Source organism: Streptomyces sp. NBC_01352 (genome assembly GCF_036237295.1).
GTDB classification, from domain to species: Bacteria; Actinomycetota; Actinomycetes; order Streptomycetales; family Streptomycetaceae; genus Streptomyces; species Streptomyces plumbiresistens.
In genome coordinates this window covers 57,217-113,375 of the sequence record NZ_CP108354.1, presented here as the reverse complement: position 1 = coordinate 113,375, position 56,159 = coordinate 57,217, and the positions used below count along the sequence as shown (strand labels likewise).

The window sequence follows — 56,159 nt, the reverse complement described above, 5'->3', positions numbered from 1 at the left end:
GAGGAGCCACTGACGTGGGCCAACTCCACGCTCGTCCGCGACGACGCCGTCGAGGCGGTCCGCGCCATGAAGTCGAGCGGCTCGAGGCTCCTGAGCACAATCGGCAGCCTCAGCCTGTGCCGGTCCCTGCTACGAGCCGGACTCGTCGACCGCTTCCGGGTCGTGATGTTCCCGGTGATCACCGGGGCCACGGGCGAGGAACGCATCTACGACGGCTATCCGGACGTCGCCCTCGAGATGATCGAGCACCGCACCTTCGACGGCCGCATCCAGCTGGTCGAGTACAAGCCCCGCGTGCTCGAGCACCCGCCGCTCGGCGGCGTCGTCCCTGCGTGACGTCGCCCGTTGCCGAGACCGTGGTCAGGTCTCAGCATTCCGGACGTTTCCGTCCGGAAGGTCCGTCTCGTCACCAGAGCGTGAGGGCTTCGGCTTGAGTACGGTCTCTCGCTTCCGTCTGCCGCTGGTGCGGCAGGGTTGCGCCACCTGCCCGCCCCGCCTCCGCCGTGCGGCGGGGGCGGGTGGTGCGGGTCTTCTGGTCGGCTCCACGAGGCTTCGACACCGCTTGGGCGTCCTGGTCTCCGGCCACTCCGGTACCAGTTGTTGCGGCTGCCGCGAGCGCGGCGAGGTTGAGTGCGGCGTTGTCGTCCCGGTCGATGACCAGACCGCAGGCGTCGCACTGGTAGGTCCTCACGTGCAGCGGCAGTTTGGCTTTCACCGCGCCGCACCCGGAACAGGTCTTCGAGGAGGGGTACCAGCGGTCCGCCGCGATGGTGCGGGTGGCGTGGCGCTGTCGGGTCTTGTAGGTGAGCTGGCGGCGGATCTCCCCGAACCCGGCGTCGGTGATCCTTCGCGCGAGACGCCGGTTGCGGAGCATCCCGGCGACGTTGAGGTCTTCGACCACGACCGTGCCGTACTCGGCCGCCACGGCGGTGGTGAGCTTGTGCAGGGCGTCCGCGCGGAGATTGGCCACCCGGTGATGCACCTTGTTGCGGGCGGCGTTGGCCTTCTCCCACCGCTTCGACGGCTTCTGCCCCCTCCGCCGGTCGGGGCCGCGTCGTCGGGAGACGACGCGGGAGGCGCGGCGCAGCTGCTTGCGTGCCCGGTCGTAGTGCCCGGGATTCGCGATGGTGCGGATCTCGCCGGTGCTGTCGGCCATGACCGCGAGGGTCTTCACCCCCAGGTCGATCCCGACCGCCACGTCCGGCCGCGCCACGCGTTCCAGGTCCCGCTCGACCTCGGCCTGGAACGAGACGAACCAGCGTCCGCGCTCGTGCCGCACGGTCGCGGACAGGATCCGGGCCGTCCCGGCCTGGACGCGGGCGAGGAGCTTCACCGTGGGCTCGTGGGTGCGGATCGTGCCCAGCCGGGGCAGGGTGACGTGACGGCCGTCAGCGTCCACGCGGATCACGCCGGTGGTGAACCGGCAGGCAAGGCGAGCCGTGCGCTTCGACTTGAACCGCGGCGCACCCATCCGCTTGCCGCGCCGCTTGCCGTTCTTGGACTTCGCGTAGTTGTCGAACGCGGCCGACGCGTTCGCCAGGCCGGTGGAGTACGCCTCCTTGGAGTTCTCCTCCCACCAGGCGGCGAACCTCGGATCGGTGTACTTGGCCTCGTTGAACGCCTTCCGCAGCGCGGGCAGCGACCACGGCCGCCACTTGGTCAGCCCGGCCTCGCCGATGCCGTAGGACTCCTCCGCGCGGCGCTGCCACCAGGAGGCGGTCACCCAGCCGACGGCCCAGTTGTAGGCGGCACGCGCCGCGCCGCAGTGCGAGCGCAGGGCATGCTCCTGGGTGGCGTTCGGGTCCACTGCGAAGCGGTACGCCTGCACCACGAACCCGGACTGCGGCCGGAACTTCTTCACTCGGCGGCCTCGCCGGTCGCTACGGCCACCGCGCGGGCGGCCCGGTTCTTCGCTGCCCGCCGCCCGTACAGGCGGGCGCACATGGAGGTGAGCACCTCGGTGATGTCGCCTACCAGGTCATCGGCGGTCTCGGTGGGGTCGAGGACGACCAGGCGCCGCCCGGACGCCGACAGCGCGGCCTCCAGGTACTCGACGCCGAACCGGGCCAGCCGGTCGCGGTGCTCGACCACGATCACCGCCGTCTGGGGGTCGGACAGCAGCCGGTGCAGCTTGCGGCGCCGCCCGTTCAACCCGGATCCCACCTCGGTGACGACCTCAGCGACGGCCAGGCCCAGCCCGTTCGCGCCGGACACGACCCGGCCGGCCTGCCGCTCAAGATCGGGTTTCTGGTCAACGGACGACACGCGGCAGTACGCCACCACACGCCCGGACGGCTGGACGGCGACCTCGTCGACCAACCACGTCCCGGACGGCGCCTGGCGAACGGGGACGGGCATCTTCCCGTCCTTCACCCACCGCCAGGCGGTCTGGTAGCTCACGCCCTGCTGACGGGCCCACTCCGAAAGCTTCATGAGACCAGTTACTGAAACACACGACTAGGGATGACTATGAACGACTAGAAATTCTATAGCAGATATCACCCCCACGGCCGTGGTGAGCGATTGGCCGGCCGCTGCGGCGCCGATGCCCCGGCCGGACCCGGTGGATCTGTGTGGCGAGGACCTGTGGGAGGGCTGGACTGACCGGCTGCCTTTTGGCACCGTCGCGGCCGTGATGCCCGGCGCCCGGACCGTGCTGCGCCGCCTGGTCGAGCTGGGCGGCACGGCCACGTTCGGCGAAGTCCAGCAGTACTTCGCAGGCCATCCCACAACGCCGATCGAGCCGAAGACGATCGGAGGGGCCCTGACCAGCATCCGCGCCGTGCGGCGCAGGATCGGCCCGGACAACCGGACCAATCTGCTGGAGCGTGACGACCGCCGGCGCATCTATCGGATCGAGCCCGCTCTCCTGGAGGGCCTCAAGGCGGGCCTTCGACCTCGCTGAAGCCCGCCCCGACCTCCTGCGGCAGGAACCAGTCGGCTCGTGAACAGCGCGGGCTGCCGCCCGTTCAGGTGGAGCGGGCCGCACCTGGTAGATGGGGTGTCGCCGAGGTGATCCCAGCGGCCGCCAATAGTTGACGTGCCGTCATGAATGGACCGTGGCTGCACTCGCGTTGGCGTGCCGGTCCGGGAGTTTGGCTCAGCTCGGGGTCGAGTCCTTGGTCAGCGCGTCCATGAAGAGGTCGATGAGCGGGCGGGCTTGCTCTTTGGTGCCGTGCTGCACGGAATAGGCGATGCCACCCATGAGGAGGAGGACATTGTCTGGGGCGACGTCCGTTCGCAGGCTTCCGTCTCGGGCGCCGGCCGTGAGGAGGGTGGCGACGGCGTCGGTAAGGAGTGCGCGGCTGTCGGAGTAGGGATCGATGCCGGAGGCGATGACCGCGTTGAGGGCTTCGGACATTCCGCTCTTTGCCGTGGCGTAGTGGATGAAGTCTTCCATCCACATCCGGGTGGCGTCGGCGGCCGGGTGCTGGGTGAGAAGGTCGTTCACCTTCTCGCACACCTGGGTGAGTTGGCGGCGGTAGGCGGCGTCGATGAGCACTTCCCGAGTCGGGAAGTGCCGGTAGAGCGTGCCGACACCGACGCCCGCCTGCTTGGCGATGGCGGCAGGCGCGGTGTCCAGCCCCTGCTCGGCGAAAGCCTGCGCGGCGACCTCCAGCAGGCGCTCGCGGTTCTGCAGCGCGTCACTCCTGGTGCGGCGGGACGGGGTGGGCATGCGGGTTCCTTCGGTGTCGGTCTCCAGTTGCTTTCCGGAATCCGTTCCGCTTAACTTAACCGGAACAGGTTCCGCTATCACTCTACTTCAGGGGACTCCCATGCCCGCTCCCTCCGACAAGGCCTCACGTCACTGGTTCGTCACCGGAGCCTCCGGTGGGCTGGGCCGCCATCTCACCGAGCACGCCCTCCGGAACGGCGACCGCGTTACGGCGACGGTCCGCCGCCCGGCAGTTCTGGAAGACCTGCGCGAGACGTACGGCGACCGGCTGACCGTCGAGATCCTCGACCTCACGCGGCCGGCCGACGTGGACAAGGTGATCGGCAGGACTCTCCGGTCCGGGCCGGTGGACATCGTGGTCAACAACGCCGGATACGCGGTCGTCGGCGCCGCCGAGGAAATGACCGTCGAGCAGATCCGCGACCAGATCGAGGTCCTCCTGGTCGCTCCCATGCTGATCACCCGGGCTTTCCTGCAGCCGATGCGCGAGCAGGGCGGAGGCCGGATCATCCAGATCTCCAGCATGGGCGGTCAGATCGGCATCCCCACCCACAGCTCCTATCACGCGGGCAAGTGGGGGCTGGAGGGCTTCACCGAGAGCGTCAGCCGCGAAGTCTCCGACTTCAACATTCACCTCACCCTGGTCGAGCCCGGCGCCACCCGCACCGGCTTCGTCTCCGGCCTGCACTACACCACCGAAACGCCCGCCTACCGCGACAGCGCCGTCGGACAAACGCGGCGCGCGCTGGAGGCCACCGACGACAGCGCCCTCACCGGCGACCCGGTCAAGATCGCCGCCGCCATCTACGACACCACCCGCCACCCGAGCCCGCCCCTGCGCCTCACCCTCGGCTCCGACACCTATAGCGCAATCCACGCGGCACTCACCGAACGTCTCACCGCGCTCGAGACGCAGAAGGATCTCGCTGAATCTGTCGCCTTCACCCACTGATCCGCCCCACCGGCACGGCACGTCAGAAAATCTCGCCGCCACTACGGCATTGCGCATCTCCACAACTGCGACGTCCGGAAGTCCGGCACGTCGTCTCACCCAGCACCCCTACGCGAACGCATCAGACGTCGCCAGCAGATGAGTGCGCCTCCGAGAGTTCAGGCTGAAGATGCTCGGGGCTGCAGCGGAGATATGCCATGCCCCGAACGATCCGGAGCAGCGCGATCAGTTTCGGCTTGGTGACTTTTCTGAAGCAGCCCCGTGTGCGCCGGCCGGCGCACCGTGTGCAGTGCGCCTTTCGGTTCGCGGACGCCACCGGACTGCCATGGGGTGCCCCTGCTCGTGACGGCCCGTATGTCCCGCGAGCTGAGGGGCCGCATGATGCTCCGACCCGCCGGGTAACAAGGAGCTGCCCTTGGTCTCAATGGCCGGGTACCTGGGGGGAAGGGGAGCGTGGTGGCGGAGGACAACCCGCCGGACGGGTGGGGGCAGCCGGAACGGCGCGTGTGGGAAGCGTACCGGCGAGGAGAGTGGTGCGACGACGTACCCGAGGTTGGCGGGCGGATCCTGCGTCACCTCCTGATTGCCGCGCCCACACCACACCCCGGCTGCCAGGCCCGCCTGTGGCTGAGGGGCGCGCGTATCACCGGCGACCTGGATCTTGCCGAGGTCACGGCGGCTGGCTCGATCCGTCTGGAGGGGTGCCGCTTCGATCAGCCGGCCGTGCTCGACAGCGCGCGTCTCGGCTCCGCCCTCTCACTTGACTCCTGCACACTGCCCGGTCTCAGTATGGTCGGCGCCCATGTCGGCATGGAGTGCGAGATTACGGCTTGCACCGTTACCGGCACGGTGGATCTGCGCTCCCTCACGGTCGGAAACTGGCTCTCCCTGAAGGACTCCACGGTGCGCCCGCCTGCAGGTGAGACCGCGATAGACGCGCAGTCAATCGAAGTGGGCGAGGACTTCTGGGCCCCGGGCTTGGAATGCACGGGCAACATGTTTCTGAATAGCGCCCGGATACAGGATGTCCTGGCCTTCCGAGGCACCCGCATCCGCGACGGTGGCCTTCAAGCGCCCGAACTGACCGTGGGCGGCGGCGTGTACCTCGACTCCGGTTTCTTCAGCGCCGGACAGGTCAACCTCTATGGCGCCACCATCGGCGCTTCTGTGAGCCTGGCCGACTGCCAACTGGATGGTCCCGGCGCCGGTCGGGGTGCGTACGCCTTGCTCCTGCGGTGTGCCGAGATAGGCGGTGACATCCAGTCCGACCGCGGCTTGGAGGCGCGCGGGCCGGTCGATCTGCGGGACACGTCCGTGCGCGGCAGTGTCGTCCTCGGGGGCGCCCGCTTCGAGGTCCCGTCCGCCACGCCGCCTGCCCGCGCCGCGCTCGATGCCGCCCGGCTGCGCGTCGGCGGCGACGTCGACTGCCGGGGCGGCCTGGTTACGCACGGCCTGATCGACTTGTGTGATTCCCGCGTCGGCGGTTCCGTGCTGCTCGAGGGGGCCGAGCTGACCGCCCACGGCGACGAGCCGGCACTGCGCGCCAACGGAGCCGAGACGGGAGGAGTGTTCAACCTGTGCGACGGGTTCACCGCGCACGGCAGGATCTCGCTCAACAGCGTCACAGTACGCAGCCGCCTATGCTTCAACGACGCGACCCTGGATGGTCCGGTCGGCGAAGTGACCTTGTCCTGCCGCGGATCGTCGGCAGCTACCCTCTCCATGCACCTGCGCACGGCGCCGCCTGGCCTGGTCGACCTGCGGCAAAGCAGGTTCGGGCTGCTGCGGGACGCGCCCGGCACCTGGCCCACAGGGCTTGTCCTCGACGGAACCCTCTACGACAGCGTGCACCCCGCCCTCCCGGCCCGCGCCCGTCTGCCCTGGCTGGAACGGGACCCCGCCGGGTTCGTGCCCCAGCCGTACGAACAGCTCGCCGTTGCCTACCGCCGCCAGGGCCGGGCCGCTGATGCCCGAGCCGTGCTCGTCGCCGAACACCGCGGCCTGCGTCGCACGCTGTCGCCCCCTGCCAAGGCCTGGAGCCTGCTCCAGGACGCGACAGTGGGCTACGGCTACCGTCCGCTGCGCGCGGTGTGGCTGCTGCTGGCCCTGCTGACCGTCGGTACAACCCTGTTCACCCTCTGGCCGCCCATCACTGTCGGCGACGGCAAGGCGCCTCCGTTCCAACCGACGATCTACACAATCGATCTGCTTCTACCCCTCGTGGATCTGGGTCAGGAGCGCTTCTACTCCTCAACCGGCGCCCTGCAATGGGGCGCCGTCGCCCTGATCGGCCTGGGGTGGCTGCTGGTCACGACGGTCGCGGCGGGGGCGGGCCGGGTGCTGCGGCGGACGTAGGCACCCGGCGCCGGACCGGATCGACTCGAATCCCCATAGAGATACTGCTCGGACAGCAGCAGAGCACAACAAGTGTGGTCCTATCGCTGGTTCGGATGGATCACGGCAGGACAGCGGCCCTCAGTACGTTGGTTCAGGGCCCGAGTCAACTCGCGGTTGGCCGCGCGGGCTGCCTCCAGTTCATCGGCACGCTCACCGAGCCGACCTGGGATGTCGGCGAGGTTCAGGTCCAGCATCGTGATGCGTCGCTGAAGCTGGTCGATGTCGGCTGGCGCCCCCAGGCCGGCTCGGCCCCGGCGGCCTCCCCGAGGGCCTGGGAGAGGCGCTTCTCCAACTGCCGGACCCGCGCGGCAAGGTGGCATGCCCTGGTTCTAACGGAGTCGGGTTGCTGGACAATTGACGATCCAGCAGCCTTCGGAGGCCGCGATGCCCCGCAGCTATCCGCCCGAGTTCCGCCGCAAGGTCCTCGATCTCGTCGCATCCGGAAGGAAGGTCGCCGAGGTAGCCCAGCTCCTCGGCATCAGCGACCAGACGATCTACGTCTGGCGGAGCCAACACCTCATCGACACCGGACAGTTGCCCGGAATGCACAGCAGCGACTGTCCGAACTGGCAGCGGCCCGCAAGCGTATCGCCGAGCTGGAGGCCGGGTTGGCCATCCACCGGTGAGCTGCCGAACTGGTGGGTGAGGTGACGTCCCCAAAAGGCGGTTCGATGCCATCTGCGTGATGGCCCGAGAACACCTGCCAGTGCATCGCAGACGACTTCGCCCGCACCCGGGACAACAACACCGCTGACCGGACCGAGCCCCCACTGCCGTCGGCCCCCATTGATGATGCCGAAGCCCGCCTGGCCCACGTGGCCGTTCACCCGTGCCCACCAACGCCTCGATCTGGGAGGTCTGTCCTGGGTCCACGACCATCCCGACGGCCAGCCACGGCAAGCTCCCTGAAAGGCCGGCAGGAGCCGATTGGTCCGTGGGGGTGTTGCACGGTGACGCTCACCCGTTTGGGTTGCCTGTGCGTCACAACGGTGACTGTGCTGGCAGAGTTGTGCCGACCGGTGGCGCGCTCCGCCTGAGCGCGCAGCCGACTACCGTCGGCCTGTTCGGGGCGATCGCGGTCGTGGCCTGGGTGTTGTGGCGTGCCCGGGCGACCGGCCGGGCGTTCACCGCTGATGGCCGGGCTGCTCGTCGCGTACTCGCTCGCGGGCGCTGCGGCGTGTCCCGGCGAATGGCGTGCGGTCTGCGGTCCCGCGACGGGCCCTGTGCAGGACGGCTCGGACCACTGTGCGTGCCGGAGGACTGGGGCGAGGAAGGAGGCGCCCCGGCCTTGTCACCCGACGGCGCGTCGATCGCGTTCAGTCGCGGCTGCAACCGGGGCGGGTGCGTCAAGAACTGCAGTGAGGCCAGTGGGGCACGGTTGCCCCCGGCGGCATCCACGGGCGTGCCCCGTGTGGCTGCCTCACAGCGCGGCCTGGAGGTACGTCAGGACGGCGAGCACACGCCGGTGGTCGTTCGGCGACTGGTGCAGGTTCAGCTTCTGCAGGATCTGCCGGACATGCGCCTCCAGCGTCTTGGGGCTCATTGAGAGTTTTCCGGCGATGGCCGCGTTCGAACGCCCCTCGGCCATGAGCGCCAGCACCTCGAGTTCCCTGCCTGTCAGGCCCGCGAGGGGGCCGGGGTCGCGCGGCCGTCGCATCAGCGTCGTCACGATCGTGGGATCGATGACGCACTCACCCTCGACGACCCGGCGCAACGCGTCCACGAGCAGGGCGACATCCGACACGCGCTCTTTGAGGAGATACCCCAGGTGTTCGGGCGCATCGCTGAGCAGACGCATGGCGTAGTGCGCTTCCAGGTACTGCGACAGTACGAGTACGCCCATGGAAGGGGCCATGGACCGTATGTGGCGGGCCGCGACGAGCCCTTCGTCGGTGTACGTCGGCGGCATCTTGATGTCCACGATCACCGCGTCGGGCACTGTGGACTCCAGCTTTCGCATCAGCGTGGTGGTGTTGTCAGCGGTCGCCATCACCTCGCAGCCGGCCTCCGCGAGCAGCCGCGCCAGGCCGTCACGGATCAGCATCGAGTCATCCGCGATCACGATCTTCATCGGGCACCCCCCGTTCGCGGCCTTCATGCGGCTCCGCTGCCTTGGCCGCGATCCTGGCCACGAGCAGTGTCCCGCCTGCGGCGCCGCCGCCGACAGTGATGCTGCCACCCAGAGCCTCGATCCGGTCGGCGATCCCCCGCAGTCCCGAGCCCTTGGCGTCGGCACCGCCACGGCCGTCGTCCGCCACACGCACCACGATGTCGCCCGCCTCCGCGGCGACCTCCACACTCGCCCGTGTGGCCGCCGCGTGCTTGGCGATGTTCGTCAGCGCCTCCGCGCACACGAAGTACACCGCCGCCTCGACCGGTGGCGGCAGTCGGCCGACCGAGACCGTCACCGAGACCGGCAGTCCCGCCCGGCCGGCGAGCAGTGGCAGCGCGGCGCCCAGCCCGCCGGTGGTAAGGCTTTGCGGCCTGACTCCCTGGGCGAACTGGGCGAGTTCGTGCCTGGCAGCACTCATTTCGGCCAGCACCTTCCGCAGCGTGGTGCGCAGTTCCCCGTCCGCCTCGGGTTCGAGGCGGACGAGATGGTGCCCTGCCTGGGCGAGGTGGCGTTGCGCACCTGTGGCCAGCTCCGCCTCCAGTGTCCGCCGCTGGGCGTCCGCCGCCTCCACGATGCGACGGCGCGAGGTGGCGAGTTCGGCCATGCGGGCGCGGACCTCCGCCCTCATCCGCGCGTTGGTGACGGCGAGGCGCAGTGCGGCGATGGCCCCCTCGAGCAGAATGCGGTCGTCCTGCACCGCGGGGTCGTGGATGAGTACGGCGACGGGCTCGCCGTCGTTCTCGACAGCGGTCGTCACCCGGCCTGCGCCGTGCAGGTTCACGTCGAGCGGCCGGCCGGCCTCGTCGATGTAGGCATGCTGCCACGGCACCCAGTAGCCCAGCGTCAGACCGGGATCGCCCAGCGCCTTGGCCAGTTGGGCCTGGAGGCCCGCGGTGTCCGTGTGCCGCCCGAGCTGCGTGACGAGGTCGGAGATGGTGGCATCGCTCCAGCGCCCGTACAGCAGATCCACCGTCAGCCAGATCACCACCAGACACACGGCCGCGTCGTAGATCAGCAGGACATCGCGGTCCGCACCCCACGTCAGCAGCACATTGGCGCTGCCGAGGGCCAGCACGCCGGCGAAGACCAGGGCGGCGGCCAGCGCCGGCCGCCCTGCCCTGCGGGCGGGGCCTGACGTGCGGGCGAAGACGTCGAAAGCGGCCGCGACGACGAGAGCCGACAGTCCCGCGGTCGGCCACAGCGTCGGTACGAAGCCCTCCAAGCCGGCCGCCACATAGGCGGCGGCGACCACTACAGCGGTGGAGCGTCGATGCAGCCGCCCGGTCGGATAGGACAGATGCAGATGGACCAGGGGGCCCCGGTGGAGGAACACCAGGCCGGGGACGACGCTGCCCAGGAACCAGCACACCCCGGCCACCGCCATGAGCAGGCCGACACGGCTGCGGCGCCTGCCCGTCCAGGCCACCGCGCCCGACCCGAGCAGCACCGTACCGACGGCGGCGTCGGCCAGGTACAACACCCGATCCGGCATAGGGCGCTCACCCCGCCAGCGACAAGAGCGCGGTGCCCGACAGTCTGTCCTTGGGGATGAACCCGCGAGCGGCACAGCCATCGAGCCGGTCCGCGTACGCCGTGGCGTCGCGGCTGGAGGTCAGGACGACCGCGGGCCGCTCACGCCGACCCCGTTCGGTCAGGCGTGCACAGACCTCGAAGCCGTCGAGGTCCGGCAGCACGATGTCAAGCAACACGATGTGCGGGTTGAACCGCTCGACCGCGAGCATGGCCGACGCGCCGTCTGAGGCCTCTGCGACCACGTCGAACCCGTCCGCCTCCAACAGCGCCCTGGCGAAGGTACGGAAACCTGCGTGATCGTCCACGATCAGAAGCGTCGGGGCCACAGCCCGAGGGTGACAGCACGGACGGCGGCGGCGCATCAGGGCTGCCCCCGATGCGCCGCCGCGCCTCCCGCCGGGCCCGTTCAATGGGCCACCGCCGTCTTGACCCACGGCGGCTTGGAGCCGCCGAAGGTCACGGCATAGCCTCCGCAGTCCGTGCAGTCGCCGAGGTCGAAGTTGTCGAAGGTGAGCTCGTCTTTGTCGCGGCGGAAGGTGGCGTTGAACGTGACCAACCCGGCCAGATGGATGCGATCGCGGAACGTCTGGTAGGGCCACCGCTCGGTCTCGCCGTTCGGGTCGGTCTTGGTGAGGATGCCGTTCTCGAAGGCCAGGGTCCACGTGCCGTTCGGCGGACCCTCGGTCCAGGTCTCGTCCCCCGGCCAGCGCCGCCAGTCCCCGTCGGCCATGGTCCGCGTCCACGTCCCTTCGAGCGGACCGGCCGTGGTGGAGCTGGCGGGACATGAGGCGGTGTCAGGTCCCGCGCCTGTCGTCTTCTTGAGATACTGGATCTGCTCGAGCCAGTCCGCCGTGCGCTTGTCCCTGTGCAGCCTGGTGTATACCGGCTGCACGGCCGCTTCCATGGCCTTGAGGTCGGCGGGGGACGCCGAAGGGAACTTCATTCCCAACCTGCACAGGGTGGGCGCGGCCTCCCGGTCCTCGGCCCGGGACACGTCCACCGCCTGCGTGATCGTCTGCTCGAGAGCCTTGGTGAGGACGGCCCGCTGCTGCGCGGAGAGCCTGTGGCCGACGGCCTTGCCCATGACGACGACGAGGGGGCGCGGCCACAGATCGACGTTGCCGGTCACGTATTTGGCATCACGGTCGTGGTGTCGGCCGACGACCACGCCGAGCTGCATCTGAGCGCCGCCGTAGGAGCTGAGGTCGGTGTTCGCGGGTCCCGTGACGGGAGTTGCACCCAGGGCCCGCAGGCTTTCGTCCATCAGGGCCGAATCCTGACTGACGATCTTCTCGCCGTTGAGGGCGCTCGGGTTCACCAGGGGCTCGCGGGTACCCACCAAGCGCGTCAAGGGCCCAGGCAGCACGCCGATGCCCACGACACCGGCCTTGCGCACGCCGCCGAGCATCTTCGCCGGAATGCCGGCCTCGAAGACCTTCGCCTCGAGCTCGTAGCTGTCCACGAGCATGGGCGCCAACAGCGCCTGGAAGTCCGTGATGCCGACCCGGTCGAATGAGCGGGCTCCCACCCATGCCATGTCGGCCTTGCCCTTGCGGATGTCGTCGAGCGTCGCCGCCTCCGGGCGGGCCTCTCCTTCGCGCCATTCGTTCCGGAACTCGATCCTGATCGTCCCCTTGGACATCTGGTCGACACGCTTGACCCAGGCCACCAGCTGCGGGGGCTCAACGGCTCCGCCGGGGTTGGCGAGGGTGAGTACCGTGGCCTCGGCGCCGGCGTGTCCTCCGGCCCGGTCGGATGACGGAGTCGAGCAGCCCGCCGAGACCAGCAGAGCCCCGGCAACTGCCGTCGCGGCCGCACACGTTCCTGGTTTCCTTCGATGCACTGGGCACCTCCCATCGATGCCCACGACGCTAGGAAGGTCCCCCGAGCGGGACATCAGGGCTGTCCCCGCAACACACTACGGCCAGAATCAGGGACAGCCCTCTGTCCAAACAAGGCCTGTCCCGGGACCATCATGCAGATGAGCGATTCGCTCGCCGGAGAGACGCCGATGCCGATACGCCTGCTGCTGTTCGGGCTGGGAGCCGTACTCAGCCTCGTCACCGTGATGGTCGCCCGGTCGGAGCGGGGCTTCTCGACGGCGCTCACGACATCGCACGGCCTGACCGCCCTGCTGGGCGCCGGCTGGGTCCTGCTGATCGGCGCTCTCGCTCTCGGCCTGCGAACTTCCGGGAGACGGACGGGACTGCTGTTGTTCCTCACGGCATACGCCTGGTTCCTGCAGGAATGGGACAACCCGGGGACAACCTCGTCGGTCGCGTTCTCCCTCGGTCTCGCCCTGAACGCCGCCTGCCCGGCGGTGGTGGGGCACGTGGCGCTTGCCTACCCCAGCGGCCGCCTCGGGTCATGGTCCGCACGCGCGCTCGTGGCGGCGGGTTACGCGATCACTCTGGGCGTACAAGGGGTAGGCGCGGCCGCGTACTTCCGACCCCAGGCGCAAGGCTGCTCGCAGTGCCCACGCAACTGGTGGGCGCTCGCCGATGCCCCGGCTCGCGCGCAGAGCGTCGCATCGCTGGGCCTACAGGCGGGCACGGCCTGGCTGCTGGCGCTGACGGTGTTCCTCGCCTGCCGCCTGCTCACCACGAGCCCGGCCGCACGGCGGTCCACCGCCCTGCCGACGCTGTGCGCCCTCGGCTACTTCACGATTGTCGCCGTGTCATACGTCCGCAGCCTGGACCGGGGTTTCCTCGGCTCCGACGCGCGTGACGGCCGCCTGTGGCAGGCGCAGGCCGTGGTGCTGTGCCTGCTGGCGGCCGCGATGATCGCGGAGCTGGTTCGCGCCCGGCTGAGGCAGCGCGAACTGACCCGTCTTGTGATCGACCTGGGCGGTACGGCCACCGCGAGCAGGTTGCGCGACGCGATCGCCGAACGCCTCGGCGACCCGGACCTCCAGATCGCCTACCCGATCGGCGCCGACCACCGCCATGTCGACGCGGCGGCCGACCCGGTCGCCCTGCCCCCGCCGAACGGCCAAACTGCCACCGCGCTTCGCCGCGGCGACTCGTACATCGCCACCCTGATCCACCGGCCCGGCCTGCTGGACAGCCCGAGCGCGATCGACGACCTCCTGTCCGCCGTCCATCTGGCCCTGGAACACGAGCGTCTCCACGTCGAAGGTCTCGCCCAACTCGCCGCCCTGCGCGCCTCGGGCGCCCGCATCGTCGCCGCCGGCGACGAGGAACGCCGCCGCCTGGAACGAGACCTGCACGACGGCGCCCAGCAGCAGCTGGTGGGCCTGGCCCTGGGGCTGCGGCTGCTCCGGCTACGCGCCAAGTCCCCGGCACCCCGCCTGGACCAGGCCGAGGCGGCGCTCGGACAGGCCATCTCCGAGCTCAGACGGCTGGCGCGCGGACTCCACCCGGTCCTGCTGAAGGAGGCCGGCCTTGCCATCGCGCTCGAAGCACTGGGCCAGAGCCGAGATCTGCGCATCGAGGGCGTCCCGCGCGTGCGCTACCCCGACGTCCTTGAATCCACTGTCTACTTGGTCGTGGCCAGGATGAGCGAGAACAGTTCGACGAGGGTCTGTGTCGACACCTGCGACGGGCAACTGATCGCATCCGTGGCGGTGGCGGGAAGGAGGCCGGACCTCGCTGAACTGGCCGACCGGATCACCACGCTCGAAGGCGCGCTCAGTTTCCACACCGAGGATGGCACGACTCAGGTGACCGTCCGACTTCCACTCCGCAGTACGCGCCACGTCACGGTCGCCGAGCCTTAAAAGCTCCGCGGCTGGGGGCGGTGTAACCGGAACTCCCGCCCCCGGCGTGGGCCTCTTAATGTCGTACTCGGTCGGCCCGCGCGGCGCTCGCACGCCCGGCTCGCCGGGCTCCCGGGTCGTACGGTCCGCCGGGGCGATGGCCCACCGGGCGGCGAGCAGCTCTTGGACCGCGAACGCGGATGCGTCGTCGTCGGCGATCTCCGTCACGGCCAGCCCCGGTACTGCCATGTGTGCTTCGTTGATCGGCCTCATGCAGGCATGACGTGCCGGCGTCGGCAGAAGTTCTTTGACCTTGGCGCCTTTCACCCGGCTGAATGCGCCACTGGCCTGGGCGGCGGCTGTGATTGAGTCACCACGGTTGGCCGGTCTGAGCGTTGTATTTGGCCAGCTGGGTGACCCCCGCGGCGCGTACATGATCACGGCCGTGCCGGCGAGGCACTCAAGGGCGCCGATGATGTCGTTGCGGTCGGGGCGGTAGCCGTCGGCGACCGTGCCCGAAGACGCGGGCGGGGTTGGCAGTGATGACTGTGGTTCCTAGGCTCGGCAGCCATGACGGTTCTGATCACCGTGTGGGGAGCATCGCCCGGCGTGGGCAAGTCGACGCTCTGTGCCGGTCTGTCTCGATGGCTGGTCGATGCGGGTCTGCGGGTGGACCACTTCCGCGAGGAGGAGATCTTGACCAGGCCCCAGTTCGCCGCGGTGGCCGGGGAGTTCAAGGCGACCGGCGCCGTCGGCCTGGAGACGCTGATCGCAACAACTGCCGAGTTCGTTGATTCGGTTCTGGCGACCGGCGATGACGTGGTGATCGCGGACGCCCTGGTGCCGTTCGTGCCGACGCTGCTGGCCATGGGGCACGGCGAGGAGACGATCGATGCGTTCATGGCTGACCTCACGGAGGTGCTCGCGCCGGTCCGCCCGGTCATGGTCTTTCTCGATGGGAACGCCGAAGCTGCATTGTCCCGAGCCGCCAGGAGAGGAGGGGAGCAGTGGCTGGACCGGTATGTCGAAAAGCTTGCTCGCTCCGAGGTAGTCCCTCCAGTGGAGGACGTCGCGTCGGCGGTGACGTACCTGTTGCGCGAGCGTGCGGTGACGCTCGACACCGTCGGCCGGAGGAACTGGGGTCTCGTTGTGATCGAACTATCCGATGGAATGTCGCCTGATGAGGTGCTCCGGGTCGCGCAGCGGAGCCTGAGGTCGTGGGTGGGCAGGCCCGCCCCACCCGAATAGGACGAGCCTGGCACTGCGTATCTGCGGCACGGTGCCACGACCGTGACGATCTCTACGGCTGGAGTACGGGAAGCGATTGCTTCCTATTCCGGCTGTCGGTTGGGGGCGGCCGCACTCTTGAGGTACAGGATTCGTTCAGCCTGGTTCTGTGTGAGCTCTGCGGCCCGCGCGAACTCAGTACGCGCCTCGTCCTGTCGGCCCATCAGGGTCAGCAACTCTCCGCGCACGGCCGGGAGTTGCGGATAGTTTCGGAGTGCCCGCTCCTCGGTCAGCTCGTCGACGAGCCTCAGGCCGCGGTCCGGGCCGTCCGCCATGCCCACCGCGACGGCCCGGTTGAGCAGGATCACAGGAGTCGGCTGGAGGTAGGCCAGCACCTCGTACAAAGCGGCGATGCGCGGCCAGTCGGTTTCTTCCGCGGAAGGGCTTCGGGCATGGCATGCGGCGATCTCGGCCTGCAGCGTGCAGGGGCTGCCGCCCAGAGACTCGGCACGGTCGAGGGCCTCGAGACCACGGCGAATGAGGAGCCGGTCCCACCGTCGGCGGTCCTGGTCTCGGAGGAGTACTGGCTGTCCGGCGGCGTCGGTGCGCGCCGGCAGGCGGGAGGCGTGCAGCTCCATGAGAGCTACCAGGCCGTGCACCTCTGCCTCGTTCGGGAGCAGGGACGCGAGGATGCGTCCGAGGCGTAGCGCCTCCTGGCACAGCTCGGGGCGTGTCCAGCTCTCACCGCCTGTCGCGGAATAGCCCTCGTTGAAGATCAGGTAGATGACCCCCAGGACCGAGGAAAGCCGATCGGTCATGTCATCTGGCGTGGGCATCTCGAACCGGACGCCGGCGTCGGCCAGCGCGCGTTTGGCCCGCACGATGCGTTGTGCGGCGGTGGGCTCCGGGATCAGGAAGGCCCTCGCGATCTCTCCGGTGGTCAGTCCTCCCAGCAGCCGGAGGGTCAGCGCCGCCTGTGCCTCGGCGGACAGCACCGGATGCGCCGCGGTGAACATCAGGCGGAGCAGATCGTCGCCGATGTGGTCATCCAGTCCGGCGTCCAGGTCTGCCTGGGCGGATTGCTGCTGGATCTCGGCATCGCGGCCCAGCAGGTTGAGCTTGGTCCTGTACCGCTCCTGGCGCCGCAGCAGATCGATCGCGCGATGCTTCGCGGTCGCCATCAGCCACGGGCCGGGATCATCGGGTATGCCGGTTCTCGGCCATTGTTCGAGCGCGACCACCAGGGCGTCCTGAGCCAGTTCCTCGGCCAGGCCGACATCGCGTACGAGCCGGGCGAGTCCCGCGATCAGCCGGGCCGACTCGATGCGCCAGACCGCTTCCACGGCCCGACGGGTCGCGCGGAAGAAGTCCTCGGGATCGGTTGGACCGGTGGCTGCCATGCCGCCGATCCAACCATCCCCACGCTAGGCGGGCGAGGCGAAGTCCTCGGGTCCCATCACCTTCAGGATCTCAGCATCTCCTTCCCAGCCCGGCCACAGGTCCCGGTGCAGCTGCATGAACCGCGACGTCCACTCCACGACCTCCTCCTTGGTGCGTACCTCGTAGAGCGCGTAGCTGATGATCTCCTTCGCCTCGGCGAACGGGCCGTCGGTCACGGCCAGTTTCCCTTGCGACAGGCTGACGCGGGAGCCTGTCGCGCTCGGGGCCAGGCCTGCGGTGTCGAGCAGGCTGCCGGCGTTGGTTGCGTCCTCGCCGAGCTTCATGATCGCGGCCATCAGCTCGGGCGGGGGCGGGGTCGTGGGTCGGGCTGCCTTGAGCAGCGCCAGGTATCGCATGTTCGGACCTCTCTCGTGGATGGGAGCTATGAGCTATGCGGCCGATGGGCGTGTGGCGGCGCCGTAGAAGTGAATCGAGATCAGCGACAGCCACGTCCAGGCCAGCAGGATCGCCGCGGTGAACGTCAGGTTCGCCCAGACGCGTCCGCCACTGGCGGCCAGCGCCAGGAAGGCCGCCAGGAACACGACCGCCGTGGTACGCGAGGACATCGCCCATCCCCGCCGGTCAGCGTCTACAAAGCGACGTGCCAGTACGAAGCACGCCGTGACGAGACCGATGAAGCCGATGCCTGCCGACACGAAATGCAGCATGCCGTGCCAACTGGTGGAGGTGCCCTCCTCGGGCGTACCCGGGGGAAAGCCCTGCGCCGGATCTGCGCGGAAGACCCCGGCTCCCACCATGCTCAACCCATAGACCGACAGCAGCCGGTGAGCCCAGCTGCGGCCTCTGCCCTGGGCGAGCACGCGACGCAGGCCATCGGCACCGGCGATGACCAGGAAGCCGGTCGCGATCAGGTTGGTCATCTGGATCCAGCCCAGGCTGCCGTTGGCGAGCAGGCTCCAGGCGTGTCGTGTCAGGTCGAAGCCCTCCCGGGCCCCCGCCTGGGTCAGCGATATCACGACGTAGAACGGCCCGGCGATGACGCCACAGGCCAGCAGGCCCTTCTCCGTCCGCGTGGCCGGGTTGCGGACCCGGGTTGCGGCCTTCGCGGCCGTTGTCGCCGTATTCGTCTGGGACATCGTCCCTGTTCCCTTCGAACCCGAGGGCCGGCATTCCAGCCCTTCCTACTGGAGCTCGAACGGGAAGAGGAGGATTCGACATCGCCCACCAAGATTTTTTCGAACCGCGTCGATGTACCGCAGTCGCTGCGCAAGCGGGCCCTGATCGGGCTTGAGGCCGACGGAACGCGGCCAGGAAGGCTCGTCAGGCCATGACCGACCCGCCGTCGCACGCCGGTCGGAACGGGTACCTTCGGGCGACCGCCCCCGGGCAACACCGGCCGCTGGCCTCTCGCGCGCCACGCCGGGCAGACCAAGCTGCCCGAGCCTGTTGGTGTCGCAGGTTGCGGCGGGTATGGCGTGCCGACTGCGTTCGGCACAGACCACCCCGGACCCTATTGCTGTATCGCGCCACAGCCACACGCTGCCGTCCGCCGCGCCGACGGCGGCGGTTCGCCCGTCGCCGCTCAGCTCATCTCGTTGAGCTCGGCGAGGGCGTCTAGTAGCCGCTGTACCGCTGCTACTCGCGACCGGACGAGCTGGCGGATGGCCGAGGTGCGGCCCTTCTCGGCCGGCACGCCGAGTTTCCACAGCGCGTCTTGAGAACGTGATCAAGGTGGTGGCAGCCGTAGGCGCGGCGGGCATCGTTGCCGCGAAGGCCACGCCGCACGTCAAGAAGAGGTTCAACGACCTCAAGTCGAAGCTGAACCGCTAGTCGGAGGACACTGTAGAGGCCACCGCGCAATAAGCCAGCAGGATCGTCGCCAGCCGCAAACGGGGGTCTTCCGGCTGCCGTGCGCTGCGTTCGGGTGAAGGGGCCGGGGGGTTTCGGATTGTGTCAGGTGCGGGGGGTCAGCGGTCTGAGATACGACTCCATGTGTCGTTTGCCGCCGTGCTCGGCCCAGCCGAGCGGGGTGGCGTGATGGTGGGTGTCCTGGATCGTGGGGTCGGCGCCGAGTTCGATCAGCACACGGGCTGTCTCCACATCGTCGTTCCAGGCTGCCTCGTGCAGTGGGGTGGCACGGTGGCGGTGGTTGACGTCGAAGCCGAGCGCGGCGAGCAGCCGGACCGCCGCGGGGTTGCGGTGCTCGGCCGCATGGTTGATCAGCTCGGGGTGTCCGGCCAGCGCCCGTGCGAGGGCCTCGGGGCCCAAGGCGGCCACCGCCTCGTGATCGGCGCTCATGCAGGCCGCGGCGAACGCGTCCATCCCGTCCAGAGTTGCCGTCGCGCCTGCCGCGGCGAGGATCTCGGCGACCTCGGTGTGCCCGTGCAACAGTGCCAGCTCGTAGGGGGTGCGGCCGCCGTAGGCCGGATGCTCGCCACGGTCGTCCGGCTCGGCGCCGTGTGCCAGGAGCAGCCGGGCACGGCGCGGGCCGCCGCGCAGAGCGGCGGTGGCCAGCTCTTCGCGCAGCAGTTGGCGCGGGGACCGCAGGGCCGGGCCCAGCCGCGCCTGCCAGGGCCCGCCGTCGCCCTGTCCCAGGCCGTACTCCAGCAGCAGTTCGAGGTGGGCGGTGCCGGCCTCGCCGTCGGCGAACGAGCCGCCGAGGCCCAGGTTGTACAGCGTCTGGTGGTCGTTGGGATCGGCGCCGGCATCGAGCAGCAGTCGGGCCAGCTCCATGCCCCGGGGGTGACGCGCCTGGTGGCCCTCGCCGCCGCCGAAAGCGCCGGTGAGCGCGGTGAACGGCGGGGGTAGGCGGTCCCACAGAAAACCGGCGTTCGGATCGGCGCCGTGGCGCAGCAGCAGCCGGGCGGACGCCACGCTGTCACCGGGGGCCGCCAGGCGCGCATAGGTCAGATAGAGCAGCGGCTCCCAGCCGAAGGGTCCGCCCTGGGACCGGGCGAGGCCGGGGCTGGCGGCCAGCGCCGCGGCCAGCGGTTCGGCCGAGCCGGTGGCGGCCATCGTGAATACATCGGCGGTGGCCAGCTCGGGATGGCGGGTCAGCAGTTGGTCGGCCTCTCCGGTGCGGCCCGGGTAGTCGTCGCCGTAGGTGAGGCAGGCGAGCCGCAGGAACTCCCGTGGAAGGTCGTCACCGGGCGGGACTTGGTGAGGCGAGCGGGAGAAGCGTTCCACGATGTCGAGGTGCTGCTTCAGCCGGGGCCAGCTGGCGAAGCCGTACATGCGCGCGGTGACCAGTTGCGCGTCGGACAGCTTCAGCGCCGCGGGCGGTCGCGGATGGAATTCCGCGACCAGCGCGAGCGCGCTCGGAATCCCCGCCCGCACATGTTGCAGCAACACCTTGGCCTGCTTGCGCAGACGCTCCAGGCTGGGCTGATCGGGCAGTCGGTGAACGGGCACGAGGGCCTCCCTTCCGTATCTGCCTGGTGTCCGCTTGATCAGGCCGGAAAAGAGGATGGCTGCGCAGAGCTACGAGCATCAGGTGGGCTTCGCCCTTTCCGCGGACCGGTCGCGCCCTGAGCGCGCACTGGTCAGCCTACGCCGTCAGGCGCCGAATGCTCGGCCGGTCCGACGTCTCGCATGAGGAGGCGTGCGTAGGCGGAGACGAAAGCTGCGCCACTTCGTGCATCACCGCAGTCAAAGGCTTGTTGTCAGTGATGACGACGACCTCTCGGACGGGATCCAGAAGCGCTCCGGTGTCGCCGGCGCTCCGCTCGGCCGTCGACGCGGTCGTCCGACAAATTCGCTACCCGGCGGCCGGAGCGCCGTGATACACAACCGACGTGCAAAAAATCTTGGAGTTCCCCGAGGTCCTGCGGCTGATCGAAGACCGCTCGGCCGCGTTCCGCGCCGCGATCGCGTCCGCCCCCGACCTTGGCGTCCAGGTCCCGACCTGCCCGGACTGGACGCTGCGCGAACTGGCGCAGCACCTCGGCGACGGCCGCCGCCGCCAGGCCGCCATCGTCGCGGCGGGCCCGGGCGCTGAGCCCCCGGCGAGGACGGACCCCAAGGGCGCCCCGACCGCGCCCCGCGACCGCGAAGCCCTGGACGCCTGGCTCGCCGAGTCGACCGAGCTCATGCTCGACGCGATGCGCGAGGCCGGCCCGGACCGCGGCTGCTGGACCTGGTGGGGCCGCTCGCAGGCCCCGGAGACCAGCGGAGCCGTGGCCCGGCACCAGATCCAGGAGATCGCCGTCCACACCTACGACGCCCAGCTCACCCAGGGGGCCGCCCAGCCGCTGCCGACGGACGTCGCGGTCGAGGGCGTCGACGAGTTCCTGACGACCGTCTCGGCGACGACCGTCCCCTGGCCGTTCAAGCCGGCGATCATCGACCTGCTCACGACCGAGGGCCGCTCCTGGCGCCTGACCCTCAACGCCGACGGTGTCCGCTGCGACGATCTCGCCGCCGACGCGGAGCCGGGCGACATGGCGATGCGAGGCGCAGCGAGCGAACTGGTCCTCTACTTCTACGAGCGCGTCCCGCTCGACGGCCTGGAGACCACCGGCGACACCGAGCCGATGGAGCAGCTCGCAGGCTGGGACCCGAACGCGTAAAACGCGCACTTGTGACGCATCTGTCGGTCGTGCGCGCGCTCCTGCGGGCGCCAATGGGCCGGGGTTGCGGACATCGCGCGGCTGCGGGCAGGCTGCGGGCCTGCTGTTCAAGGGTGAAAGGCAGACGCGTTGCGGAATGTTGCGCTCGAAGGCCTCGAACAAGTCGGCGAACGCGCGGCCGTAGCCGGCCAGCGCCGGAGCGGGAAAGATCATCGCGTCCCATGCCGGGTAGACGAGGCGGTCGTCCGCCACATCATGCTGGTCAACGACCTGTTCTCACTGCGCACCGAAGCCTTCGGCGGTGAAGTCTTCAACGCGGTCATGATCATATGACGATTGATCACATCCGCCGCGGGACTGGTTCACCGGGTCGGCATACCTCCGTGCGGGCTGTTGACCACCAAGGGCAGTGATCCTGCCACCAGGTAGGGATGCTCGGGGAAGTAGTCGATGTGGAGGTGACCGCCGCCCTCGGCGGTGGCCATGGCCTGGAGATTTCCGGCCAGGACAGCCCTGGCGTCGGGATCGCCGCTGATCACAAGGGTCTGCCGCTGGGCGTCAAGAACGATGCGGACACCGGAGCCGGGTGCCTTCCTGACTTCGACCCCCGCCAGGGTGTTGCCGTCAAGCGAAGACGCAGACGCGGAGCTGAAGAACCCTTCACCCTCGGCTATCGCCCCTGCCAAGCAGGCCAGTTCTGTCGCCGTCGCGGTGAGATGTACTTCGCCGTAGACGGGGTCGGACTCGAGCCTCACGGGCGTGGCTCCTTCAAGGTCGGCCTCCATGATGCGTGCGAAGATCGCTCACCACTCACCCAGGTACATCGGAGCAACTCGTATTGCTGGAGGTGTCGGCCAATTGCTCATGGTAGTGCTTGAGGGCGTCACGGGCCGCGAGGACGTCGGCCGGGGACACCGGCGCGGTGGTCGAGGCACTCCGTACGGGCATGCAATGGCACGTTGCGGCGTCCTGCGCGACTGCCGGCGCTACAGCGACGCGAAGAGCGGGACGTCGGTGGGGGCGAGGTCGGTGCGGATGTGCACCAGCCGGACAGCGTGGCGCCACCGGCCGGCACCATCGCGGGCGACGTCGACCTCGGCCACCATGCCCGGACGACCGACGCTGCGGCGGCGAGGGTGGTCGCCGTCTGCACCGACCTCACCCGCTGTACTGCGTCGGACGCGGTGGCAGACCCCGGGGGATCAGCCAGGGCGTGGGCGAACGTTTTTCCTCCCGTGGCCGCTGGTGGGCTTGCGTATCAGACTCCTGGGGACGCTCGCACCATATGCAGCTGCCTTCTGTATGAATCCCCGGGGCCGGTCTGGGTTTTCGTTCGCAGGCCCGTCGCCGGGGCCCGCGGTCGGGTTGTTGCCGAAGGCTTTCATGCCAGGCTCAACGACCCAACCGGGATTGGGCTTTCGCACTGTCACCTGTTCGGCGGTCCGGTCGAACGCGGACGGACCGGCCAGCGCTGGAGGGTGGCATTGACGGTGGCGGGAAGGGCGCTGAGCTGGTCGATGGCGTCGCGGTCTTAGGGGCCTTGTTCCGCCTGGTCAGCCAGGTCGGACGAGGGCCCCTGGTGGTGCAGCAGGTCTGATCCATCGGGCTGGATCAGCGGCTGTTCAGGGCCGGTTGGAGGGGCCCTTCGACGGCTTGGCCTCGGCGCTCGGCTTGCCTTGACCCTTCCCGCTCTTTTCTGCCTTTTCTGCCTTCTCGGTCTTGTTCGTCTTCGTCGGCGCCGGGGTGGCCTCGTTCGCCGGTCCCGTCAACTGGGCGCAGTAGGCCGCGACGTGTTGTTCGCCGCCCGCGGCCTGGACGAGGCGCTGCCATGCAGTGGCGTTCAGGGCGTGGCCACGGCCCTTGACCTTCTCGTAGGACCGGCAATGCTTCTCAACGGCCTTCGCTTTCCCGGGGTATGAGGGAGAGGCGGGGGGTGCCGTGCCGGACCCGGTGGAAGGAGCATCCTGTTCGCCGGGCGCGGGGGGCGTGGGAGTGGGCGTGGACGGCCGTGACGTGCTGTGGCCGGCGCCGGCTTCGGGAGCCTGCCGCTGGCCGCTGTCCACCACGCCGATGGAGGCGAAGGCGATGCCGCCCAGCAGTGTGCTCGACACGAGGGTGAGTGCCCCGCCGCGCGCCCAGCGTTGCTTGCGGGTCCTTGGGCGCCAGTCGTCCCGGCGCCGGGTGCGCGGGGCCGCGTCGCTTGATGTGCGTGCGCTGCGGAAAGCGGCAAGGGCGGCCTGCTCCGCACTGTCGTTCACGGGCTGCCGCAGTGCCTCACCGATCCGTTCAGCCGTACGGTCCAGGCCGGACGCGTCGCCACGTTCAGCCGTGGGGCCGAGGCGTGGTGCGGCCCCGGGCTGGTGGGCCTCGCCGCTCAACCGTTCGTCTCCGTTTCGAGGGGTGTTCATCTCGGTTCCCCCAGTGTCCGCGCGACATCCTGGGTCACTTCGTCGGGGCCGAGCAGGCGGGCCAGGCTCCTCACTCCACGGCGGGCCAGCACGCGTACGACGGCTGTGGGTCTGCCCATCACCCGGGCAGCCGCGCGCTCGTCCAGGCGCACGACATACCGGAGAAGGACCGACTCGGCCTGGGCGCGGGGGAGGCGGGCGACCAGGGCCTGGGCCGTCTGGGCCGACAGCGTAGCTCCGGGCAGGGCAGGGGCGTTGCGGTCCACACGCAGCGGCGTCGAAGGGCTTCCCGGCGAGCGGGACGGTGCACCACGACGTCGGAGGCGGCGCGCGTGGCGCCGGGCGATGCGCGCCGTCCAGCCGCGGAATCCCTGCCCGTCGCCACGGAACCGGGGCAACTCGCGGGCGATCTCCCGCCAGGCAGCGGCGGCGACGTCCTCGGCTCGCTCACCCGACATCCCGCGCAGGTAGCCGAGCAGGCCCGGCTGGACCAATCGGTACAGCACCGCGAACGCGGCCTCGTCACCGTCCTGGGCCCGGGCAACCGCCGCGCCCAGCGCCAGATCGTCGGCCGGCACGCGCTGCGCGTGCCCTCCCTTTCCCACCGATCCGTCCCCCCACTGGCCGAGCAACGCCCCGGAGCGTACGACACGTCACACCGGCCTCCCAAATAGTCGGTGGCCACTCCACATATCCAGCACACGTAAGCACGCTCGTGCCCGCGTGCCGCAAGTGGGTAGGCCCCGGGCCTCCCTTGCGGTCGCTTCCGCGGCGCACGAACCGAGCAACAAGGGGACATGTCCGGCGCTGTCCTTCATCTGCTCGGCTGCGACCTCCTGCTGACGGATTCCCTCGAGCGTGTTCGCCACTGTGCCCGCCGGAACGGTCGGCCGGACCGCTCCCGTATCCCTGAGCGTGATCGGCGACGACTGGCGCTGGATCGCACGACCCGCTGTTCACCCAGCTCCTGGGCTGTCCGGTGGCCGATACCGGATTCCGGCCCGCCCGGCACTGCCCTGCGGGCGACCCGTGACCAAGTGGTGATGGCAACAAGTACGTGCCTTCATAAAGGTGCCGGTATCGCGATCATCTCCGTCCACCCGTGACACTCCTGACGTGCGGCACTCTCTTGAGAGTGACCCCGGGCGGGGTCATGGCGTCGATCCTCCGGGGGGAGGTATGCAGGCGCCGCTCTGCAGGGGCAGGCTCGGTTTCCCCCCCCGTGACCGGGTCTGCCCGTGCCCGCCCAGCACCGCTCACCCACTGTTCAGCCCTGATCTTCACGCCGTGTGCGCTGAGCGCCTGCGCCGGTGCTGGCGTCGAGAGTGGTGGGGCGTCAGGGTGTGACGGCTCTGTGCTCCAGCGCGCTGGGTCACGTCCGCTGTAGGGGGTGGGCCCAGGACTCAGGGGTCCCGTGGTACCCGCTCGCCCCCTTTTCTTCGAGTGGGTGCTCGCGCAATGAGAGGCAGGCAGGCGCGTCCCCCGTCGTCTGCCTGCCCCATGCGTGCTCGCGAGAGGCCTCCGGTCCGAAAGGGTGCGCACTGGCTGGGGGTTCGCGGCCTGAATGATCACAACCCGTGAGAGTCAGGGCTGGGGGACATGCGAGCATCATGGTGATCGGGGTGGGTGTGCAGGGTCTGCTGGAGGACCGCTATCAGTTGGAGGAGCTGCTGGGACGCGGCGCGATGGGCGAGGTGTGGCGGGCCTCCGACCAGGTCCTCGGGCGTCCTGTGGCGGTCAAACTGCTGCGTGCCGAAGAGGCAGCGGACGCCGAGCGATTCCGCCTGGAGGCGCAGACCGCGGCCCGGCTCAACCACCCCAACGTCGTGGGCATGTACGACTTCGGCTCGCACCATGACCAGCTGTACTTGGTCATGGAGCTCATCGACGGCTGGAGCCTGGCCCAGGAGCGCTCCCTGCGCGGCGCCCTGGCCCTGGCGGAAGCGGCAGCCATTACAGCCCAGGCGGCCGCCGGCCTCTCAGCCGCGCACCAGCAGGGAGTGATCCACCGGGACGTCAAGCCCGCCAACGTGATGCTGACCGCCGACCGCACGGTGAAGATCGCCGACTTCGGGATCGCGCGCTTCGCCGACAATGCCGCCAGCACCTTGACCGCCACCGGCAAGATCCTCGGTACTGCCGACTACCTGGCTCCCGAACGTGCTCTGGGCCGTCCCGCGCAGCCCGCCTCCGACCTCTACTCCCTGGGCTGCGTGCTGTACGAACTGCTCACCGGGCGGCCTCCGTTCCACGGAGCCACCTCGCTGGCCGTGGTGCAGCAGAGGAGGCGGCCGAATGGCTCGCCGCGCAGCATGCGACGCCGCGACCGCCCGAGCCGGACGGGACCGCCCTCCTGCCTGCCCCGGCGAATCCGGCACCTCCGGAGCCGCATACCGGTGAGTCCCGCACTGCCACGCACTCCCGCCCCCGCAACCGCCGCAAACTGGCGTCCAAAGCCGTTCTCTGCGGGGCCGGCATCGCGCTGTTTGCTGGAGCCGCAGCCCTCGGAGCATCGCTGAACTCCGGCGACGACGCACCCAGCTCACCCTCTTCGCCCACCCCGGCAGTCCTCACATCGGCACCGGCGACACCGGCCCCGAAACCTCCGTCTGCCCCGGTGGTCACCACGGCGCCGCCTGCGCAGCAGGACCATGACCAAGAGAGCGACGAGCGCTCGGGTAAGCACAACAAGGAGGGCAAGGGAGAGCACTCCGACGACTGAGCCGATGCCCGGGCACCCGAAGCAGGCCCTGTATCGGCCAGCTTCCACGAACCCTCGGCCCCTCGGCCCTCAATGTTTGCGGGTGCCGTCAGAGCGGGTCAACGGCCGAGGCCGGGATGAACGCGATCAGCTCGATGGCGCGCGCCGTGGGCAACGGCAGGGCTCCGCGGCACTTCGTCCGTGACCGGGATGAGCCCGGCTGTCCGGGAGTTGTAGCCGCTGACGAGCCCGAATGAGAGAGCGGAGAGCACCGCCGCCCCACCTCCCGAGCTGGCTCCTGGAGGATTGCGGGTGCCGCAGTCATCCCCGAGTAGGTTGCGGCACCGTCCTGGCCAGCCAACTTCCCGCGTGCCGAGGCCTGCGCCTGACGGCACACGTGACGACGTCACGAAGACTGATCCACTCTCTACAGCGTCGGCAGTGTCACACCGGCGCTGAGGTGTCAGCGGTCCGTACGTCTTCGTTCAGGTGATCTGCGGGGGAGGGACACGGCGTGCAGGCCCTGGGAAAGCGCCTCGTCGGCGGTCAGGGCGGGGTCGGCGTGGCCTCGGTGAGCGAAGTGTTCGGCTGCGGCATTGTGGAAGTGATCGAGGCAGAGCATGCGCCGTGTTTCGGTGCCGGTGTCGCATGCGATGTCGCCGGGTGGGAGGTCCTCTTCGCAGCGGACGCAGGGTTTGCCGAGTAGGTACAGGATCTCGATCATGATCGTTTTCTCTGCCTTGTGGAGGTGCAGCAGTGACCACGGTCGTCGTGGCTGTTCCTCCCGTCGGTGATGAGCCGCTGGCGCCTTTCGTGGTGGAGCGAGGCCGGCGGCCCTGGCACCAGGCCCGTCCCGCAGCGTCAGCCGTGAAGGGACGAGGCTCACCCGTTCGTGGGTTGATCGGCTGCGGCTTTGAATGCTTCCGCGGTGCTGCCTTCGGCGTGCTGTCCTGGGGTGTCGACGAAGCTGTAGGGCGGCAGCGGGCCGTTGACGCGGAGCTCCAGGTGCGGGTGCTGCCGGCGGAGTTGATCGACCGCGGCCAAGAACTGTTCTGCTGAGCTGCGGTCGATGAGGAAGGAGAGGTTGGCCAGCCAGCCGGTGCTCGGCGGGCCGGCGCTGACCGCCTCAGCCGCCGTCCCCAGCTCCTGCTGGAGCAGCTGGGCATCTGCTGCTTCGCGCGCCTGAAGCGCGGCAGCGACCATCTCCCCGAGACGGACCTTGTCCTCATGGGCGCCGCCACCGGCTTCCCGGTTCGCTTTCGCCAGCGACCGGATCTCGTCGTTGTCCGCCACCACCAGGCGCAGCACAGCCTCTTCGTCGTGGCTGGCCTTGAGGTTGTACTCCGTCTTGCCGTCCAGCAACCGCAGCCGCTCCAGCAGGTGGTCCGCACGCTCGGCGAGCACGGTAAGTCACCGTCGAGTCGTCCGGCGCGATGCTTGCGAACCGTATCGGCAGGACCACGCCGCCTTCTCCGGCTGCGTCCAGCACTCGCTGGTGGGCCAGCAGGTCACGCCGCTTGGGCCGCAGCTCCTCGGGGGCGTCACTGACGATCGCGGCCAGCTCGCCCTGGCGCAGGACACGCACCGGACGCGGCGGATCACCAACGCCGTCCACGTCCTCGGGGAGAGAGGGGTGCGAGGTGTGGGTGATCCCGTAGACGTAGGTGCTCATCGCTCTTCCTCCCGGCGGCGCGAGGGCCGGGCGCCCTGCTTCTGGCGCCCCTCATCACGGGCCTGCTGGAAGGCGTCGGAGATCGTCTCGGCGGCGCCGGACAGTGCTCCCCTGGTCTTGCCGCTGGCGCCGGATTCGGTGAGCTTTCCCGGCAGTTCGGTCAGGCCGGCCGGCTTGCGGGGACCCGCCTCCAGGTCGAGGCGGTTGCACGCCTCGGCGAAGCGCAGATAGGTGTCGACGCTGGCCACCACGACCCGTACGTCGATCTTGAGTATCTCGATGCCGACCAGGGAGACCCGCACGAACGCGTCGATCACCAGCCCCCGGTCGAGGACGAGCTCCAGGACGTCGTAGAGACCACTCGAGCCTCCGCCGCCGCCCTGCTGCGTTGCCACGCTCATCACGACCAGCCCCTTGCCATCTCTGGGGTCCCGCCTGCGCGGGCCCTGTCCACGCCCGCACCGCAGTTCCCGCTACGGGAGCTCGATTCTCAGCAGCGAGGCAGGCCTCCCGAGGCGAGTAGCCCCCACTATTACGGCCAAACAAATGTACGAGCGGCCGTGGCGCCGACCCCGGGCTCGGCCCGCACGGCGATCAGCCCCGACCACGGCTGGTCAGCACCTCTTCGATGCCTTCCATGCCGAGGCCGCCCACGACAGCCACTTGCGCACCGTGTCCGGGTTCGTGGCCGACGGGTACAGCGTCCACGGCGCCGACAGGTGCCGGGCGGCGAACACCGACTCCAGCGCGGCCTGGCTCCGCCGGTACGGCCAGACGCTGGTGTCGGTCCCGGACAGCCGCAGCAGGTCGAAGGCGACGAAGTGCGCGGGCCACTCGCCCGCGGCCCGGCCATGTCGGTGCCGCGTCGCTGGAGCCGGTTCTGCGGCCGCTCATGAAGGCGAGGCGCCGCGCGGGGAGTGAACGATCAGCGTTACCTCACCCTGTCGTCCGCTGGCTGCCCGATGATGGAGGGTTGGTGGGAAAATGAGGAGATCGCGCGCGGCATGCAGCAGTCGGCAGCAGCGCTTGTACGCGCACCGTCGGCGCTTCGGCTTGGCGAGCGACATCGCAGGCACATCCGGTGCCCAGCGCCGGCGGAGGCATAATTGGTGCGCAACTACTGCACAGCGCTGTGACCTGCTGTGGTCGGGCCGGTGGTGGGGGTCGGGTGAGCGGGTCAGGCGCATCCCCCGTCGCCTGCCCGCCCCGGCCCAGCCCCGGCCGGATGATCAGGCGGATCCGGTGGGTTCGGCCAGTCCAGCGCCGCGCCGCAGTGGGGCGCCCGGAAACCTCTCAGCGCCTTGCTGCAGGAGCCCTTTCACCAGAGGCCGCGATCGCCGGTAGTACAGCGCGTCGGGGATGACGGGCCTCGCGGTTCCCGAGGGGGTGGTAGACCTCGGGGATCCAGTCCAGGGGCCGGCACAGGTCGCCGGCGGGCGTCCTGGAGGAAGGCGAGCGCGGTCTCGGTCACCGTCAGCCCGTGGCCGACCCGCAGCCGCACGGCGGTCGGATCGGCCACGGTCTTGGGCGGCCGCCGCCCCCGAGCTCCGGCCACTCGCCGGCGACCTGCACGCCGTACTGGGTGGGAACCCACACCCGGGTCCGCCCGGCCTGCGGCAGGGTGACGCGGTCGACCAGTCCGTCATGACTGCGCAGTTTCGCCAGTCGGCGTCTCGTCTGCTCGATGCGCACCCCCGGGGCGGTCACCAGGTCATCTGTTCAGTGGTGGCCATCCGGTACTGCGCGAGCACTGCCAGCGCCAGCCGGTCCCCCCACGTCCACATCGGTCATCACGGCCGCTCCCGCTTCGTACGTGCGGCGCCGTTCCTGCCCGGCGCCGCGCGTACCACTGGGCGCAGCAGCCGGCCCCGACCATGAAGGCCCGACCACGGTCACGATGCGACAACTTCACTCCGACCGGAGCGACAACCCCGCCGACAGCCGCTCGTCTGCAGGAGCCTCCATCAGACCCGGAGCGGTTCACCCGCCGCGCTCCCGGGACTGTTGGCCAGGGCGACCAGCGCTCGCAGGTCGCCCTGTGCTGCAGGTTCCGGAAGCCCGCAGCACTCCAGTTTCTCTGGCTATTTCTTGACTGCTTCCATGACATCCATGGTGGGCAATATTGCCCAGTTGCATCTCTCTTTGCGCGTCTTTTGGGTGCATGCCATAGATTATTTGCTTACATGATCATTAAGATTTCTCCAATCGGACATATTTTGCCACTTGGTGAAAAAAGTCCAATAATTTGGGGGGTTCTATGCTGCATGCCAGACGCACCAGCCACAGACGTTTGTCCCTAGCCGTCGTGTTCTTCACGGTGCTCGCTTTGTTCGGTCTGGCTGGCATCACCCAGGCCGGTGCCACCACCACTGCGAGCGGTGACTTCACCGCTGTCTCGCCCTCCGCGAAAATCGTCGACACGCGGTCGGCTCTCGGCGTCAGCGCCGCGCTCGGCGCGGCTTCCACCAACTCATTCCAGGTATTGGGGCAGGGCGGCGTTCCCAGTTCCGGGGTGTCGGCCGTGTCGCTGGACATCACCGCGGCCAACGCCACCTCGTCCGGCAGCTACCTGGAGCTGTGGCCCGACGGCACCACCAGGCCCTACCCGGCATCCGTGATCGACTTCTCCAGCAGCGCGGACGCAAGCAACTCGGCGATCATCGCGGTGGGTTCGGACGGGAAGATCGACGTCTACAACTCCAGCGGCACCGCCGACCTCATCGTGAACGTCAACGGATACTTCACCTCCGACGGCGGCGCTACCTCTCCGGGCGGGTACGTTCCGGTCACGCAGTCGCGCCTCGTCGACACCCGGAACGGCACCGGCGCCCCGCAGGCGGAGATCGCGCCCGGCGGGACGCTGAACGTCCAGATCGATGGTGTGGACGGCATCACCGGCGAGGGCTCGGTCTACGCCAACGTCACCGTTCCCTCCGCCGGCAGTGCCGGTTCCCTCTATGCCTACGCCACCGGAGGAGCGGCGGGGCAGCCGGTCGTTGACTACAAGAGCGTCACCACGTCACAGGGGGCGGTGATCCCGGTAGGCACGGGCGGGCAGATCACGCTGAAGAACGGGTCGTCCACCCAGTCAGTCGACGTGGTCCTCGATGTCTACGGCTATTTCACGCAAGCATCCTCCGGTGGCGGGGTCTTTACCGCTGCCCAGGACCGGCTGCTCGACACCCGCACCTCCACTGCCATCCCGGCCGACAGCAGCGTCAGCGTGACGGTGGCCGGCAACGACGGTATCCCCACGTCCTTCGGCGCGGCTGTACTCAACCTGACCACGACCGGACAGCAGAACTCCGGCTATCTACGCGTGTGGCCAACCGGGCAGCCGATGCCGTCCACCACGTCGGTGGACAACTTCCAGGCGAACACCTCCACCGCCGACCTGGTGATCGCCCAGCCCGGCGACCAGGGCGCGGTGAGCATCTACAACGCCAGCAGTGGCACCATCCAGCTCATCGTCGACCTGCAAGGCTGGTTCTCCATTGACGGCAACGACGACAGCGGCACCCTGACGACGCTACCGCCGGTTGATCCCCCGGAGACGGACCTGACGGATGCGCCCACGGACCCTGCGGCTGCCACCTCCGAGCCGGCCGCCGCTACGGACTCGCCGAGCAGCGGCATCGCGCCCGCCGGTGTGTACTGCGACCCGGGAGGCGTCTACAAACCCACTTCCCTCGGGGGCAGATACATCCGCGCTATCGGCCCCTACCAGTCCAACTACAACGGCACCAGCAATACGGAGAGCACCACGTTCACTGCTGAGGCGTCGGGGACCGTCGGCATCACCTTGAGCGGATCGCTAAAGGTCTCACTCAATGAGCTCGTTTCGCGTCAAGAAGTCACCTACGGCATCAATTTGTCAGCATCGCTGACCGCAAAACTGGGTAACTCGGTAACCGCAAAAATCCCACCACATACGACCGTCAGTGCCAAGTACGGTGTGTGGCGGCGACGTATCACAGGTACCAGCTTCACGCTGTACAGCAACTGTGTGCACTCCACTTCTTCAACAATCGTCTCCTACACGCCTTACACCGTCGGCTGGTACACATGGCAAAGCTGAGGAGAGCCTGTACGGCAGTGACGATCGCCCTGGCAGCGAGCGTTCCGCTCATCGCGGGCTGTACAGCGCACAACAGCCAGCGTTCACCGCACCAAACCCCAGATGCCTCCGCGACCCAGGCCAATGCCTCTCCTGTCATTGATCTGACGAAAACGCCGCCGGACATCTCCGGCTCTGCCAAAGCTCTCGTTCGCCTGGCGGACAGGACAGGCTCAGAGGAAGCGGCCATGATCCAGAGCATCAAGGCCGGGACGGTTGCTGTGGCGACGGAATGCAGCGGTGAAGGCAAGACGAGCATAAACATCGGGAAATTGGCCACCTACACCATCCCCTGCACGGCCACACCCTCGACGACTTACAACGAGATCGGGTTGGGCAGCAACAAGAAACACGTCAAGATCACGATCACGGCCAGCGCCGGAGTCCGCTGGGGCTTGTCAGTCGGCTGGCGTCCGGGAAATCAGCACCCGTCCTGACGCTTGCAGGATGAGGCTAGCGACGCCCCCGGACCGCCACAGAGGGCTTCCGTGGCGGTCCGGGGTATCGCTAGCTGGCCAGCCATGCTCGTGGTGGTGCTTGAGCGCGTCACCGGCCGCGAGCACGTCTGGGCCAGTGCCTCGACCAGTACCTTGATCAGATCGATCACGAACCCCCGCTAGCCTGCATCAGTCAACCGCCGCCACCCTGGCCCCACATCCGGCACTGGTTCCCGCCAGCACGCGCCCGGACTACCCCCTCCTCAGCGGCACCCCTGCGAGCGGGCCCGCGGGTGGTTACCGCGGTCGGCACAGGTCGCTGAGGTGGCGCGCGTCCTGGAGGAAGGCGAGCGCGGTCTCGGTCACCGTCAGCCCGTGGCCGACCGCAGCCGCACGGCGGTCGGATCGGCCACGGTCTTCGGCGGCTGCCGCCCCCGCAGCTCCGGCCACTCCCCGGCGATCTGCACCCCGTACCGGGTGGGGAACCAGACCCGGGTCCGCCCGGCCTGCGGCAGCGTGACCCGGTCGACCAGCCCTACGCCGTCTGGCAGGCCCTCGGTCCTGACCCGCTGCCGCAGGGCCGCAAGGCCCTGGAGCGGCTGCGTGTTCACCTTGGATGCAGTGCATGTCCTGGATGCGGAGCTTAAGCGCCGCTATGCAGCAGGGGCCTTGGCCAGTCCGGTGGGGATCACCGAGCGGCAGGCGGCCGCGTTCCGCCGGCGCCTGTTCGCTGACCTGGCGGCGGGGCGCCGCAGCGTCGATGAACTGCTGCAGCCCAACGACCGCCTGGACGATCAGCAGGCGCTCCTGGATGCCACGCACGCCTTTGCCGTCGTCAGCGCCCAGTACGGACAACGCATCGCCGCGGCCGCGTTCGAGTCCGTACGGGTGCCGGTGAGCCTGTCCTGGCAGGCGGCCTCCGACCATCTGTCCATCCTGGTCCAGGCCACGGCAACGACCGCTGCCGCGCCGTCTGCGTCGCCCGACCACCTGGAAGAGATCACCGGCTTTGACCGTGAAGCCGAAGCCGCGGCTGCACGTCCGCGTGGATAGCGGTCGCACCAGGAACCGCTGTGTGATCGGACGTGACCTGACCCGTTTCGCAGGCGGGGGGAGCGGCATACGCTGCATGGATGGCGAAAGAGTCTCGTGAGGCCAAGCGGGCACGGAAAGCCGCGGCGAAAGCAGCGGCACGCGCCCGTGCCGCTCGCATCGTCGCCGGCGACATCCCTGAGTACCTGGGGCAGCCGAGTGCGGCTACCCGCCAGCCTCGCCCGCTCAAGCCACGACACAAGGTGGTCCAGGCCCCACCTGATCGGGCCGCCAAGGCGCTCATCCCCCCGACGGATACCGAGCTTCGGCCGCGCGAGCGGGAGCAGTACGCGGACAACGCACCGCCGGTTTGGGTGAGAGGGGAGCGCCATGCCCAAGATGACTAGCGACGTTTGCCGAGAGTCGGGAGTCCTGCGGAGATGGTGCGGACGCTTTGGCTGACGCGCACTACACGGGGCCCCGTGGGTTTTGGGGGTGGCTCAGTCGGCTGCGGCTGCGGTTCGGGTTGGGGGCATGCTTTGCGTCCCTTTTTCAGTTTTTGGGTTTCCCGGTAGAGGCGCGCCTGGGTCGCTTGGAACTGTTGGGCGTTGACGGCGAGGCGGCGTCTGATGACTTCCTCGCGGGCCTCGGGGGACGGTGTGTCCTGGTCTGGTGCGGGGGTCGGAGGGCTGCTGGGTGGCAGGAACGGGTTGGTGGCGATGGGTGGCTTGGGCCAGTTCATCCTGTCCCCGTTCTCGTGTTGCGGTGCCGATGGCTTCATGGTGGTGGTGGGTGGGGTCGCGGGCAAGGGTCTGAGGTTCGCCGTGGTGGTGCTCTGCGCGACGGCGGGGCCGCGCGCGACGCCGGGCAGACAGCGCTTGGGCGCCTCGATCCGGCTGGAGTTGAGTTCGAGGCCGTGGGCGCGGCGGGTACGACGGGATGCGGAGTTCGGGGGTATCCGTCTGCACCACACTGCTGGCGATCCTCACGCAGGCCGGTTACAACCCCGTCACGCGCCCTTCGGCAGGGCCAGTCGCACGCCACAATGCGGCGCATGGGAGAGCATCATGACGTCGCGACGCCGTAAGCAGTTCATGCGCGAGGCCTATCTACGCCAGGCCCAGCGCGAGCGTGTCCAACGAGAAGCCGAGGAACAGCCAGCGCAGCCCCGCGAGGAGTACCTGGCCCTTCTCCGCAGCATGGATGAACTGAAGTGCAAGCCGCCAGACCCGCTGCCCCCCGCTTCGATGTCCAAGAACGCCGACCGACTACCACTCTTCTGGCCGGCCTACTTCACCATCCCCATCGCCGGGACTTGGTTGCTGACCCACATTCTCGACTGGTGGGAGCGCCTCTGATCGGTGTTGGGCACGGCAGGGGAAGGACGACTGCGCATCGGCTTGCTCCGCTGTGGACAAGACTGCGTGACCGAGCGAAGCGCTGCCGCTGGCCGACGCACCGCCCGCTGACCCGAATGCCGCCGTGGTCGGACGGCGCTAGATCTAGTAGGCCACCGGACACCTGGAGAATGGCAGGTCACCCCACTTTCCGGCCGGGGGTTGCAGGGTGAATTTTGCACTGAGCTTCGGATACTCCCCGTGGCGTTTGCGGTCGTACTGTTCCAGCACACCGCGATCATTCTTGACCCATCTATTTCCGTTGGAATCTCGGAAGAAGATATAGATCGTGCTGTAGATTTCATACTTTTCGACCTGATCCACGTATGTCGAACAGGGTCGCAATGTGTGCAGGTACCAGAAGGCGTCCGGCCGTCGTGAGGAATCATCGGGCCTCTGATCTTTTGGCCATTCCGAAACGGAAATCTCGTCACCTCCCGCAAAGACTTCGTATAAAGCATCTGGAGAACGATTGAATACGTGCAAGTAGCTGGTGTATTCATCGGCATTTTGATCATCTGGCCCCGTCCAGATCGAAAGTAGTCCAGCTTGGCTTCGTTCCTGGTCGACGCGCGCCGCTTCAGATTGCCTTAGCTGATCTTCCGTTGTTTCCCCCAGCCAAAATGTTGCCAGTGCGGAAAAAGTTAGCGCAGCTACTGCGGCCACCGACGAGATGAATGTCCCCCATGCTGCCCAGCGCGCTGCTATGCGATCACGTGCAGCTTCGTTTGGCGATGGAACACCCGACCGAACATCCTCTTCCCTCGGCGCAAATGCCCCTGAGGTGTCACCGTCAGCTACTGGCTGCCCAGCCTGGTCGTCAGCGTCATCGCGCGGTTCCCGATCGGATGCCCCATCTTGAGCGTCGCGTTGCGCCGGCACTGGGGTGGAGTCACTATTGCTCACTCAGTGAGCGTCGCAAGCGGCAGTCGAGCTTGTTCCACCATGGACTGACTTCACCAGATGGTGTGAGTCCGTTGATCGAGATTACGACTTCACCATCTAGTGGGATGTGGCCAAGATTCCGCGACCTGCCGGGGCCACCAGTCGGGCGTGGGGCAGGCCGGCCGCCACAGTGGATTCCATGGCGCAGCTTCACGGCACGGCCTCTGCAGCGGGACATCTCTGACCGAGACGCCCAGGGGCGACGCTCAACGCCGCGGAACAGGTAGGGACAGGGCAGGACACGGCTGGCCAACTATCGCTGCACATGGCCAACCATCGTGAACGTCACAGCACTGCCCCTTGTGACTCGCACCTGTGACTGATGACCTCCGCAGCGAAGGCTGAGCCGTTCTCAGCGAAGCCTGGGCACTGATGGTTGGTTAAGCGCACAGGTCAGCGGTCCAGCGCACCTTCCGTACGCGCCGGGGGCGTGATAGATCCCGTGCCGTGCGCCGGAGGTGCTTCTGTCTGCCCTGTCACGGGCCGATGCCGGTTCGGAACGCTGGTGGGGTTCGTTCCGGCCGAGATCGATAGTTCATGCGCCCAGCCTCATCGTGAGAGGCCACATCACCGACGGGGTATGCATTGGCTCCGGTGAAGACAGCGAGAGGGAAACTGTGAACGGTGAGGGCCCTATGCCGCAGTGGCCTCTTCCGGAGGGTGATGGCCTTCCGACGCGTCAGCTTGTTGAGGGGACCTTGGCCCCCATCGTCGTTCTCGACGCACAGCTGCGCCATCTGTACGTCAACCCGGCATGGGTCCGGGTCAGCGGCGTGCCCGCCACCACGTTCCTGGGACGAACGCTGGGGGAGGTACTGCCGGATATCCAGAGCCCGGACGACGTCCTGCTCGAGGTCCTCGCAGACGGGCAACCTCGGGAGGCAACCATCGCAGGAACGACAGGCGTCTCCTCGCCACTGGGGCAGAGGCTCTGGCGAGCGGTCTATCACCGGGTGGAGCTGCCGGGACAGGACGCGCGTCTGTGCGGGATCGGTGTGGAGATCAGCAATCTGCGCCGTTATCTGAACGACCTGGAGACCGCACATCAGCGGCTTGCCCTGCTGGATGCCGCCGCCGCGCGCGTCGGCACGACACTCGACATCGAGACCACATGCCAGGAGTTGGTCGACTTCCTGGCCCCCTCGCTCGCCGACATGGCCGTGGTGGGAATCGTCGAAGACGACTTCACCGGTGCTCCCCCGCCGCCTCCCGGTTTCCTGCGGCTGCGCAAGGCGGGGGGCTCCGCGCTCCCTGGGATGGAATGGGTGCTGCACCAGATGGGCGGACCAGGACCGTACGTCGACGTTCCCCGAGGCGTCGCAACACGGCATTGCCTGGACAGCGGACGGCCGTGGCTGGGCAACCTGGCCTCGGACGAACTGTTCCAGAAGGTGACCGTGACCCCCGAACGGACCAAGCTCTTCCGTGCGGCCGGCATCCACTCACTTCTCATCACCCCGCTGATCACAGCAGGCCGCCCGGTCGGCGTCGTCCTTCTGGGCCGGGCCGGCGCATCACAGCCCTTTGACGACAACGACCTCGCCACCCTCCAGGCACTGGCCGGCCGGGCCGCCGTCTCGATCGACAGCGCGCGCCGCTACAGCTACGAACACACCATGGCGCTGGAACTCCAGCGGGCCCTGCTGTCCGAGCCACGCACCCCCCACCCCGCTGTGGAAGTGGCCGCCCGCTACCTCCCCTCCGGCCGCAGCGTCCTCGTCGGTGGGGACTGGTACGACTCGATTCCCCTGCCGGACTCCCGCACCTTGCTGGTCATGGGCGATGTGATGGGCCACGGCTTCCAGGCCGCTGTCGCCATGAGCCAGTACCGCTCCCTGCTGCGTACCGTTGCCGCTTCCGGCGCGGGCGTCGATAAGATCCTCGGCGAGTTCGACCGCCAGGTCACACACCTCGGCCTTGACCGCCTCGCCACCTGTCTGCTCGCGGTCATGGATCCCGATGCGGGCACCTGCACTATGGCCAGCGCCGGGCATCTGCCGCCCGCCGCCGTGCAGCCGGACGGCAGCATCGAGGTCTTGTGGCTCCCGGCCGGCCCACCTATCGGCACCGGACTCAGCGGCTACGAACCGCTCACCGTACGAATGAACCGCGGCACCACACTGCTGCTCTACACCGACGGCCTGGTGGAACGACGCGACACAGACATCGACATCTCGGTGCAGACGCTCGAAACCGTGAGCCTGCCGGCGGACAGTCCTCTCGACGACATGATCGATACGCTCATGGCCCGCTTGGCGAACGGTGCGTACGAGGACGACGTCGCGATCCTCGCCGCTCGCCAGCGCGACGGAAATCAATAGGAGCCTCCGCCAGTAGGCGCGAGGTCGGGAGGGGTAGCACCGTGTCGGCGTGTTTCACCGCCAGCCTCTGGATCGCCTAGGTCCGCATGCAGGGAAGGGAGATTCGTGAATGCGGGTTCTGCTGCTGGACGCGGCTCCTGGGGAACTGCTCAATCGTGAGCTGGAGTGCCTGCTCGGGCACGGGGCGGCCGTCACACTGAACCTCCGGCGGGTAACCGACCGGACGAGCGCGCGGGCTGCGTGGACGGACCGGGTGGACTTCGCCGACTTCAACTCTTTCGACGAGTCCGCCCTGATAGCCGAGACCACCCGCGATGGGCTCGGCTATCACGCGGTGAAGTCCCGGGCCGGCGTCCCGTTGCGCGCCGCGTTCCTGGCGGCGGCGACCGATCTGGCACTGGCCAACCGGCTCCGGGTGATCGGCCGGGCCGGGGCGGGAACCGACCACGTCGACCTGGCCGCCGCCACCCACCACGGCGTCACCGTCACCCACACCCCGGGCTCCAACGCGACCGCGGTGGCGGAGTTCGCCTTGGCCCAACTCCTTGCCCTGACCCGGAACCTGTCAGAGCACAACGAGGCCGCGCACCACGGCCGCTGGAGCGGACCGACCGCCCCCGCGGTCGAGCTGTCGGAGCTGACCCTGGGCGTCCTCGGGCTCGGCCGGATCGGTCAGGCGCTGGCTGAGCGGGCAACCGCCCTCGGCATGACCGTCCAGGGCCTCTCACGTCGCGGGGCGGGGGCAGGGGTGCGCCGAGCCGAGTCCCTCGGCGCCCTCCTTGCCGGCACCGACGTGATTTCCCTGCACCTCCCGCTCACCCCGCAGACCCGGGGAATGATCGGCCAGGCGGAACTGGCGCTGATGCGACCCGGCTCGATCCTGCTGAACACCTCCCGGGGCGGAATCGTCGACGAGCAAGCCCTGGCCGACGCACTACGCGACCCGGCACACCCCCTGGCAGCCGCCGCCGTCGACACCTTCGCCCACGAGCACGCCGCCTTCACCTCCCCGTTGTTCGGCCTGTCCAACGCCCTGCTCACCCCGCACGTCGCCGGGATGACCCGGCGCGCCATGGCCGAGGCAGCCCTGCGCTGTGCCGACCACATCGCAGCGCTGCTCGCTGGCCGCCCGGACGGCGTCCCCGTGGTGACGCCGTGACGTCTGCGGCCAGCGGGTAACGGCCGGGCTGGCTAGGGCGGCGTCATTTGACTCCACCCGACTCCAACTGGCCCCAGTTCGCGGATGGTTCGTGAAGATCAGGCGTCGTGCGGTGGCCCCGGAGGGCGGCTTGATTTGGGACCGCTGAAGTGGCGAGGGAAGAGTGACGGCCGCGCGAGAGCGTCGGCATGATGACCGTATGACGGATCGGACATCTCTGGAATCTGGGCTCGCTGCGTTCATGGGCGAGTACGAACGGGCCAACAACAGCCACGACATCTCACGTGTCGTGCCGCTCATCGCCGAGGACGCCGTGTACTGGTTCTCGGACGGTTCGCATCGGGGCATCGAGGAGATCCGATCCGCGATCGAGAAGACGTTCGCGGGGATCCTCGACGAGGTGTATGAAGTGCGTCATCTGGAATGGCCTGTGCTCACCGCTGATGTCGCGGTGTGTCGCTATCTGTTCGCCTGGACCGGCGTCGTGAACGGCGAACTCCGCTCTGGCCAGGGCCGGGGCACTAACGTCATCGTGCGGCGGGACGGCGAGTTGAAGATTCTGCATGAGCATCTCAGCTCCTGATCCTTGGCAGGCGCTCACCTCAGCCCGTTGGTCTTGTTCGCCTTGGTGCGGGGGGCGTTTCCCCTTGAGCGTGGACACTCTGATCATTGGATCGTGATGATCCATAGGACAGGAGTTCCCGATAGGGACGTCGAAGTACTCGCCTGAGTTCCGGGCCGATGCCGTCGCGCTGTACCACTCGAGCCCGGGTGGGACGTACGCGTCGGTGGCCAAGAACGTGGGCGTCAACCACGAGACGCTCCGCACGTGGGTGCGGGATGCCGAGCAGGGCGCCCGGCCCGGGGCGGTGGAGGCCACCGCGATGGAGAAGGAGAACCGGCAGCTGCGGGCGCGGGTGAAGGAACTCGAGCTCGAGCGGGAGATCCTGCGGAGGGCCGCGAAGTATTTTGCGGCGGAGACCAGTTGGTGAGCAGCCGCTTCCAGTTTGTCGAGGATCACCGTGGCGCCTTCGGCGTCATGCGGCTGTGCCGGATACTCGCGGTCTCGCGTTCCGGCTTCTACCGGTCGCTGGCCGGCGCATCCGCGCGGGCCGGCCGGGCGAGGGCGGATACCGAGCTCGCCGAGCACATCAACCGGATCCATCAGGAATCGGACGGCACCTATGGGGTTCCGCGCGTCACCGCCGAGCTGAAGGAGGCCGGGACGCCGGTCAATCACAAGCGGGTCGAGCGCGTCATGCGCAAGTTCCACATCGTCGGGCTGCACCTGCGCAAGAAGGTCCGCACCACCATTCCCGAGCCGTCGGCGACACCGGTGCCGGACCTGCTCCAGCGGGACTTTGCTGCCCAGGAGCCGAACACCAAGTACGTGGGCGACATCACCTATCTCCCGATCGGCAACGGCCAATTCCTTTATCTCGCAACGGTGTTGGACTTGTGCTCGAGACGCCTGACGGGATGGTCGATCGCCGACCACATGCGGACCTCGCTGGTCACCGACGCGCTCAGGGCTGCAGCGAGGGCCCGCGGCGGGGACGGTCTGCTCGGAGCTGGGCGTGACCAGATCACGCGGCGCGGTCGGCACAAGTGCGGACAACGCCGCCGCGGAGAGTCTGAACGCGACCATGAAGCGCGAGACGCTCCAGGGCCGCAAGCGGTGGAACGGGGCCAGTGAGGCCCGCCTCGCGGTCTTCCGCTGGGCGACCCGCTACAACACCCGCCGACGGCACTCCCGCCTCGGCCAGATCAGCCCGATCACCTACGTGGGCTCCGAGCGGGCCGACAGGGCAGGATGGCGGCATGGAACGCGTGACGGGCATCGGCGGCAACTTCGTCCGTGCTAGCGACCCCGAGGCACTGGCCAGTTGGTATGAGACTCACCTCGGCGTAGGACGCCCACCGGATACCTACGATGAGCGGTCCTGGGAAACCGAGACTGGGCCAACTGTGTTCGCGCCGCTCCCGAGGGGATCGGAGCATTTCCGCACGCCCGGACAGCAGTGGGCGATCAACTTCCGGGTTCGCGATCTCGATGCCATGGTGGCCCAGCTGCGGAGCGCGGGCATCCAGGCCGATGTCCATGAGCAGGCCTACCCCAATGGCCGGTTCGCCGAGCTCAGCGACCCGGAGGGCACCCCGATCCAGCTCTGGGAACCCGCCGGTGCGGACGCCGTATGAGTGTCGGAGCGGTCAGCACCAGCGCGGACAACGCCGCCGCGGAGAGCTTCAACGCGACCCTGAAGAGGGAGACCTTGCAAGGAAAGAAATGCTGGTCAGGGGCACGCGAAGCCCGTCTCGCAGTGTTCCGATGGGTCACCCGCTACAACACGAGACGCAGGCACTCAGGGCTTGGCTGCACCAGCCCGATCGCCTTCGAACAGAGATCAGTTACGCTGGCCGCTGCCGCATAGCAAACGGTGTCCACGCTTCGGGGGGAGCCCCCCGACTCGTGGCGCATCGCGAGAGCGTCGGCGCCGACCCGGCTGCCCGGAGCCTGATGCCGCTGGGCGCCGTCACGCTGGCCACCCTCGCCTGTCTCGCGCACGGCTGGCAATTGGGCACCCGGTCCGCCTATCTACCCGAAGCGCTGGTGAGTGTCCCGCAGTAGTAGACGGCCGGCGGCCGTACCGATCCCCGCGTTGCGCGGCCCACAGTTACGAACGTCTCGTCCGCACTCGCTGGATTTCCTTCTCCGGGGCCAGTCGGCGTGCGGGCCAATCATGCCGATGCGCTTGCGGGCGGATCAGTTGGCATTGCAGCCGATGCCGTCTCCGTCCTGGTCAAGGCGGTGCGGGTCGTGGGAGCCGACCCAGACGGGGCCGGGCAGGTCCGAGCAGTCAACATCGGGGGCACCCGCGGGAGGCCCGTCCGGGAGGTCTGGGCGTGCCGGGGTGTCCGGGGCAGGCGAGTCAGGCGGGTTCGGGGGAGCGGTAGAGGTTTCCGGCTGCTCGGGGCAGGCGGTCCACAGGCCGGCTCCGGCCTGCTGGGCGGCGTCCTCGGCGTCTGAGATCCTGGGCCAGTACTTGTCGTTGGGCGGGAAGAGGGCTGCCTCGGCGTGACCGCTGCGGACGAGGGACTCGTTGACGAAGGTGCCCTGCTCGTTCCACACGTACAGCAGGTACCGGTCGTAGCGGTCGGTGAGTTCGACGTCGCGTTCGGCGCGAATGCGGCTGCCCGGCGGCAGGAGCGTGGTGGTGCGGGTGGTGGCGTCGTCAGCGAAACAGGCACCGCGCTCCGGGGTGTCGATTTCCAGAAGCCGTACTCGGGCCACGGTGTCCTTCGGTAGGACCTGGCCGTCGCCGCGCACGTCGAGGGTGTCACCGTCAATAACGCGGAGTACCACCACGCCCGGCGGAGCTGTCGAGGGTGACTTCGGCTTGGTGGTCGGCGTGGCCGCGGGTCCGTCAGAGGGCCCGGCAGGCGGCTTGGTCGTACCTGCGGGCGAGTCGTGATGAGGTTTGCCGGACGGCTGAGTCGCGGAGGTCTCCGTGGGCGCAGCCGTGCCGGAGGTGCGTTCCTGGCCCTCATCAAGCAGCGCCCCGAGGCCGCCCAGGCCCAAGAGGAGACCGAGAATGACCAGAACCGCGGTAATCCAGGGATGCTTGAGGCGGTTGGGCCGTCTGGGACCGCGCGGGCTTCGCGGGCGGGGTCGCCAGGGTCGGTCGCGCCAGGCGTTCGCGTCGGGCGGAGGAGAAGGGCACATGGCGCCCTCCAGGGGAGGAAAATGCTGCCTTACCAGTACAGCACTGGCCATGCCCGGCCGCCTTCTGATGGGTCCTGGGGGCGCCTGCCCGATGACGGAGGCGTACCAGGGACCAGCCTGCTCGCTGGGAACGAGGAAACGTCTCCTGATCCCAGGCACCAGGGCGGGCAATAGGCCGGTCAGCGCCATACGTCTGAAGAGGTTCGGAGTCGGATCTGTCCCCGGAGGGGCACAGGATTTCGAGCGCACTCGGAGTTAGCCTGAGGTTGTGGCACGGATGGGCGGCGCTGACATCCCGGTCGGGAGGATGAGTCCTGCGGGAAGTGTCGTGTGGGCGCTGATCCCTTTGTTCACGCTTGGGCTGGGAACGATGTTCGTCCTTGCTTGGGGGGCCTGCCGGCTTCGGTCACGCGCTCTTGGCATTGCCGCCGGCATGGCGCTGATCATGACCGTTCTGGGCTTGAGCCTGAGCGGCGCGTCGGATGATGGGGCAGGACAGCGAGTGGGGTATTGATCATCCTGCTGATCGGCGGCGGTCTTACAGCGACGTTCATGGTTCGGCGACAGCTCGTGAAGCCAGGCTACGGAGACCGCACCGAGGCCAAGGCTGCCCCTGCGTGGGCGTCTCCGGGCCGGGCAGTACCACGCCCGGGTGGTGTGGACCCGGCGATCGGTGAAGCCCTCGAACGTCGGCAGCGCCGGGCTGAAGCACGACGGATCATGGAACGTGATCCCGCCCTTGCACGGGAGCTGCGGATCGGCCGACCGGATCTCCCACGGCAGTTCGATGACGGAGGCCTCGTCGACGTCAATCACGTACCGGCCACGACTCTTGCCACCCTCCCCGGCTTTACGCCGGAACTGGCTGACCGGGTTGTTCGGGTCCGCGACGAGCACCAAGGCTTCACTTTCGTTCAGGAGCTCGAGGCCTACGCCAATCTGCCGGAGGGGCTTGTGGAAGAACTCACCGAGCGGTTGCTCTTCCTCCGGTGAAGCACAGATTTGGCTGCTGTTGGAGTTGTCCGATCGCGAACGCAGGGTGTTGAGGGGCTGAGTGCGTTGGCGGACGGCGGGTCCTCCCTCGGCGTCATCGCCGGTGTCGACACACGACGGATCTTGACCCTCCGAGGAAACCCAGAGCCGAGCCGTCAGCGGCGACGGAACCAGCGGCGGCGCTCGGGTTGTGGCTTGGGTTGTGCCGCGCGGAATTCCTCGAGACGGATCACGTCTGCCGTGGTGGCCACCGTGGCGAAGGCCGCTTTGGCTTCATCCGCGGTTTCGTCGGTAAGGATTAGGCGGAACAGTGCCGTGCCCGAGAGAAGAGTGGCGCCGGCCCGGCTGTCGCCGTCGGCGGCGAGGCTATGGAGGGCTCGGACGACCGGCATGGGGTCCCTGAGGTCGGCTAGCCGGGCCCGTACCCGGCCGTCGACGCGCTCGTCCTGGAGAAGGAATGCCTCGCGAACTAGGTCCTCGGTGAGTGGGAAGTTGTGGTCACCCCCGACCGACGTACCGCTGCCGCGTATCTGTCGAAGTGCCGAGATCGCCCGCCATCGCACGGATCTCTCCTGGTCAAGAGCCATCACGAGTAAGGTCGCCTCGATCTCGGGGGACGCCGCGACGTGGGTGAGGCCGCGGATAGCAGCCCAGCGGACCTCTTCGTTGTCGTCGTCGACTACAGCGAGGAAGGGCGTCGCGGGCACCTCTCGTTCGGCGGCGAGATCAGCGAGCAACTCCATGAGGTTGACCCGTCCTTGCTCGGTCTCCTCGGTGTCGAACCTAGCGATCACCTGCCCTGGTGTGACGCCGTATTCGATGGCGACCGCCGCGATCTCGTTGGTCATCCTGCCGTTGCGGACCGTGATGACCAGCCCGTCCATGAGCGCGTCAACCGGATCGGCCGCGTGGATGTCCCGCAGGGCCATCGCCGCGTACCAGACACATGCTTGGTCGCGAAGCGCCGCGACAAGAACGGGTGCAGCGCGCTGGTCACCCAGCGCATGTAGCGCCTCCACCAAGCCCTGCCGCAGCTCGTACGGGTCCCTGTACCCGCGCAGCTCGAGCAACCCGGTCGGCTGGTCTCCGACGTAATCGGCACGCCACGCGTCGAACTCGGCCTGGGCCGCGGTGAACCTGACGAGGTAGTCGGCGCGGTCGTCGAGCAGCTGCTGCAGCCGTGCCACGAGCACGGGCACGGCGTCCGGTCCGATCTCCGTCAGCCGTGTGATAGCCCTGTCCCGCAGGCTCGAACCCCAACCCCAATCATCACCAGTGCGCCAGTTGGCGAGGTTCTCGATTAACTCGTTCAGCTCGGACACGCGCACCACCCTAACGACAGGCACGCGGACCGGTCCCGCGATGACTTCAAGCTGCCTCGTCATCGTCCGCGACCCCGTCACCCGTCTTCGCGACATCGCCGCGGCCTGCGACATCACCGAACGCACCGCCCAGAGCATCGTCACCGACCGCCGCGAACGCGACGGACGGCGCACGCGCTAGATCCTCTGCCTGGACGGCACCCTCCGCCATCCAGCAGAGGCACACTGCCCATCGCGGAACTGCTGGAACTCTTCACCCCTCACGACAGCCAGCACTGAAGCCGCAGCCCCCACCTGCCGCACTGCGGAGATTCAGATCGCACACGACTACGTAGCGTCTTCGTCATGTTGTGACTGCATCAGGAACGCCCGACGGCGTGGTGCTCCTCAACCTCCAGCGCGTTCGCGGGACATCAGGGGAGAAGACCCGCCGCCTGGCGGAGCCGTCCGCGCATGACGACGATCTGCGCGTCCTGGCCTACCAGTTGATGGATGCCGCCGGTCTGCAGCGCGGCCGCCTGACCGCACTCGCTCTGAAGGGCGATGACCTGGTCGACGCCGAGCAGGTGGCCCAGCAGATCAGTCTCGACGGCGCCCGTGAGGCCCGGCTGGTGGCCGAGGCGGCCATCGACCGCGTACGGGACAAGTTCGGTCCCGGCGTCATCGGCCCGGCGACCGTCTTTGGGCGCGCTTCGTGACCGATCGGTTCCTGTTGTGTGGAGGTGAGGCGTGTGCTGCTTGACCCGCCGGGATGGCCGGGGATGCCGCAGGGGCTGGCGCACTGGCCCTACGTTCAGGCCGTCGATGAGGCCCTCGCTGGGCGGGGTGTCCCGCCGGGCACGGTGCGGGCCGACTGCCACGGCCTTGAGCGGGGCTTTTCTGCGTATATGCGGCTGACGTGGGATGCCAGCCGCACCAGTGGCCGCGGCGGGATCCGGCTGCACTGGGAGGAGCGCACCGGCTGGGCGTATGCCCTGCTCGGGCTGAGTCCCGCCGATGTCCTCTTCTACAGCGTGCTCCCCACCTTCCGCACCATCTTCCCGACGCCCCAGGCGGTGGCCGACGTCGCGGAGAACCTGGTGCACCGCCGGCGGCTGCCCGAAGACGAGTACCGCACCGAGTGGGACGGTGCGCGGGCGGTACGCGCCGCCGCCCGGGACTACCGCCGGATCCGCCTGGGCCTGCCGCCGGTCGGGCAACAGGAGGCTGGGGGCGACGGCAGGACGGGGTGGGAGATCGCTGAGGGGGCGGGTGTGCAGCTGACCATCGACACGCAGACCGACACGTACGAGCAGGCGATCGCCGCGGTACGTGCCGCATACGGACGCCACCCTGCCGTCTGACGCGGCTTCAGCCCGCCGTTGCAGACTGCATGCGGTCGCACTTGCTGCAACCGTCACCTTCGGTGATTTCTACAGGCCATCCAGTCGCCTGGGCACGGTGTCGAGTGTCGGCCAGGGAGGACCCTCGCGCAGCAAGCGCAGGAGTTCCACTCCGAATCGCCTCCCATTCGGGAACTGGTCGCCAAGCTCCCAACGCCACGCGGCGACCATCGCGATAACGAGCTGTCGGCACTCGTCCAGCAGTCCTTGGTCAACGCTTGGGTAGTGCTCGCAGACCGCCTCGGGAACATGGGCGAGATCGAACTCGACGGGTCCACGGCAGCACGTCTCAAGGTCGATGAACAACGGGCCGTTCTTCGTGCTGAGCACATTGCCAGGATGCGGCTCGCCGTGGAGCAGCTGCTCCACGGCGCCGCGCTCCTCGATCGCTCGTCGCAGGCTTGCCAGCCTGCCGCTGAGGAACACGCGGTCCGCGTCGGCGAGTCCCGGCGAGCGATCCGGGTCGGCGACAATGTCTTCCGCCTGCGTGATCCGGTCCGTGAAGCTCTGGCTTGGCACATCGACCTTGCGCATGCCGGCGTGCAGCTGCTCCAGCGCCTTGGCGTAGTCGACTGGTGAGGTGTGAGGTGTCACGGGCTCGTAGTAGGTCCACAGCGTCACTGCGAAGCCATCGCGCGTGTACACACGCGGGACCGCCCGAGGCTCCAAGGGACACACCGGGCATCCGACCTCGGCGAGCCGCTGAGCGAGCTCGACTTCGAACTGTGCAACCTCTTGTCCCACAGGGGCGACCCGGGCATGGACGTCACATGGCGTCAGCCGCAGTGCCAGCTTGTTCGAGTTGTGGAGAACGATCGCGTCGTCGGCTGGCAGGTCGAGCGATGCGACGACCGAACTCGCAGCCGCGATCGCACGCGTGACGTCGGTCATCTCCACCCTCGAATCATGGCATAGATGAGCGAAGCGGATGCCAACCAGCGTGGCCAGGTGCAACTGTCGTGGCTCGGCACAGCGGCCGGCAATTGCGGTCGTGCTCGGGCCTGTTCAGCTCAGGGGAGTTGGCCGCCGGGGAGGGGGGACCGCGCGCAGGAGTTCCCATAGTGGACGTGAGCCGGATGCCCATGCCGCCAGCGTCTGGCGGTCCACCACGTGCAGTCGCTGCTGCCTGGCGAACGCGACGGCCGGCGCGGTCACCCGCCCGTTCGTCACCATGACTGCGACGTCCGCTCCGTGGACTTGCCTGGCTGTGCCGTTGAGGACCTGCAGGTCCGGGGTGCCCACAGCAGAGCCGCGGGCGCCGTTGCGGCGGTGTTTGCACTGGATGACCCAGTGCCGTCCGAACGGGTCGGTTGCTTTCACGTCGGCGCCCAGGTCGCCGCGGCCGCCGACGCGCTGAGCGTCCTGGCAGCCGTCCCGGCGCATCAGGTCGCGTACCGCGTCCTCGAACCGGGCGTGGTGCAGGGCGTCCAGCTGCGGCAGCCCGTAGCGCAGGGCCTGCGTGCGAACGGCCTCCCACCGGGCCTGCTGCTGCCGGTTGTGGAACCAGCCGATGCCCGCCAGCACCGCGAGCACCCCGGAGAGGACGAGGACCCACCAGTGCGCCAGCAGCCAGTTGACCACCCACACGATCAGGCTGAACAGCACGACCGCCCCGACTGCCAGGCCGATCAGCTGTGCCTGTGCCTGCTGCTGCCGCCGGCCAGTGCGCCGCCGCGCCGGCCGCGTCGAGCGTCGCCGCGTCACACATGGTCGCTCTGGCACTGGAACTGGTGGAGGAAGCGGCAGCCGGCGGGCGCGAGTTCCAGGCCCGCTCGATGGCCGAGTTCGAGGCCGAGGACCGGCTGAACCAGGACCGGATCGGCAACGCCGTGGACGTGCTCCTACTCGATGCTCCCGGCGGCTGGCCGCCGCTGCAGCGCGCCGCACTGACGCTGGCCCTGGTGTGGGACCTCGCTGACCTGATCGCGTATACGGCCAAGCTGTCATTGGAGGACACGCTGCCCACCGCTCTGTTGTGGCAGGCCCCAGGAACCGACCACATCTGCGCCAGCGCGCGAGTCCCCGTCCCGGAAACCGACCAGCTGGTGTGGGCCAAGATCGACCCGGAGCCGTTCGACGGACGCCCGTTGTGGAGCCAGGCCCCGAGCCTCGGGCAGTGGGCATGGGCGCTCCACTGGGAGCGACCGGACGGCTCACACGTGCACTACCAAGGCGGCCATGCCCCCAGTACCGCCGCCGCACGCTGGGAAGCCCAATGGGCGACACAGAACCTGCTCGCCGACCCGTACCAGGCCAAGAGTCCCATGGCAGGCGACTACCTGATCACTCCACGCTGAACACGAGGCATTACGGACTGGGCGTGCCCTCCGGGGCTGGCCGACGCCCGACCCACGACTCGGGCGCCAGGAAGACGGCTCCCCTGGCGCCCGAGCCGGTACGAGCACGCAGCCCGCATGAGGATGTCGCGGAGATGGCCGGCCGCATGGTCCGCGGCTGGCACCGCCCCAGCGGCGAGTACCACGGGGAGTGGGAACAAGCGCCGGCGGTACGGGAAGCGGTCGAGGTCTACCGCCGCCGTATCTACGACTACCGCGCGCCCGGCGGATCTTGAATCGTCTGGCAGTGCCGCAGGACTCCCGCTCTGCGGCTCGCCGGGCGCCCCCGCAGCACTTGAGTGACATCAGGGGCGGCGGCTCCGTAGGTGTGGCCGTCCTCGTCCAGCAGATGGGACTTGAGTGAGTGTCAGGTCCATCATGCCTGTTCGGAGGCGGTTTCGGTAGGACGCATGGCACGTCCGTTTGACCTTGTGGCAGCTGGTACCGCGCGCCAGACTCGTCGTCATCCACTCTCCGGCCAACCCGTCGGCAACCTTTATCGGTTGTCGGCGAGTTCGCTGTGTTGTCTCGCCGTGGGACGTGCACCGGTCGGGGATGGGGGGACGAAGGGGATCGATGGATCAGGACATGGTTGTGCTGGCGAGGGTCAGGCTGCTCAGTGCCAACCGGCGGGTGGTGCGCGGTGCCGAGGGGCTGTGGATCTACCGCCTTCTGACACAGATCGAGCCGGAGGCGTACGGGTCGAAGCTGGCGTACGTCCTGGTGGAGGCGAGCGCGTCGCCCCTGGTGCGGGAGTTGCCTGAGCGACGGTTGGCCCTCTTGGACGAGGCCGTGGACGTGGCGAAGGCCCTCGGTACGTCGAACCCCTACCGGGCGAAGACGCTGGCGAGGGCCCTGGCCGCCAGGCAGCGGGAATTGGAGGGCCGCCCGGCGCAGCCGCTCGCGTCCGATCGGCGGGAGCTTCGGGCGACCCTTCAGGAAGAGCCGCAAGAGCGCGCATGACCCGGTGGGTGTCGGGCGTTGACTTTCTGGACGGTGAAGAGGGGGAGGGCCCAGCCCCGCTGTCTGGATGGAGCGGCGCCTGATTCCTCCGATGCTTGGCACTGAGGTAGGGGCCTTACTCAGTACGGTTCGATCACCGTCCGTTGCTCGTCGAGTCCTGTGACGCTGCCTTCCGGTGTCCTGGAAGCAGACTCCTTTGAGTCCTTCGGGGACGGCAGGACGGGGTCGGAGATCGTTGAGGGGGCGGGTGTGCAGCTGACCATCGACACGCAGACCGACACGTACGAGCAGGCGATCGAGGCCGTGCGCGCCGCGTACGGACTCAATCCCACCGCCGAGGATGCCCGAGCCCGCGACCGCCGTACGATCACCTGAAATCGGAGCAGGGGGAACGTTGCTGCGGATCTGATGTAGACCAGGACCATGAAGACCCAAGAAGCGTTCTGCGTGCGATGCGGCAGCGCAGACACCCGAGTTACCCGCCTCGACCAGAACAGCGCGGAAGGCGACTGTTTCCGCTGCGACAAGCCTTTCCATGCCACGCCGTGCCAGGGGCTGCGGAGGCTTCCGCGTCGACGGATCATTTGGCATCTCCGGCACGCCATTCGAGAACCTCCCGGAGACTGTGAAGTGCTGGGACTGCGGGCACCGCGATCCTGGCCCGGAGTAGACGGACAGCGGCCGGGCGCCGCGCCCCCACCTGGAGCCGGGGTGCGCGTTCACTCGGATGGCCTACGGCCCGACGACGGCCCGTGCAGCCCCCTTGACGCTGATCAGCAGGCGGGCGGATCGTGGCCGTTCGCGTCACGCTCCACCCCGAAAGGGGGCCTTGCATGTCGTTCACCTGGCGCTACGTGGTGCGCCCCGACGGCTCCTTCTGCCGCGTCGGCAACCTCGACTGCAGCCTCGGCAACGTCAGCGATGAAGAACTCGCCCGGCTGCACCCCGCCGGGACGATGACGAGCAGCCGGCGCGGCCCTGCACCCGCTGCGGAGGCGCCCTCCTGCTGCACTGGCACGGCCCGCTGATGACCAGAGTCTGGATGGAACTCTGCCCGGCCTGCGACGCCCGCCGTCCCGCCGCCCGCGCATTCATCCAGTGGCACCGCGACGCGGCCCGTGATCCGAAGGCACTACCCCAGCTCTTCGAGGACTGGGAGACCGAGACCATGCACACCCACGGCTGGGCCCGCGCCCCCCAGCCCGAACCGCCGGCCAGCCTACCGCCTCACCTGAGCCTCGTACCGCGCGGAGAGGGCTGATAACGCGGGACACGGCTACGGGGAGTCGAGTTTCTCTACCGCGGCAGCGATCTCAAGCGCTGGTCACGCCCCTCACGCCCGACACAGTGAGGGATCTGCTTAGCTTGTTCTTTGACTACCGTCGGTGGCTGCTGCGACTAGCTTCACGAGTGGCGCCAGGATCTGTGGCAGGTCGTTCTCGGAGGCGAGCACCGGTTGGTCCTGCCAGGTGTACTCGGTTCCGGAGTCGATGAAGAGCAGTGAAGTGGCGCCCGATTCCCAGAGGAACACCATCCCCGTGCGCTCGTCTGATTCCAGTGTGAGGCTCACTGCCGTGGCTTTCGGCCGCCCTCGGGACGGGGTTCCTGGGACGGGCCGCTTCACCGCAGAGCTGATCCCACGAGAGCGAAGCTCGTGTTCATGTGCGGCATGCCAGTCCTCGAGCCACTGAGCGATCTCTGACATTGCGCCCCCATGTGGGCCTCGAGCGGCCGTCGAACTTGATCGTAAGCCCGACAATCACCGGACGTAGGAACGGCCTTAGTCTCGGTCACGTGCACCTTGGTCGGAGCACATGATCAGACGGAGGCCGCCCCCACGTCCTCTGAACTGCGTAAACCTGCCTCAAGTTCGAGATCGGTTCGACATTGGGAAGCTGAACTCATGACTCGCACGGCGGGAGTTCTTGCGCAGTCAACAGCCCCCGAATGGTGCCGAGGGCGTTCTTCGGCGCACCGGTGAGCTGATCAACGATGACACTGCATCCCACCCAGGTGGACCCGCACTCCTCGACCATGCTCCTGACGGCCGCAGCCTGGCTTCCGGTCTCAATCCAGTCATCAACCAGCAGAACACGGTCTCCCGGACCCAGCGAGAATCGCTGGAGTCGCAGCGTGTGACGAAGGCGTCGGTAGTCGGCAGACGACTGACGGACTACTTTGTCGCCCGGGAAGAGGCCCTCGCCCTTGCGGATGGGAACGAAACCGACGCCGAGCTCGACGGCCGCGGCACCGCCCAGAAGGAATCCCCGCGACTCGATCCCGCAGACTGCTGTGATCTGCTCATCCCGGAACGGTTCAACGAGAGCGGCGACCACCGCGGCCAGTGCCTTGGCATCCCGAAAGATCGCCCACACATCCGCGTGACCACCGACCCACTGGAAGTGTTCAAGCGTCAGGTCACGTGCAGTCGAAGGCATGAGCGGAAGTCTTCCGATCGCCGAACAACGCAGCAAACCATTAACGACCACCCCGGCATCCTGGCTCTCACCACATCGACCTGAGCCCGTAGATAAAGAACAAGCTCAGAGGCTGTTCCTGAGCCTCGCATGCCAAATCGATCCACGTCGCGAGGGTCCGGCGACGGCAGGTCGCCAGACCCTCGGATTACCTGTCCGCATTCGACCCGTGGCTGGCCTCGGCTGAGACATGCCGAGCACAACAGCTGCCATGGCCGTCCAGTCAGTCGTTCCCTCCAGCCACAACGTATGGGGACTGGAACATGTCTTCCGTCAGGTCACCCTGCTTGGTGACAACGAGTGCGGCGATAGCAGTGCCTTTCCGAAAGTCGCCTGCGGGAGCGGATGTGAGGCACTGGGGGTTGTTGCGGGGCCGCTGGCCGCCAGCATGGTCCTTGACGTCACTGGGGACGCAGTCGTCCGGGGCTTTCTGGAGTCCCCCGCACGGCGAGGCCATGCTGGTGTCGCCCCGGAAGGAGTCGTGGATGCCCACGGCGATGATGCGTCCCACTCCTGTCTCACCCAAGGAGTGAGCCTCAAAGTAGCTGCCGGAGTGGACCCCGCAGCCGCCGAAGACGCGAGAGGGATCGCCGAGTACCTCACCGTACGGAGTGCGGTTGATGGTCAGTTGTGTATCTGTTCCAAGTGGAAATGAGGGGCGAAAGTCTGTTCTGTCCGCAAAAATCCCCACGGACAATACGCTGATGTTATCCGGATCCACCAAGAGCTGGATGCGTTCCCATTTCCGGTTGTATTGGTAGACCCTGTTGCCGGATGCCAGCCTCTGCGTGTAATGCGGCTTGTCGTCCATGATCTCTATCGCGCGGTCCAAGGTCTGCCCCGGTCTCAGCTGCTCAACCAGCTTCTGCTCCTTCTCCACCGGTGAGTCCCTGGTCAACTCGTGGGCCACCCATACTGCGCCGCCGATCACGGCGATCAGTGCTGCCAGCGCCTCCAGCAACCGCGCAACCGTCTTCCACTTCCGCCCATGCCGCCCGGTCTCTGGGGGATTCGCTCCCACGTCGTCGCTGGTGTCCATTGCTGTGCCACGCCTCCTCGTCCCAGCCGGGGTCCCTGCGCACACGTCACCACGAGGCAGAAGCCCAGCCCGGAGGACAAAGCCGGAAAGGGGTAGACATCACCCGGAGCGCGCAATCACGTCGGCATTGGGTTGCTGAGCCGGCATGCGGTGGACCGCGTGGGACCCCTGGGCGGATGCGCCTTCCGCGCCGGAAGCGGTCAGGGAACCGGGCTCCGCTGCCGCAGGGCCCACGCCACTCCTGCCGATATCGGCCACGATGCATCTGCCATCCGCAAAGCAGCTCAGCACGGGGCGGCAGGGATCGGCCGCCCGAAGAACAACGCCGTGCCGTCGCCGTTCGGAGCGGCGACCACCGACGCCCAACCGAACGGCAAACGGGATCACCACCATCCCTCATACCATCGTGACCTGCGAAAAGGGGATGTGACACAGCTTCTCAGCCCCCACCCGGTTTTTACGCCGGGCGGGGGGCTGGACCTTTTACGATCCAGACCTGTTGGCGCGTCAGACTGGCTTCTCCTGCTGGGGCAGCTCTTGCAGCAGTGCGCTGCCGCCACCGTCACCGTCCCCGCACCGGCCTTCAGCTCGAACCCGGTCACGCCGCCGGCATGCAGCACCGCGTTGGTGAACAGCTCCGACACCACCAGCAGCACCGCGTCCACCGCGCTGCCGCCGTCCGGCGCGGCCACCAGCAAGAACGAACGGGTCACATCGGTGGCCTGCTCCGCCGTCCGCATGCCGCCGCCATCGAGAGGCTCGTGGTCTTCCTGGGGTGGATGCACCATCGCGGTCTCCGGCAGCTTGGCACTCAGGACCCCTTCCCGACTGCCCCGGATAGACAGGATCATCCCGGAACCCACTCCCTCAGGCGCCTCCCGAACGACCGTGCCAGGCGGGAGGCACCCGTGCCATCCCCTGAGACAGAGGCAGACATACCATCCGAATACTGGCAGGCTGTGAGACCGTCACTCGCCACGCTGAGGAACCCCACCGCATGGCATACGAAACCCCGCCTACCCCGCCGGCCCCGGTCCCTCGCCCCGACCTCTCCTTGGCCCAAGACTGCTTGCATTGCAATGGCTGGGGCACCGTCGTCAGCCCCGACGGCCACCACGAGCTCTGCCCGGCCTGCCAGCACCCCACCAGCGGCGGCATCGGCCCGCAGGTGTCTGACGAAACAGTCGACCGCGCGTCCGCTCACCCGTGAGGCTCGCGAGCACAAGCGGCAGAAGATTCAAAGCCACACCCGACGCTCCTGGGTGGGTCAACTACACGAAGGGCTCGCCCGGTCCTGGAGAAGAATGTAGGGAGGGTTCACCGGTGGCGGAACAGGTATATGGCCCGTGGGATGTGCTCACGCATGCGCGCAGTTCCGGTGACCAGCGCGGCTATCACGATCGCCGCCCCGCCTGTGATGGGTAGCAGCGAGTCGATGACCAGGCTCCTGCGCTGGTCGGCCACGCTCGCCTCGCCCGCGTCCTGCCCGTTGAGGAGCAGGCGGCAGTTGACGGTCTCGGACGGGGTGCAGTACGGCTCGAACGTCACGATGGCGTGCACGCCGAAGGCGACCAGGCCCACGCCGGCTGCGAGGGCGAGCAGCCACAGCAGGAAGGTTGCTGCGGTCAGCACCCAGCCGTCGAGAGCCAGCACCACGCCGACGATCGCGCTGACGAAGATGATCGCCGTGTAGCCCAGGGCGACCCACCCCCACAACCCGCTTGCGAAGCCGACCGGCAGCAGGATCACCGAGAACGCCAGGCACCAGTACAGCCCGTTGCGGAGGCTGTCTTGCACTTCGTCCATCGGCCCGTTCCCCGTCCTCATCTGATGCCGGTGGTGCTACTGCATTCATACCTTCCTTCTCCTGGAGCATTCTCGGAGGGGCACATCGCCGTCCGCACGAGGATCGGGTCGGTGTCGGCCCGGCACGGCGGCACCCAGCACGACACCTGCAGCGTCACATCAGGCGGCCTGCCGGGTTCCCGCCGGGGTCGTCGGCCAGCACGACGGCCACCATGATGCGCTTGGTCGGGGCGAGGACCTGCCGAAGATCGACGCACAGACGTAGTCGCACGCCGGGCTGGCCAACATCCCGGGTGGTGCGGTCGGCGATCGAGGTCCCCCAGGTCCGGGCGATCGTTTCTGG

General features: G+C 68.4%; 56 protein-coding genes and 7 pseudogenes (2 of these 63 only partly in view). 32 read left to right on the top strand and 31 right to left on the bottom strand.

Annotation, left to right across the window (positions count from 1 at the left end):
- A protein-coding gene (locus tag OG252_RS00590) for a dihydrofolate reductase family protein (protein ID WP_329332829.1) crosses the window boundary here: on the top strand, positions 1-336 show its 3' portion. Its footprint begins 276 nt before the window's first position; the window shows 336 of its 612 coding nt (coding positions 277-612); the start codon falls outside the window, past its left edge; it ends in the stop codon at positions 334-336.
- A 70-nt stretch (positions 337-406) separates the two neighbouring features.
- On the opposite strand, the gene tnpB is transcribed toward OG252_RS00590, so the two are convergent.
- Together tnpB and OG252_RS00580 are read right to left on the bottom strand one after the other, a co-directional pair.
- The gene (gene tnpB, locus OG252_RS00585; protein WP_329332827.1) at positions 407-1,861 is read right to left on the bottom strand and encodes an IS607 family element RNA-guided endonuclease TnpB; all 1,455 of its coding nucleotides are present in this window, start codon (positions 1,859-1,861) and stop codon (positions 407-409) included.
- The gene (locus OG252_RS00580) at positions 1,858-2,433 is read right to left on the bottom strand and encodes an IS607 family transposase (RefSeq protein ID WP_329332825.1); all 576 of its coding nucleotides are present in this window, start codon (positions 2,431-2,433) and stop codon (positions 1,858-1,860) included. Before OG252_RS00580 ends, tnpB begins: the two co-directional genes overlap by 4 nt.
- Before the next feature lie 112 nt (positions 2,434-2,545).
- Between OG252_RS00580 and OG252_RS00575 the strand changes: the two genes are divergently transcribed.
- Positions 2,546-2,905, top strand: coding sequence for a hypothetical protein (locus OG252_RS00575; protein ID WP_329332823.1), 360 nt, complete (start codon positions 2,546-2,548; stop codon positions 2,903-2,905).
- A gap of 195 nt (positions 2,906-3,100) precedes the next feature.
- Here the strand turns inward: OG252_RS00575 and OG252_RS00570 are convergent, their stop codons facing one another.
- Positions 3,101-3,676, bottom strand: coding sequence for a TetR/AcrR family transcriptional regulator (locus tag OG252_RS00570; RefSeq protein ID WP_329332821.1), 576 nt, complete (start codon positions 3,674-3,676; stop codon positions 3,101-3,103).
- 100 nt (positions 3,677-3,776) lie between these two features.
- Between OG252_RS00570 and OG252_RS00565 the strand changes: the two genes are divergently transcribed.
- From OG252_RS00565 to OG252_RS00555, 3 genes are all read left to right on the top strand, one after another.
- Positions 3,777-4,628 (top strand): SDR family oxidoreductase, encoded by an 852-nt coding sequence (locus tag OG252_RS00565; protein ID WP_329332819.1) that lies wholly within the window; start codon positions 3,777-3,779, stop codon positions 4,626-4,628.
- A gap of 456 nt (positions 4,629-5,084) precedes the next feature.
- Entirely contained in the window at positions 5,085-6,983 is a 1,899-nt protein-coding gene (locus OG252_RS00560; protein ID WP_329332817.1) for a hypothetical protein, read from the top strand.
- Between the two features lie 396 nt (positions 6,984-7,379).
- Positions 7,380-7,676, top strand: coding sequence for a transposase (locus OG252_RS00555; protein WP_329332815.1), 297 nt, complete (start codon positions 7,380-7,382; stop codon positions 7,674-7,676).
- Between the two features lie 769 nt (positions 7,677-8,445).
- Here the strand turns inward: OG252_RS00555 and OG252_RS00550 are convergent.
- The 4 genes from OG252_RS00550 to OG252_RS00535 form a co-directional block, all read right to left on the bottom strand.
- Entirely contained in the window at positions 8,446-9,096 is a 651-nt protein-coding gene (locus tag OG252_RS00550) for a response regulator transcription factor (RefSeq protein ID WP_329332813.1), read from the bottom strand.
- Positions 9,074-10,630 (bottom strand): sensor histidine kinase, encoded by a 1,557-nt coding sequence (locus OG252_RS00545; protein WP_329332811.1) that lies wholly within the window; start codon positions 10,628-10,630, stop codon positions 9,074-9,076. Before OG252_RS00545 ends, OG252_RS00550 begins: the two co-directional genes overlap by 23 nt.
- A 7-nt stretch (positions 10,631-10,637) precedes the next feature.
- Positions 10,638-10,976 carry a response regulator gene (locus tag OG252_RS00540; protein WP_329332809.1) on the bottom strand — a complete coding sequence of 113 codons (339 nt, stop codon included), beginning with the start codon at positions 10,974-10,976 and terminating at the stop codon, positions 10,638-10,640.
- A 101-nt stretch (positions 10,977-11,077) separates the two neighbouring features.
- Positions 11,078-12,514 (bottom strand): TRAP transporter substrate-binding protein, encoded by a 1,437-nt coding sequence (locus OG252_RS00535; protein ID WP_329332807.1) that lies wholly within the window; start codon positions 12,512-12,514, stop codon positions 11,078-11,080.
- A 138-nt stretch (positions 12,515-12,652) separates the two neighbouring features.
- On the opposite strand from OG252_RS00535, the gene OG252_RS00530 reads away from it, so the two are divergent.
- On the top strand, positions 12,653-14,410 hold the full coding sequence (locus tag OG252_RS00530) for a sensor histidine kinase (protein WP_329332805.1): 1,758 nt from the start codon (positions 12,653-12,655) through the stop codon (positions 14,408-14,410).
- 99 nt (positions 14,411-14,509) lie between these two features.
- Here the strand turns inward: OG252_RS00530 and OG252_RS52230 are convergent.
- Positions 14,510-14,824, bottom strand: a pseudogene (locus OG252_RS52230) (DUF6207 family protein); the annotation flags it as partial.
- Positions 14,807-14,905, bottom strand: a pseudogene (locus tag OG252_RS00520) (YnfA family protein); the annotation flags it as partial. The pseudogenes OG252_RS00520 and OG252_RS52230, both read right to left, overlap by 18 nt.
- Before the next feature lie 54 nt (positions 14,906-14,959).
- Here OG252_RS00520 and OG252_RS00515 point away from each other — a divergent pair.
- A complete protein-coding gene (locus OG252_RS00515) occupies positions 14,960-15,637 on the top strand; it encodes a hypothetical protein (protein ID WP_266452904.1) in 678 nt (225 codons plus the stop codon).
- 83 nt (positions 15,638-15,720) lie between these two features.
- Here the strand turns inward: OG252_RS00515 and OG252_RS00510 are convergent, their stop codons facing one another.
- The 4 genes from OG252_RS00510 to OG252_RS00495 all read right to left on the bottom strand — a co-directional run bounded on the left by OG252_RS00510 (position 15,721) and on the right by OG252_RS00495 (position 20,428).
- Positions 15,721-17,016, bottom strand: coding sequence for an RNA polymerase sigma factor (locus tag OG252_RS00510; RefSeq protein ID WP_329332803.1), 1,296 nt, complete (start codon positions 17,014-17,016; stop codon positions 15,721-15,723).
- Between the two features lie 24 nt (positions 17,017-17,040).
- Entirely contained in the window at positions 17,041-17,412 is a 372-nt protein-coding gene (locus OG252_RS00505) for a YciI family protein (RefSeq protein ID WP_307679878.1), read from the bottom strand.
- Positions 17,413-17,445: 33 nt separating this feature from the next.
- Positions 17,446-18,153: a DUF998 domain-containing protein gene (locus tag OG252_RS00500; protein WP_329332799.1), complete on the bottom strand. Its 708-nt coding sequence runs from the start codon at positions 18,151-18,153 to the stop codon at positions 17,446-17,448.
- Between the two features lie 817 nt (positions 18,154-18,970).
- Positions 18,971-20,428, bottom strand: coding sequence for an ankyrin repeat domain-containing protein (locus OG252_RS00495; protein WP_329332798.1), 1,458 nt, complete (start codon positions 20,426-20,428; stop codon positions 18,971-18,973).
- A 383-nt stretch (positions 20,429-20,811) separates the two neighbouring features.
- Here OG252_RS00495 and OG252_RS00490 point away from each other — a divergent pair, with 383 nt between their 5' ends.
- Both OG252_RS00490 and OG252_RS00485 read left to right on the top strand, forming a co-directional pair.
- Positions 20,812-21,585 carry a maleylpyruvate isomerase N-terminal domain-containing protein gene (locus OG252_RS00490; RefSeq protein WP_329332796.1) on the top strand — a complete coding sequence of 258 codons (774 nt, stop codon included), beginning with the start codon at positions 20,812-20,814 and terminating at the stop codon, positions 21,583-21,585.
- A gap of 129 nt (positions 21,586-21,714) precedes the next feature.
- The gene (locus OG252_RS00485) at positions 21,715-21,918 is read left to right on the top strand and encodes a hypothetical protein (RefSeq protein ID WP_266452912.1); all 204 of its coding nucleotides are present in this window, start codon (positions 21,715-21,717) and stop codon (positions 21,916-21,918) included.
- A 29-nt stretch (positions 21,919-21,947) separates the two neighbouring features.
- Here the strand turns inward: OG252_RS00485 and OG252_RS00480 are convergent, their stop codons facing one another.
- The 4 genes from OG252_RS00480 to OG252_RS00465 all read right to left on the bottom strand — a co-directional run bounded on the left by OG252_RS00480 (position 21,948) and on the right by OG252_RS00465 (position 24,598).
- Positions 21,948-22,340, bottom strand: a complete 393-nt coding sequence (locus OG252_RS00480) for an Imm32 family immunity protein (protein ID WP_329332793.1) — start codon at positions 22,338-22,340, stop codon at positions 21,948-21,950.
- Positions 22,341-22,571: 231 nt separating this feature from the next.
- Positions 22,572-22,691, bottom strand: a complete 120-nt coding sequence (locus OG252_RS00475; RefSeq protein ID WP_329332791.1) for an ATP-dependent DNA ligase — start codon at positions 22,689-22,691, stop codon at positions 22,572-22,574.
- A gap of 516 nt (positions 22,692-23,207) precedes the next feature.
- Complete coding sequence (locus OG252_RS00470) at positions 23,208-23,993, bottom strand: hypothetical protein (RefSeq protein ID WP_329332790.1); 786 nt, start codon at positions 23,991-23,993, stop codon at positions 23,208-23,210.
- Complete coding sequence (locus OG252_RS00465) at positions 23,990-24,598, bottom strand: RNA polymerase sigma factor (RefSeq protein WP_266452917.1); 609 nt, start codon at positions 24,596-24,598, stop codon at positions 23,990-23,992. The genes OG252_RS00470 and OG252_RS00465 overlap by 4 nt, the downstream gene beginning before the upstream one ends.
- Before the next feature lie 1,005 nt (positions 24,599-25,603).
- On the opposite strand from OG252_RS00465, the gene OG252_RS00460 reads away from it, so the two are divergent.
- Positions 25,604-26,512 (top strand): serine/threonine-protein kinase, encoded by a 909-nt coding sequence (locus OG252_RS00460; RefSeq protein WP_329332787.1) that lies wholly within the window; start codon positions 25,604-25,606, stop codon positions 26,510-26,512.
- A gap of 696 nt (positions 26,513-27,208) precedes the next feature.
- Complete coding sequence (locus OG252_RS00455) at positions 27,209-27,400, top strand: hypothetical protein (protein ID WP_266452919.1); 192 nt, start codon at positions 27,209-27,211, stop codon at positions 27,398-27,400.
- Positions 27,401-27,576: 176 nt separating this feature from the next.
- On the opposite strand, the pseudogene OG252_RS00450 reads toward OG252_RS00455, so the two are convergent.
- From OG252_RS00450 to OG252_RS00440, 3 genes and pseudogenes are all read right to left on the bottom strand, one after another.
- Positions 27,577-28,366 (bottom strand): annotated as a pseudogene (locus OG252_RS00450) (GvpL/GvpF family gas vesicle protein).
- Entirely contained in the window at positions 28,363-28,767 is a 405-nt protein-coding gene (locus OG252_RS00445; RefSeq protein WP_329332785.1) for a gas vesicle structural protein GvpA, read from the bottom strand. Before OG252_RS00445 ends, OG252_RS00450 begins: the two are co-directional and overlap by 4 nt.
- A 1,072-nt stretch (positions 28,768-29,839) precedes the next feature.
- Complete coding sequence (locus OG252_RS00440; protein WP_266452922.1) at positions 29,840-30,073, bottom strand: hypothetical protein; 234 nt, start codon at positions 30,071-30,073, stop codon at positions 29,840-29,842.
- 598 nt (positions 30,074-30,671) lie between these two features.
- Here OG252_RS00440 and OG252_RS00435 point away from each other — a divergent pair.
- Positions 30,672-32,444, top strand: a complete 1,773-nt coding sequence (locus OG252_RS00435; protein ID WP_329332783.1) for a hypothetical protein — start codon at positions 30,672-30,674, stop codon at positions 32,442-32,444.
- A gap of 17 nt (positions 32,445-32,461) precedes the next feature.
- Complete coding sequence (locus tag OG252_RS00430) at positions 32,462-32,920, top strand: hypothetical protein (RefSeq protein ID WP_266452925.1); 459 nt, start codon at positions 32,462-32,464, stop codon at positions 32,918-32,920.
- Positions 32,921-33,288: 368 nt separating this feature from the next.
- Here OG252_RS00430 and OG252_RS00425 read toward each other — a convergent pair whose 3' ends face one another.
- On the bottom strand, positions 33,289-33,531 hold the full coding sequence (locus OG252_RS00425; protein WP_266452927.1) for a hypothetical protein: 243 nt from the start codon (positions 33,529-33,531) through the stop codon (positions 33,289-33,291).
- Between OG252_RS00425 and OG252_RS00420 the strand changes: the two genes are divergently transcribed.
- Both OG252_RS00420 and OG252_RS00415 read left to right on the top strand, forming a co-directional pair.
- Complete coding sequence (locus tag OG252_RS00420; protein WP_329332780.1) at positions 33,524-33,973, top strand: hypothetical protein; 450 nt, start codon at positions 33,524-33,526, stop codon at positions 33,971-33,973. The two genes, OG252_RS00425 and OG252_RS00420, sit on opposite strands and share 8 nt — an antisense overlap.
- Positions 33,974-35,019: 1,046 nt before the next feature.
- The gene (locus OG252_RS00415; protein WP_329332778.1) at positions 35,020-35,310 is read left to right on the top strand and encodes a hypothetical protein; all 291 of its coding nucleotides are present in this window, start codon (positions 35,020-35,022) and stop codon (positions 35,308-35,310) included.
- A gap of 144 nt (positions 35,311-35,454) precedes the next feature.
- On the opposite strand, the gene OG252_RS00410 is transcribed toward OG252_RS00415, so the two are convergent.
- Positions 35,455-36,255, bottom strand: a complete 801-nt coding sequence (locus tag OG252_RS00410) for a hypothetical protein (RefSeq protein ID WP_329332776.1) — start codon at positions 36,253-36,255, stop codon at positions 35,455-35,457.
- Between the two features lie 593 nt (positions 36,256-36,848).
- Here OG252_RS00410 and OG252_RS00405 point away from each other — a divergent pair.
- The 7 genes and pseudogenes from OG252_RS00405 (at position 36,849) to OG252_RS00375 (ending at position 42,403) form a co-directional block, all read left to right on the top strand.
- Complete coding sequence (locus OG252_RS00405) at positions 36,849-38,615, top strand: SpoIIE family protein phosphatase (RefSeq protein ID WP_329332774.1); 1,767 nt, start codon at positions 36,849-36,851, stop codon at positions 38,613-38,615.
- A gap of 109 nt (positions 38,616-38,724) precedes the next feature.
- The gene (locus tag OG252_RS00400) at positions 38,725-39,774 is read left to right on the top strand and encodes an NAD(P)-dependent oxidoreductase (protein ID WP_329332772.1); all 1,050 of its coding nucleotides are present in this window, start codon (positions 38,725-38,727) and stop codon (positions 39,772-39,774) included.
- Between the two features lie 241 nt (positions 39,775-40,015).
- A complete protein-coding gene (locus OG252_RS00395) occupies positions 40,016-40,357 on the top strand; it encodes a YybH family protein (RefSeq protein WP_266452939.1) in 342 nt (113 codons plus the stop codon).
- A 121-nt stretch (positions 40,358-40,478) separates the two neighbouring features.
- A pseudogene (locus OG252_RS00390) lies at positions 40,479-41,639 on the top strand (IS3 family transposase).
- Positions 41,596-41,973: a VOC family protein gene (locus OG252_RS00385; RefSeq protein WP_329332767.1), complete on the top strand. Its 378-nt coding sequence runs from the start codon at positions 41,596-41,598 to the stop codon at positions 41,971-41,973. Before OG252_RS00390 ends, OG252_RS00385 begins: the two are co-directional and overlap by 44 nt.
- Positions 41,970-42,206, top strand: a pseudogene (locus tag OG252_RS00380) (integrase core domain-containing protein); the annotation flags it as partial. The gene OG252_RS00385 and the pseudogene OG252_RS00380, both read left to right, overlap by 4 nt.
- Positions 42,207-42,244: 38 nt before the next feature.
- Complete coding sequence (locus OG252_RS00375; RefSeq protein WP_329332765.1) at positions 42,245-42,403, top strand: Imm49 family immunity protein; 159 nt, start codon at positions 42,245-42,247, stop codon at positions 42,401-42,403.
- Positions 42,404-42,538: 135 nt separating this feature from the next.
- Here the strand turns inward: OG252_RS00375 and OG252_RS00370 are convergent, their stop codons facing one another.
- On the bottom strand, positions 42,539-43,141 hold the full coding sequence (locus OG252_RS00370) for a thermonuclease family protein (RefSeq protein ID WP_329332763.1): 603 nt from the start codon (positions 43,139-43,141) through the stop codon (positions 42,539-42,541).
- An 867-nt stretch (positions 43,142-44,008) separates the two neighbouring features.
- Here OG252_RS00370 and OG252_RS00365 point away from each other — a divergent pair.
- Entirely contained in the window at positions 44,009-44,491 is a 483-nt protein-coding gene (locus tag OG252_RS00365) for a ComEA family DNA-binding protein (RefSeq protein WP_266452945.1), read from the top strand.
- A gap of 155 nt (positions 44,492-44,646) precedes the next feature.
- On the opposite strand, the gene OG252_RS00360 is transcribed toward OG252_RS00365, so the two are convergent.
- Positions 44,647-45,813, bottom strand: coding sequence for a HEAT repeat domain-containing protein (locus OG252_RS00360; protein WP_329332760.1), 1,167 nt, complete (start codon positions 45,811-45,813; stop codon positions 44,647-44,649).
- Between the two features lie 40 nt (positions 45,814-45,853).
- Between OG252_RS00360 and OG252_RS00355 the strand changes: the two genes are divergently transcribed.
- The 3 genes and pseudogenes from OG252_RS00355 to OG252_RS00345 all read left to right on the top strand — a co-directional run bounded on the left by OG252_RS00355 (position 45,854) and on the right by OG252_RS00345 (position 47,156).
- The gene (locus OG252_RS00355; protein ID WP_266452949.1) at positions 45,854-45,994 is read left to right on the top strand and encodes a hypothetical protein; all 141 of its coding nucleotides are present in this window, start codon (positions 45,854-45,856) and stop codon (positions 45,992-45,994) included.
- Between the two features lie 220 nt (positions 45,995-46,214).
- Positions 46,215-46,511 (top strand): annotated as a pseudogene (locus OG252_RS00350) (hypothetical protein); the annotation flags it as partial.
- 63 nt (positions 46,512-46,574) lie between these two features.
- Entirely contained in the window at positions 46,575-47,156 is a 582-nt protein-coding gene (locus OG252_RS00345; protein WP_329345050.1) for a DUF6292 family protein, read from the top strand.
- Between the two features lie 69 nt (positions 47,157-47,225).
- Here OG252_RS00345 and OG252_RS00340 read toward each other — a convergent pair whose 3' ends face one another.
- Together OG252_RS00340 and OG252_RS00335 are read right to left on the bottom strand one after the other, a co-directional pair.
- Entirely contained in the window at positions 47,226-48,086 is an 861-nt protein-coding gene (locus OG252_RS00340) for an aminoglycoside phosphotransferase family protein (protein WP_329345049.1), read from the bottom strand.
- 114 nt (positions 48,087-48,200) lie between these two features.
- Complete coding sequence (locus OG252_RS00335; RefSeq protein ID WP_329332757.1) at positions 48,201-48,899, bottom strand: restriction endonuclease; 699 nt, start codon at positions 48,897-48,899, stop codon at positions 48,201-48,203.
- Between the two features lie 2 nt (positions 48,900-48,901).
- Here OG252_RS00335 and OG252_RS00330 point away from each other — a divergent pair, with 2 nt between their 5' ends.
- From OG252_RS00330 to OG252_RS00305, 6 genes are all read left to right on the top strand, one after another.
- Positions 48,902-49,492, top strand: a complete 591-nt coding sequence (locus tag OG252_RS00330) for a hypothetical protein (RefSeq protein WP_329332755.1) — start codon at positions 48,902-48,904, stop codon at positions 49,490-49,492.
- Positions 49,493-49,626: 134 nt separating this feature from the next.
- Positions 49,627-49,767: a hypothetical protein gene (locus OG252_RS00325; RefSeq protein WP_329332753.1), complete on the top strand. Its 141-nt coding sequence runs from the start codon at positions 49,627-49,629 to the stop codon at positions 49,765-49,767.
- A 340-nt stretch (positions 49,768-50,107) separates the two neighbouring features.
- A complete protein-coding gene (locus OG252_RS00320) occupies positions 50,108-50,494 on the top strand; it encodes a hypothetical protein (protein ID WP_329332751.1) in 387 nt (128 codons plus the stop codon).
- 249 nt (positions 50,495-50,743) lie between these two features.
- On the top strand, positions 50,744-50,869 hold the full coding sequence (locus tag OG252_RS00315) for a hypothetical protein (protein ID WP_266452959.1): 126 nt from the start codon (positions 50,744-50,746) through the stop codon (positions 50,867-50,869).
- 458 nt (positions 50,870-51,327) lie between these two features.
- Complete coding sequence (locus OG252_RS00310) at positions 51,328-51,522, top strand: hypothetical protein (RefSeq protein ID WP_329332749.1); 195 nt, start codon at positions 51,328-51,330, stop codon at positions 51,520-51,522.
- Positions 51,498-51,755 carry a DUF6300 family protein gene (locus tag OG252_RS00305; protein WP_329345048.1) on the top strand — a complete coding sequence of 86 codons (258 nt, stop codon included), beginning with the start codon at positions 51,498-51,500 and terminating at the stop codon, positions 51,753-51,755. Before OG252_RS00310 ends, OG252_RS00305 begins: the two co-directional genes overlap by 25 nt.
- Positions 51,756-52,395: 640 nt before the next feature.
- Here OG252_RS00305 and OG252_RS00300 read toward each other — a convergent pair.
- From OG252_RS00300 to OG252_RS00280, 5 genes and pseudogenes are all read right to left on the bottom strand, one after another.
- Positions 52,396-52,932: a phosphoribosyltransferase family protein gene (locus OG252_RS00300; protein ID WP_266452963.1), complete on the bottom strand. Its 537-nt coding sequence runs from the start codon at positions 52,930-52,932 to the stop codon at positions 52,396-52,398.
- Between the two features lie 262 nt (positions 52,933-53,194).
- Positions 53,195-54,010 carry a hypothetical protein gene (locus OG252_RS00295; protein WP_266452965.1) on the bottom strand — a complete coding sequence of 272 codons (816 nt, stop codon included), beginning with the start codon at positions 54,008-54,010 and terminating at the stop codon, positions 53,195-53,197.
- A 383-nt stretch (positions 54,011-54,393) separates the two neighbouring features.
- Complete coding sequence (locus tag OG252_RS00290) at positions 54,394-54,861, bottom strand: hypothetical protein (protein ID WP_266452967.1); 468 nt, start codon at positions 54,859-54,861, stop codon at positions 54,394-54,396.
- Positions 54,862-55,327: 466 nt separating this feature from the next.
- Positions 55,328-55,816 carry a hypothetical protein gene (locus tag OG252_RS00285; RefSeq protein WP_266452969.1) on the bottom strand — a complete coding sequence of 163 codons (489 nt, stop codon included), beginning with the start codon at positions 55,814-55,816 and terminating at the stop codon, positions 55,328-55,330.
- A gap of 295 nt (positions 55,817-56,111) precedes the next feature.
- A pseudogene (locus OG252_RS00280) lies at positions 56,112-56,159 on the bottom strand (DUF6207 family protein); its annotated part runs 26 nt beyond the window's last position; the annotation flags it as partial.

Excerpts from the sequence above, each read along its gene's own strand:
- OG252_RS00460 (WP_329332787.1), top strand. The coding sequence starts at position 25,604 with ATGGTGATCGGGGTGGGTGTGCAGGGTCTGCTGGAGGACCGCTATCAG.
- OG252_RS00295 (WP_266452965.1), bottom strand. The coding sequence starts at position 54,010 with ATGGACACCAGCGACGACGTGGGAGCGAATCCCCCAGAGACCGGGCGG.
- OG252_RS00575 (WP_329332823.1), top strand. The coding sequence starts at position 2,546 with ATGCCCCGGCCGGACCCGGTGGATCTGTGTGGCGAGGACCTGTGGGAG.
- OG252_RS00325 (WP_329332753.1), top strand. The coding sequence starts at position 49,627 with ATGGCCGGCCGCATGGTCCGCGGCTGGCACCGCCCCAGCGGCGAGTAC.
- OG252_RS00340 (WP_329345049.1), bottom strand. The coding sequence starts at position 48,086 with ATGACCGACGTCACGCGTGCGATCGCGGCTGCGAGTTCGGTCGTCGCA.
- OG252_RS00285 (WP_266452969.1), bottom strand. The coding sequence starts at position 55,816 with ATGGACGAAGTGCAAGACAGCCTCCGCAACGGGCTGTACTGGTGCCTG.
- OG252_RS00445 (WP_329332785.1), bottom strand. The coding sequence starts at position 28,767 with ATGAGCGTGGCAACGCAGCAGGGCGGCGGCGGAGGCTCGAGTGGTCTC.
- OG252_RS00290 (WP_266452967.1), bottom strand. The coding sequence starts at position 54,861 with ATGATCCTGTCTATCCGGGGCAGTCGGGAAGGGGTCCTGAGTGCCAAG.
- OG252_RS00580 (WP_329332825.1), bottom strand. The coding sequence starts at position 2,433 with ATGAAGCTTTCGGAGTGGGCCCGTCAGCAGGGCGTGAGCTACCAGACC.
- OG252_RS00415 (WP_329332778.1), top strand. The coding sequence starts at position 35,020 with ATGACGTCGCGACGCCGTAAGCAGTTCATGCGCGAGGCCTATCTACGC.
- OG252_RS00510 (WP_329332803.1), bottom strand. The coding sequence starts at position 17,016 with ATGGCAGCCACCGGTCCAACCGATCCCGAGGACTTCTTCCGCGCGACC.
- OG252_RS00400 (WP_329332772.1), top strand. The coding sequence starts at position 38,725 with ATGCGGGTTCTGCTGCTGGACGCGGCTCCTGGGGAACTGCTCAATCGT.
- OG252_RS00475 (WP_329332791.1), bottom strand. The coding sequence starts at position 22,691 with ATGGTGGCCGAGGTCGACGTCGCCCGCGATGGTGCCGGCCGGTGGCGC.
- OG252_RS00515 (WP_266452904.1), top strand. The coding sequence starts at position 14,960 with ATGACGGTTCTGATCACCGTGTGGGGAGCATCGCCCGGCGTGGGCAAG.
- OG252_RS00530 (WP_329332805.1), top strand. The coding sequence starts at position 12,653 with ATGAGCGATTCGCTCGCCGGAGAGACGCCGATGCCGATACGCCTGCTG.
- OG252_RS00565 (WP_329332819.1), top strand. The coding sequence starts at position 3,777 with ATGCCCGCTCCCTCCGACAAGGCCTCACGTCACTGGTTCGTCACCGGA.
- OG252_RS00355 (WP_266452949.1), top strand. The coding sequence starts at position 45,854 with ATGACTTCAAGCTGCCTCGTCATCGTCCGCGACCCCGTCACCCGTCTT.
- OG252_RS00550 (WP_329332813.1), bottom strand. The coding sequence starts at position 9,096 with ATGAAGATCGTGATCGCGGATGACTCGATGCTGATCCGTGACGGCCTG.
- OG252_RS00470 (WP_329332790.1), bottom strand. The coding sequence starts at position 23,993 with ATGAACACCCCTCGAAACGGAGACGAACGGTTGAGCGGCGAGGCCCAC.
- OG252_RS00330 (WP_329332755.1), top strand. The coding sequence starts at position 48,902 with ATGGTCGCTCTGGCACTGGAACTGGTGGAGGAAGCGGCAGCCGGCGGG.
- OG252_RS00570 (WP_329332821.1), bottom strand. The coding sequence starts at position 3,676 with ATGCCCACCCCGTCCCGCCGCACCAGGAGTGACGCGCTGCAGAACCGC.
- OG252_RS00310 (WP_329332749.1), top strand. The coding sequence starts at position 51,328 with ATGTCGTTCACCTGGCGCTACGTGGTGCGCCCCGACGGCTCCTTCTGC.
- OG252_RS00500 (WP_329332799.1), bottom strand. The coding sequence starts at position 18,153 with ATGTCCCAGACGAATACGGCGACAACGGCCGCGAAGGCCGCAACCCGG.
- OG252_RS00385 (WP_329332767.1), top strand. The coding sequence starts at position 41,596 with ATGGAACGCGTGACGGGCATCGGCGGCAACTTCGTCCGTGCTAGCGAC.
- OG252_RS00395 (WP_266452939.1), top strand. The coding sequence starts at position 40,016 with ATGGGCGAGTACGAACGGGCCAACAACAGCCACGACATCTCACGTGTC.
- OG252_RS00545 (WP_329332811.1), bottom strand. The coding sequence starts at position 10,630 with ATGCCGGATCGGGTGTTGTACCTGGCCGACGCCGCCGTCGGTACGGTG.
- OG252_RS00505 (WP_307679878.1), bottom strand. The coding sequence starts at position 17,412 with ATGCGATACCTGGCGCTGCTCAAGGCAGCCCGACCCACGACCCCGCCC.
- OG252_RS00345 (WP_329345050.1), top strand. The coding sequence starts at position 46,575 with ATGCCGCAGGGGCTGGCGCACTGGCCCTACGTTCAGGCCGTCGATGAG.
- OG252_RS00300 (WP_266452963.1), bottom strand. The coding sequence starts at position 52,932 with ATGCCTTCGACTGCACGTGACCTGACGCTTGAACACTTCCAGTGGGTC.
- OG252_RS00320 (WP_329332751.1), top strand. The coding sequence starts at position 50,108 with ATGGATCAGGACATGGTTGTGCTGGCGAGGGTCAGGCTGCTCAGTGCC.